We start from the raw sequence: 57,671 nt of genomic DNA on the forward strand, positions 1-57,671 counted from the left end.
GCCGCCTTCACCTCCCCGGTGAGTCCGAGAAAGGTCTGCAAAAGCGTTGTCACCCAGAGGATGACCACCGCGATCAGAACGAGCGAGATGGCGGCCGAGCCGCGCCCCGCGAGCACCCGCCACCCGACCTTGCGGGCCTTGAGAACAGCGGTCACCAACAGCGCCAACGCCGCGACGCCGAGCACGATGAGCAGGATCTGAATCCAGCCGAAGGTCACCGGGAAAACCATGCGGTAGTTGTACCCGGTACGCCGGCGCCGACACCGCAGGTCGCACGGAAACCGGGCGTGTCCGCTCGGCGCGCCGCCGAATGCGCCGACCGCGTCGCTCCGTCCGCATTCCGGCCGCGCGGCACCCGGACGACAAAGGCCCGGCGACGCATCGCGCGTCGCCGGGCCACTGTCACCTCTCGCGGGCTGTGGGGCCGCCGTCCCGGACCACCGGGCTACCGCGTCCCGTCAGAATGCCGCTTCGTCCAGGTGCATGATGTCGTTGTCGATGTTCTCGATGACGGTGCGGACGCCGCTCAGCAGGGGGAGCTTGTTCTTGGCGAACCAGGAGGCGACGCCGATCTTGCCGGTGTAGAACGCCTTGTCCTTGTCGGCGGCTCCGGCGTCCAGGGCGGCCTGGGCGATCTTCGCCTGCTCCAGCAGTCGCCAGGCGATGACGAGATCGCCGGTGGCATAGAGGAATCGGACCGAGCCGAGGCCGACCTTGTAGATCTCCTCGGGGTTCTGCTGGGCCGCCATCAGGTAGCCGGTGAGGACGGCGGCCATGGCCTGCACGTCGGCCAGGGCCGCGCCGAGCAGCTTGCGCTCGGCGTCCAGGCCGGTGCCCTGGTCGACGAACTTCTGGATGAGCCCGGCGACGTGCGCCAGCGCCACGCCCTTGTCGCGAACGATCTTGCGGAAGAAGAAGTCCTGCGCCTGGATGGCGGTGGTGCCCTCGTACAGCGAGTCGATCTTCGAATCGCGGATGTACTGCTCGATCGGGTAGTCCTGCAGGAAGCCGGAGCCGCCGAGGGTCTGCAGCGATTCGGTGAGCATCTCGTAGGCGCGGTCGGAGCCGCAGCCCTTCACGATGGGCAGCAGCAGGTCGTTGACGCGCTCGGCGAGTTCGGCGTCGGCGCCGAAGTTCGCCTGTGCCACATCGGCGTTCTGGTAGGCAGCACAGTACATGTACAGCGCCCGCAGGCCCTCCGCGTACCCCTTCTGCGCGGCCAGCGAGCGGCGCACGTCCGGGTGGTGGGTGATGGTGACGCGCGGTGCGGTCTTGTCGGCCATCTGGGTGAGGTCCGCGCCCTGGACGCGCTGCTTGGCGTATTCGAGGGCGTTGAGGTAGCCGGTGGACAGCGTGCCGGTGGCCTTGGTGCCCACCATCATGCGCGCGTTCTCGATGACCCGGAACATCTGCGCGATGCCGTTGTGGACGTCGCCGACCAGGTAGCCGACGGCGGGCTTCTCGCCGCCGAAGGTGATCTCGCAGGTGGGCGAGGACTTGATGCCCATCTTGTGCTCGACACCGGTCACGTACGCGCCGTTGCGCTCGCCGAGCGCCATGGTCTCGGTGTCGAACAGGAACTTCGGCACGATGAACAGGGATAGGCCCTTGGTGCCCGGTCCCGCACCCTCGGGGCGGGCCAGCACCAGGTGGAAGATGTTGTCGGCGGTGTCGCCCACATCGCCGCCGGAGATGAAGCGCTTGACGCCGGAGATGTGCCAGCTGCCGTCGGGCTGTTCGGTGGCCTTGGTGCGGCCCATGCCGACATCGGACCCGGCGTCGGGCTCGGTGAGCACCATGGTGCCGCCCCAGCGGTTCTCCCAGGCGTGCGCGGCCCAGCGCTTCTGCTCGTCGGTGCCCTCGGTGAAGATCACCTGGTGCATGAGCGGGCCCATATTGAAGAAGCTCGCGGAGTTGTTGGCGGCGACCAGCATTTCCTGGATGCCCCAGATCAGCGCGTTCGGCGCGGAGACACCGCCCATCTCCTCGGGCATGCCCAGCCCCGAGTAACCCGCCTCGTTGACCGCGGCCACGGTCTTCTTAAGCGACTCGGGCACGGTGATGTCGTAGGTCTCCGGCCGGAATTCCACCGGATTGCGATCGGCGTCGACGAAGGAGGCCGCGATCGGCCCCGCCGCCAGTCGCTCCGCCTCCGACAGCATGGCCCGCGCCGTCTCGCTGTCCAGATCGCCGTAGGCGCCGCCGTCCAGCAGCGCCCCGATGCCTAGCACTTCGAACAAGTTGAACTCGATATCACGCAGGTTCGCCTTGTAGTGCGTCACGGGCCCGGCCTCCTAAGCCATCGATGATCGAATAACTGGAGGTTGCCGTACGTTTGTCCTGTTACGCAACCGTAGGTTCTTGTGCAACGAGGCGCATAGGGGTCGGACCGGGGCGCGCCCGAAGATAGCGGGGTCTATGGAACCTGTTTCACAGGCTCACGACACAAGCCCCAGCCAGCACACGAGCCCGACCGAGCACCTGCTCTAACCGCTCCACGTGGGTCGCCGTGCGATACACGAATTCGTGGACGCACACCCGCCGAACCCTGATTGCGAAATATTTGCCACCCAGATGCACCGACGCCTGCTGAGAGATCGCGCACAAGCAGTGCGACCAGCCCGACGCAGAGCGGTGACGAGCCGGGGCCGGGCCGTCGCCTCGGCTCCGGGAGCGGCGAGATGCGCACGCAGGTGGCGGCAATCCGCGCACGTAACCAGCGGCAGTTCGCGCACAGCGTGAGCGGCAATCCGCGCACTTACCTAGCGGCAATCCGCGCAGCTGGAAAGCGGCAAGACGCTCACCACATACACGGCAGAACGCGCACATCATGTGTCATGATGGTGGCGTGACCTCGTCGTTTTCTTCATCGCCGATCGGCCGGATCCTTCCCCGCCACGCCCACTCGGCTGTGCATGAAGCACTCGGGGATACCCGCGTCGTCCTAGTCAATGGAGCACGCCAATGCGGCAAGAGCACCTTGGTCGCCCGCATAGCCAGGGAGATCGGTGCGACCTGGCGGAGCCTCGACAACCCCGAGACACGGCAGGCTGCCAGCTATGACCCCACTCAGTTCGTCCTCGACACTTCGCCCCTTGTGATCGACGAGGTGCAACGCGTACCGGAACTGCTGCTGGCCATCAAAGAGACCGTCGACGCCGACGGTCGGCCGGGCCGGTTCCTCCTGACCGGGTCCGCTCGTGTCATGGCACTGCGCAGCGTGCCGGATGCTCTTCCCGGACGCATGGAGACGATCGAACTCTGGCCACTGTCTCAGGGTGAGATCGATGGCGCGCCGGACAGGTTCGTCGACTGCGCATTCGAACGAGGACCAGAGTTGCGGCACGAAGGGACCGAAAGTCGTGACGACTACGTCGAGCGGATCGCGCGGGGCGGATTCCCGGAAGCTGTTGCGCGGGAGGGCAAGCGGCGGTCCCGGTTCTTCTCGTCGTATATCGCCGATCTGATCAATCGAGACGTGATGCAGCTCTCGGAGATTGAACGCACGACGGAGATGTTCGCCCTGATCAACCTGGTCGCGGCCAGGTCTGGTCAACTCCTGGTTCCCGGCGCTCTCGGCAACGAACTGGGCATATCCAAAGACACCGTCGCCCGCTACCTGCGTCTGCTGGAGGAGGTTTTTCTGATCAAGCGAATACCCGCGTGGTCACGAAACCTGACCACTCGGGCCGTCGCAACATCCAAAGTGATCATGGCCGACGCCGGTATCGCAGCGCATCTGTGCGGGGCCGACCCCCGCACGCTGCGCGCGGTCAACGGCCCGCTCGGGCCACTGCTGGAAGGTTTCGTGGCAGCCGAAATCGCCCGACAGCTCACCTGGTCCGATCAGGACGCCCGTATGTTCCACTACCGAACCCGCGACAATGTCGAAGTCGACATCGTTCTCGAGAACAACCGCCGAGAAGTGATCGCCATCGAGGTAAAGGCCGCCGCTACCGTGAAGAGCGAAGACTTCCGCGGTCTGCGGCATCTCGCGGAACGCCTGGGTAACGACCTCCTCGCCGGATACGTGCTCTACACCGGCACCGAAACCCTGCCGTTCGGGCCGAAATTCCGCGCCCTGCCGGTCAGCGCACTGTGGAACACACGACCATGATCGCATCCTGAAAGCCACGGGCACGATGGATCTCTCGGGCCGCGATCCGGAGGTGGCCCGAGTCCCGTCAGGGGCCAAATACCTCACTGTCGATCCAGTGACAAACAAGCAATCGAGAGTGGGGCACTGTGAGCTTGTTTGACATCGTTCATCACACGGGTGTACGGGTAGCGATATCAAGGCCGTGCGGCGGCGGCTCTCGCTGAGTATGACCAGCCATCGTGCCCGGGTGCTGTACGTTGCACCGTCTGCCGCGCCCGATGTCGTTGCCGCTGGCTGGTCTACGCACTCATGGAGTAAGCCCCGGCCAGCCCACGAACCCGACCGAGCACCTGCTCGAATCGTTCCGCATCGGCCACTGGACGACGCACGAGGTCCAGGGCCCGCACCTGCTGGGCCTTGGTCGCCGAAGGTTTTCCGTTCAGCGTGACGGCGTGCTTCGAGAAGTCGCGCACGAACAGGTCGAAGAGTTGGTCGAGGATTGCCGGGTCGGTGCCTTCGATGGCGGCTTGTTCCAGGATGAGTTGGGCGTACGGGAGCATCGTGAACAGCTCGCCGAGGGCGAAGAGGAAGTCGACGTCCTGTTGTTGGGCGGGGGTGGGGGTGGCGGTGGCGAGGAGGGTTTGGAAGGCGAGGGCCTGGTCGAGGAAGACGGCTACGTTCGGGATGTGGGCGTGCTGTTCGAAGATCGGGCGCCAGTCGGCGAAGCGGATGCGGCCCAGGCCCTTGCTGGGGCCCTGGTGGAAGAGGAATTCGTCGTCGGCGGGGTCGCGGCGGGTGGGGACGGGAGGGTGTGTGGCGCGGGCGAATTCGGTCCGCAGCTTGGGCACCGCTTTGCTCGCCGGGGTGGCGGCGCGGCGGCTGGCCCAGCTGAGGGCTTCGGAGACGGCGCGTACGGCGCGCTTGGGGGCGAGTGCGGCGCCGGGCAGGTAGCGCAGGGCGGCCAGGCCCGCGTCGGCGGGGTGGAACATGTAGGCGGGCATGAACTTCAGTGACAGGGCCAGGTTCACGTGCACCGTGCCCTCCAGGCGTGGCAGGCCGAACATGCCGATCATGGCCATCGGGAAGTACGCGTCGTTCTCGAAGCCGCGGGCGGCGATCACGTCGGCGATGTCCTCGTAGAGCCGCTGGCCCTGCCGGGTCACCGACATCTTCTCGATGGCGTTGAACAGCAGATAGCGGCGGTCGTCCGCGTGCGCCGAGCGCATGTAGTCGATGGCGCGTTCGCTGTAGAGCTTCATGCCGATCAGGCGGGCGTAGTTGTCCGCCAGCAGTGCGCGCACCTGCGGGAACTCGGTCACTCTGTGGCCGAACAGGATTCGGTTCTCGGCGTGGGTGACAGCCTCGTACATGGCGTGCTCGCACGCGCCCACCGCCCCGAAACCGAGATTGAACTTGCCGACGTTCACGGTGTTCATGGCGGCGTCGAAGGCGTCGCGGCCGGTGTGCAGGATGTCCTCCTCGCGCACCGGGTAGTTGTCGAGATCGAAAGCGGCGACGTACATCTGGGAATCGACGACGTTCTTGCGCAGCCTGTAATTCCGGTGCCGGGAGTCGGCGGCGAAGAACAGGTAGCCGGAGTACTCCTCGTCGGTCATCTTCCGCTGGAAGTCGGCCGAGTCGATGACGGGTTTGTCGGCGCGGCGGCCGAACACCGAAACCATCGCGGCCGCATTGCCATTGCCGATGTAGTACTTGCCGCCGGTGGCGGTGAAGCCGCCGCGCGCCTTCGGCTCCAGGATCATGTCGGTGGAGTAGATGTCCGCGCCGTGCGCCTGCTCGGAGAGGCCGAAGGCGAAGATCTCACCGGAGTCGAGCGCGGCGGCGGCGCGCGCCTTGGCGGCCGCGTTGTGGCTCTGCCAGATGGGTCCGAGGCCGAGAATGGTGACCTGCCAGACGTACCAATACTGCATGCCGTAGAAGCCGAGGATCTTGGACATCATGGCGATGCGGGCGGTGTCCCAACGCTTGTTGGGATCGCCGTCGGCCTGCGCGGCGGGAGTGAGGAAGGTGGCGAACACCTTCTCGCTCTTCACGAAGTCGAGGAAGTCGGAGTACCAGACCCGATCGCGGCTGTCCGCGAGCAGCCTCGCCTTGCCCTTGCGCTCGAACCACTCCACGGTGGCGCGCAGCAGGCGGCGGGTCTCCGCGTCGAACTCGGCGAACTCGCAGGTCTTGGGGTTGAACAGGGTGTCGTTCACGGTCGGCTCCTCCGGCCCCGGGCGGCGGCGCGCGGGACGATCCGGCTAATTTCATTCGCGACTGTAGCATTATCCTACGCACACGTAGGAAACGATCATGTGAAACCCCGTGACCAGCCGATCACCACGGCGCGGGCGCTGCTATCGTCGGTGCCCATGGGTACCGAACCGGCTGTCCGGCCGCGCCAGCGCGCACAGCATCTCGGGCCCGAGCGCCGCCGCCCGCAGGTGCTGGACACCGCCCTGGAGATCGCGGTGGAGAGCGGCATCGCGGCCGTGACCATCGCCGCCGTGGCCGACCGCATGAAGGTCACCCGCCCGGTCGTCTACGCCTGCTTCGCCGATCGGGTGGAACTCATCGAGGCGCTCATGCGGCGCGAGGAGGACTATCTGCTGCGCGGCATTCTCGACGTGCTGCCGCGGCGGCGGGTGGAGGCCGACGAGGCGGTGTTCGTGGAGGGGTTCCGCGCCCTGCTGCACGTGGTCGCCAACCGCCCCGAGAGTTGGCGGCTCCTCTACGGCAACCCCGACCCGGCGGTGGCCGACTCCTTCGGCCGCGGCCGACAACTCGCGGTGGAACGCTGCACCCGCCGCCTCCGGCCCACCCTGCGCGCCTGGGACACCGCGGACGCCGACCGCAAACTTCCCGCGCTGGTGGAACTCTGGGTTTCCGCGGGTGAGGGCGCGGTCCGCACCCTGCTGACCGGCGCGGGTGAGTGGACCCCCGACACCCTGGGCGAATTCGTCGGCGCGGCGGTGTACCGAGCACTCCGCCACGCCTGAGAATTCGCTCGCCCTACACGCCCGAGTAATCCGGACACTCCGCACCTTTGGTGCAAGAGCGCTACTTTCGACGTGCGTCAACGGCACGTGACAAGGAGCTCCCCTATGGGCATCATCGTCATGATCATCATCGGTCTCATCGCGGGCGCCATCGCCCGCCTGCTCGTTCCGGGCAAGGAAGATATGGGCTGGATCGCCACCATCCTGCTGGGTATCGCGGGCGGTTATGTCGGCGGCACGCTCGGCAGCCTGGTGTTCGCACCGCACGAGTTCGACTTCCGGCCACCCGTCGAGCATTCCTTCATCGGCGCGATCATCGGCGCGGTCATCATCCTGGTGGTCTACAAGTTCATCCGCGCGCGGGTCTGAGCACCGCGAGCCGAGCAGGGCCGCCAGCGACCGACCGCGCTGGCGGCCCTTCCGTGTTCATACGGCAGGTGCGGTTCATACGGCAGGTGCGCGAAGACGTCGCGAGGGAGCGCCGCCTACACACCTCACCACCAGCGGCGACACCACACCCGGCAGCGCGCTGGCCGATCCGGTCACCTGCACTTTCTGTCATGGTTGCTCGATTAACCTCGTCGCAGACGCAATGAAAACCCACCGCAGATGCACAAATAGTGCGAATTGCTCACGACAATCTGCCGCGCGGGCCGCACGCCCGTGGCTACGATGGACGCCGAGGGGAGTCGGACAGGCGGTCTGGCGGAAGGTCCGGTCATGGCGTTTTATCGGCAGGTGGGAACGGTGCCGCCCAAACGGCACACCCAGCACCGCGATGCCCACGGCAAGCTCTACTACGAGGAGCTGATGGGCGAGGAGGGCTTCTCCGGCGACTCGTCGCTGCTCTACCACCGCGGCCTGCCACCGGCCATCGTGGACTCGGAGGTCTGGCTGGTTCCCGATCAGCGCACCTTTCCGAATCATCCACTGCAACACCGGCATCTGCGGCTGCACGAACTGTTCCCAGGCGACAAGCCGGACGGCACCGATGTGGTGACCGGGCGGCGACTGCTGCTGGGCAATGCCGATGTGCGCATCTCGTACGTGGTGGCGGCGCGGCCGTCGCCGCTGTACCGCAATGCCGTCGGCGACGAGCTGGTCTACATCGAATCCGGTGCGGGCCGGGTGGAGACGGTCTTCGGCGCGCTGCCGGTGCGGCAGGGCCACCAGGTGCTGCTGCCGCGCGCCACCACGCACCGCTGGCTGCCGGAGGGTCCGGAACCCTTGCGGGCCTATGTGATCGAGGCGTCGGGCCATATCGCCCCACCCAAGCGCTATCTGTCCAAGTACGGCCAGTTCCTGGAGCATTCGCCGTACTGCGAGCGGGACCTGCACGGCCCCGCCGAACCGCTGCTGGCGGACGGTACGGACGTCGAGGTGCTGGTGAAGCATCGCCCGGCCGGTGAGATCGTCGGCACCCGCATGATCTACGCGACGCACCCGTTCGACGTGGTGGGCTGGGACGGCTGCCTGTACCCGTTCACCTTCGATATCGCCGACTTCGAGCCGATCACCGGGCGCGTGCATCAGCCGCCGCCCGCACATCAGGCGTTCGAGGGCTCCAACTTCGTGGTGTGCAACTTCGTGCCGCGCAAGGTGGACTACCACCCGCTCTCGATTCCGGTGCCCTACTACCACTCCAATGTGGACTCCGACGAGATCATGTTCTACTGCGGCGGCAACTACGAGGCGCGCCGCGGCTCGGGCATCGCGCAGGGTTCGGTGTCGGTACATCCGGGCGGCTACGCGCACGGCCCGCAGCCCGGAGCCTACGAGCGCAGCATCGGCGCGGAGTTCTTCGACGAGCTGGCGGTCATGGTCGACACCTTCCGGCCGCTCGGACTCGGCGAGGGCGCGCTGGCCTGCGAGGATCCCGAATACGCGTGGACCTGGTCCGGTCGCGGGCCGGGAGTTCGGTAAATGCGGGAAGCCCCCGCCCGCACCGCGGTGCGGGCCCGTCCCGCCTGCCCGGAGGAGATACGGTGAACAGTCGAGTGCGCATCGAGGTGCCCGCGGATTCCGGATTCGGGCCGCGGCATCTGCCCTACGGGGTCTTCCAACCCAGCGGTGGCGAGCCGCGCGTGGGGGTGCGATTGGGCGACTGCGTGGTGGATCTGGCGGTGGCCCTGGATGATCCGATGTTCGCCCGGCCCAGCCTCAATGCCTTCATGGCACAGGGGCCGACCATCTGGCGGGAGGTGCGAGAGCGGCTGCAAGCGGCGGCTGACGGTGAATTCCCCGCCGCCGCCGTGCATTCCGTATCGGCGGTGCGACTGCTGCTACCGGTGGAGGTCGGCGATTACGTCGACTTCTACGCCAGCATCGACCACGCGACCAATGCCGGTCGCATCTTCCGGCCGGATTCCGAACCGCTGCTGCCGAATTGGCGACATCTGCCGGTGGGCTACCACGGCCGCGCGGGCACCGTGGTGGTCTCCGGCACCGAGGTGATCCGGCCCTGCGGCCAACGCCGGGGCGCTTCGGGCGCACCGGATTTCGGTCCGACGCAGCGACTCGACATCGAGGCGGAACTGGGTTTCGTGGTCGGTGCGGACTCCGAGCGCGGCACGGCCGTCGAGACCGGCGCGTTCGCCGATCACGTCTTCGGGGTGGCGCTGGTCAACGACTGGTCGGCCCGCGACATCCAGGCGTGGGAGGCGCAGCCGCTGGGCCCCTTCCTCGGCAAGTCCTTCGCGACGTCGCTCGCGGCCTGGGTGACGCCCCTGGACGCTCTGCGGGAGGCACGGATTCCGCTGCCCGAACAGGACCCGCGACCGCTGCCCTACCTGCGGGACAGCGCGCCGTGGGGGCTCGACATCGAACTGCGGGTGGAGTGGAACGGGCAGCTGGTCGCCACTCCCCCCTACTCACGCATGTACTGGTCCCCGGCGCAGATGCTCGCCCATATGACGGTCAACGGCGCGTCCGTGCGCACCGGCGACCTGTTCGCCTCGGGCACCATCTCCGGGCCGCAGCGCCACGAGCGCGGTTCGCTGCTGGAATTGAGCTGGGGCGGCACCGAACCCGTGGATGTGGGCGGCGCGAAGCGGACGTATCTGGAGGACGGCGACGAGGTGGTGATCACGGCGTCGGCCCCGGCGGTGGACGGCGGTCGGCTCACGCTCGGCGAGGTCCGGGGCTCGATCCGGCCCGCACGCCCCTGACCTCCGGCGGCGCCGCGATCGCCATCCGATAGCCGATCGGCATACCCATGACCATGGTCACAGCCGATCGCTATGGCGGGATGTGGACGGCTACCGTTCCGAAGTTGGGAAACTCCGGAGGGCAGTGCGTCGATGCTTACCAATCTCGCCCGCTTCGCCATGGCGCGGCCGCGTACCGTGCTGGTGGCCGCGTTGTTGCTGATGATCATCTGCGGTGGCTTCGGCGCGACCGTGAAGTCGCATATGGTCGGCGGCGGCTACCTCACCTCCGAACTGGAGTCGGTGCGCGCCAACGACTTCATCGAGGACAACTTCCCCGGCGGCAATCCGAACCTCATTGTCATGATCACCGCCGAGGGCGGGGTGAACAGTCCGGAGGCGCGGAGCGAGGCGCAGCGCATCACCGATGAACTGCGCGCCGATTCGAGCATCACCGGGGTGCGGTCGTACTGGACCACCGTGACCGAGCGCTCGGATCTGGCGACGGCGCTGCGCAGCAAGGACAGCAAGCGCGGTCTCATCATGGCCACCCTGCTCGGCACCGACACCCAGATCCAGAACCGCGCGGCCGAACTCACCGGCGATCTCAGCGGTGACCGCGACGGCGTGCAGGTGCGGGTGGGCGGTATGGCGGGCACCTTCGCCGATATCAACCACCAGGTGGAGAAGGATCTGATCCTGGCCGAGGCCATCGCCATTCCCATTTCGGGGCTGCTGCTGGTGCTGGTGTTCGGTTCGCTGGTGGCCGCGGCGCTGCCGATCGGCGTGGGCCTGTTCGCCATCGCCGCCACCCTCGGCATTCTGCGGGCGCTGACCACGGTGATGGAGGTGTCGATCTTCGCGCTGAACATGACCAGCGCGCTGGGGCTGGCCCTGGCCATCGACTACAGCCTGTTCATCGTCAGCCGCTATCGGGAGGAGGTCGCGGCGGGGCGCGATATCCGGGCCGCCGTGATGCGCGCGGTGCAGACCGCGGGCCGCACCGTGGTGTTCTCCGGTCTGACCGTGGCCCTGGCCCTGGCTGCGCTGGCGGTGTTCCCGCAGCCGTTCTTCAAATCCTTCGCCTTCGCCGGGGTGGCGGTGGTGGCCGCGGCGGTCGGCGCGTCGGTGCTGCTGCTCCCGGCCGCACTGGTGCTGCTCGGCGATCGGATCAACGCCCTGGATCTGCGGAAACCGCTGCGGCGGGCGCTCGGTCGGCCCGAGCCCACGCCGCAGCGGCCCGAGGACAGTGGCTGGTACCGGCTGGTCATGTGGGTGATGCGGCGGTCCCTCCCGGTCGCCGTGGTGACCGGTGCGGTACTGCTGGCGCTCGGCTCACCGTTCCTGGGCGCGCATTTCGGTAGTCCGGACGATCGGGTAATCGGCGACTTCGCCTCCAGCCGCCAGGTCGGCGACGCGCTGCGCGAGGACTTCAACGCCGATATGGCATCGAGCGCCGTGCTGGTACTGCCGGGCTTCCAGGGCACCGGTGAGCAGATCGGCACGTATGCCGCCGCGCTGTCGAAGGTGCCGGACGTGCCCGCGGTGATGTCGAGCGCGGGCGTCTACGTCGACGGTACGAAGATGGCGGCCGGACTGCCCGAGATGGCCGGACCGGCGGGCACCTACCTGTCGGTGGGCACCCGGCTCGCGCCCGCCTCGGTGGCGGGCAAGGAGCAGCTGGCCACCCTGCGCGAGGTGCCCGCGCCCGGCGAAGTGCTGTTCGGCGGCGCGGCGGCGCTGGACGAGGACACCATGGATTCGGTGATCCAGCGGTTGCCGCTGGCCGTCGGTCTCATCGCGGTGATCACCCTGATCCTGCTGTTCCTGTTCACCGGCAGCGTGGTGCTGCCGGTGAAGGCGCTGCTGCTGAATCTACTGTCGGTGACCGCCACCTTCGGGGCGATGATCTGGATCTTCCAGGACGGGCATCTGTCCGGCCTGCTCGGCTTCACCCCGACCGGCACCATCGACCTGTTCATGCCGATCCTGATGTTCTGCCTGGCCTTCGGCATGTCCATGGACTACGAGGTCTTCCTGCTCTCCCGCATTCGCGAGGAATGGCTGGCCTCGGATCGCAGCGCCGCCGCGAACGCCCGATCGGTGGCGCTGGGCGTGGCCCGCACCGGCCGCATCTTCACCGCCGCGGCGGGCCTGATGGCGGTGGTGCTGCTGGCCGTGGCGACCTCCCAGGTGGCGGCCATGAAACTCTTCGGTATCGGCCTGGCCCTGGCGATCGTGGCCGATGCCACGGTGATCCGCGGCCTGCTGGCCCCGGCGCTCATGCGGATGATGAGCACCGCCAACTGGTGGGCTCCGAAACCCCTTGCGGCGCTGCACAAGCGGATCGGGCTGGAGGAGGAGGGCGCGGAGCCGGAGCGGCCCGCGCCGACGCTGGAGAAGTTGGGTTCCTGACTGTCGCCCCGCCGCGCCCGCTCGACCTCGGTCGCGACCGGGCGCGGTCGGCTCAATCTCCCGGCTCCGCGCTGGCCCGACGACCCAGCTCCATGACCGTCAGGAAGTGGGTGAGGTCCTCGATCAGGCTCTCCACCGAGTCCGGCGCACCGCCGTCGTCGTGATGGTGCAGCCAGTCGGCGACCAGTTCGAACATGCCGCCGATGGCCGCCAGACTCACGGCGAGACTGCGCCTTTCGTCCATCTCGGCCTCGGGCCACTGGGTGTCGAGGAAGGCCGCGGCCCAGCGGCGGTTGCCGCGCCGCTGTTTCTCCACGGCGGGTGAGATGCCGCCCGCCTCGCCGAAGGTCACCTTGGCCAGCCGCACGTCATCGGCGATGGCGTGCACGAAGGCCGCGACGATGGCGCGCAGCCGCTCCCGCCACGGCAGATCGGCGGTCTCCGCGGCCACCTGCGCCACCCGGGTCTGGAACTGCACGGTGATGTGCTCCAGCAGGGCGCGATAGCAGGCTTCCTTGCTGTCGAAGTGGTCGTAGAAGCCTTTGGTACCGACGTAGGCGTGCTGACAGATCTGCTCGATCGAGGTGCCCGAATAGCTCTGCTGGGCAAAGAGTTCGGTCGCCGCCGCGAGGAGCTGACGACGCCGCTGCGCACTGCGCTCATCGGCGTCGAGGCCACGGATTCGACGCCGCGCCGGTGCGGGGTCGGATCGCGCGGCGGATTTGCTGCGGGTCATAGGCAAACCTTAGCCGCGTCCTTTCAAAAAAGAATTCTTGTTGATAACAGGGTACCGTGTTGTAATCGTCGTCACGTCGATGAGGAAGGGAACAGACGTGGCAGGGATCAATGGGGATCGCCGAAGGCGGGGGTGGCGGCGCTTCACCGCGGCCGCGCTCGCGACGGCGGCGGTCATGAGCACGGCGGTGGCCATGAGCACCGCGGCATTGTTGGGCACGGCGGGCACGGCCGCCGCGGCGCCACAGCCGGTGGATGTGGACCCGTTCTATCAAGCGCCCGAGGGCTTCGAATCCGCCGCGCCGGGCGACATTCTGCGGTCGCGCGAAGTGCAGTTGGCGGTGCTGACGGTGCTCCCGGTGCGAGTTCGCGCCTGGCAGTTGCTGTATCGCACCACCGACCTGTTCGAACAACCCACGGTGGCGGCGACCACGGTGGCGGTGCCCATGGGGGCCGACACCGCTCGCAGCCGACCGCTGGTCTCACACCAGTTCTTCTACGACAGCGCCGCACCGCACTGCGCACCCTCGTTCCTGTTGCGGCAGGGCGGCGGGCTGGCGGGGGTCGAGGGCATCCACTCCAACGTGGAATACCTGGAACTCGCGGCCTCCATCAGCCAGGGCTACGCCATCAACGTGCCCGACTACGAGGGCCTGAACGGTCATCTGGCCGTCGCGAAGGAGCCCGGCTACATGGTGCTCGACAGCATCCGCGCGGCGGAACGCTTCGAACCCCTCGGCCTGGACGGCGCGAACACCCCGGTGGCGCTGTGGGGCTACTCCGGCGGTGGCATGGCCAGCGGCTGGGCCGCGGAAATGCATCCCACCTACGCGCCGGAGTTGAACATCGAGGGCGCGGCCATCGGCGCGCCGGTCTCGGACGTGGAATCGCTGCTGCACGTGAACGGCTCCATGTTCTCCAGCCTCATCGGCATCGGGATCGCGTCGCTGATGAACGCCTACCCGAAGTTCGCCGCGGCGACCGAACGCGTGCTCACCCCCGAGGGCCGGGCGATGATGAACCGCACCAACGCCCAGTGCCTGCCGCGCAACGCGCTGACCATGATGTTCGTCGACTATCAGAAGATGCTGACCATTCCCATCGCGGAGTACCTGGCACTGCCGGAGGTCCGCGAGGTGTTCGACGCGACCGTGCTCGGCAAGCAGGCCCCAACCATGCCGATCATGCTCTACCAGGGCGTCTTCGACGAGGCCGTGCCGGTCTTCGACAATGACGCGCTGGTGACCGAGTGGTGCGCGGGCGGCACCTCGGTGCTCTACAAACGCGACCACCTCAGCGAGCACCTGACCCTGCCCACCCTGGGCATGGGCGACGCCTTCAACTGGCTGCGCGGCCGCCTGGCCCCCGGTGCGCCCGATCCGGTGGGTTGCCAGACCGAGAACCACCTGTCGCTGTTCTTCGATCTCCAGGACATCCTGATGCAGACCGAGATCAATCTGAACGCCACCTTCGGCGCGCTGGGCTGGCCCATCGGACCTCAGGAGCGCTGAGAAACCTTCTCGCTCAGCCCCTGTGACTCGTGCCCCGACCGCAACCGGAGCGGTCGGGGCACGGGTGCGGGTACGCGGGTATCCGCCGCCGGCGGCGGTCTCGTGACGCGACTCACGCGGGACCGGTATGGTCGGCAGCGTTATCTATTCGCATGCCAACGGGGGCTCGCACCAGCGGGCTGAGAGGACGGCTAGTGGGCCGTCGACCGTATGAACCTGACCGGGTAATGCCGGCGTAGGGAGGATTCACAATGTCACCTGATCGAGTCGCGTCCACGAACGGCCAGTCCGCGCCGGTGGACACGGTGACCACCGGTCCTATCGAAGGCAGCGTCAAGCACTACCAGCAGCTCGAGGCCGACGGCACGACGCTGCGCATTCCGGTGCGACGCATCAACCTCACCAATGGTGAGCATTTCGACGTGTACGACACGTCCGGCCCGTACACCGACTCCAGCGCGAGCATCGACGTGGAGGCGGGCCTGCCCAAGCTGCGCGATGCCTGGGCCAAGCCGGACGTGCCCGGTCCGCGCACCCAACTGGCCTGGGCCCGAGCGGGCATCATCACCAAGGAGATGCACTACATCGCGGCCCGCGAGGGCGTCTCCCCCGAACTCGTGCGCGACGAGGTCGCCGCCGGGCGGGCGGTGATTCCGGCCAATCACAACCACCCCGAATCCGAGCCGATGATCATCGGAAAGAAGTTCGCGGTGAAGATCAATGCCAATATCGGCAACTCGGCCGTGTCCTCCTCCATCGCCGAGGAGGTGGAGAAGATGGTGTGGGCCACCCGCTGGGGCGCGGACACCATCATGGATCTGTCCACCGGCAAGAACATCCACGAGACCCGCGAGTGGATTCTGCGCAACTCCCCGGTCCCGGTCGGCACCGTGCCGATCTACCAGGCGCTGGAGAAGGTGAACGGCGATCCCACCAAGCTCACCTGGGAGATCTACCGCGACACCGTCATCGAGCAGGCCGAGCAGGGCGTGGACTACATGACCGTGCACGCGGGCGTGCTGCTGCGCTACATCCCGCTCACCGCCAAGCGCGTCACCGGCATCGTCTCGCGCGGCGGTTCCATCATGGCGGCGTGGTGTCTGGCGCATCACCAAGAATCGTTCCTGTACACGAATTTCGCCGAGCTGTGCGAGATTCTGGCGAAGTACGACATCACCTTCTCCCTCGGCGACGGCCTGCGCCCCGGTTCCATCGCCGACGCCAACGACGAGGCGCAGTTCGCCGAACTCCGGACCCTCGGCGAGCTGACGAAGATCGCGAAATCCCATGGCGTGCAGGTGATGATCGAGGGCCCGGGCCACGTGCCCATGCACAAGATCGTGGAAAACGTTCGCCTGGAAGAGGAATGGTGCGAGGAGGCCCCGTTCTACACGCTGGGCCCGCTCGCCACCGATATCGCCCCGGCCTACGATCACATCACCTCGGCCATCGGCGCGGCCATCATTGCCCAGGCCGGAACCGCCATGCTCTGCTATGTCACGCCGAAGGAGCATCTGGGCCTGCCCAACCGCGACGACGTGAAGGTCGGCGTGATCACCTACAAGATCGCCGCCCACTCCGCCGACCTCGCCAAGGGCCATCCGGGCGCGCAGGCCCGCGACGACGCGCTGTCCAAGGCCCGCTTCGAGTTCCGCTGGCGCGACCAGTTCGCGCTGTCGCTGGACCCCGACACCGCGCGGGAGTACCACGACGAGACGCTGCCCGCCGAACCCGCCAAGACCGCGCACTTCTGCTCCATGTGCGGTCCGAAGTTCTGCTCCATGCGCATCTCCGCCGACGTGCGCGAGTACGCGGAGAAGCAGGGCCTCACCGATGTGGCGGCCATCGAGGCGGGCATGGCCGAGAAGTCCGCCGAGTTCGCGGCCAGCGGCAAGCAGGTGTACCTGCCGGTCGTCTCGTAGCCGCGCACGCCCGGCCCGCAGCCGCTACGGGCCGGGCGATCAGGCCCGCGCGGAGATCTGCTGGACGCCCCAGCTGTTGCCGTCCGGGTCGTCGAAGTAGATGAAGCCGACATTGTCGAGCGGGTCGGCGGTGGGGGACGGATTCACACCGACCACCTCGATATCGCTGACGGGGACGCCGCGCTCCACCAGTTCGGCGTGGGCGCGCTTCAGATCGGGCACCACCAGTTGCAGGCCCTTGAGGCAGCCCGGCTCCATATGGGGCACCACCCCCTCCCCGATGACGATGGAGCAGCCGGAGCCGGGCGGGGTCAGTTGCACGACCCGCATGCCCTCGGCGATATGCGTGTCGTGGTCGACGGTGAAGCCGAGTTGGCGGGCGTAGAAGTCCAGGGCGCGATCCACATCCGATACCGGGACGATCACGACCTCGAGGGTCCAGTTCATGGCTCGAGCCTTCCTGCGGGGCGGACAGCTGTCACCACTATGGACGCGACGGGCGGGCGAAAGTGGTCGTTCCCGCTCGATTCGGTGTTTCCGATGCGCGAATGTCAGCGCTTCGGCTGCCAGCGCTGTGCGAATTCGCCCGGCCGCGGCGCCGGGCCGGGGAGTTTTCCCGAGGCGGCGAGCCCGTCCACGAGCATGGCGAGGACGCGGCGGCGCAGCTGGGCGGTCCGGTCCGGATCCGGCAGCGAGATGGCCGCGCACGCCTCGAGTACGAGCCCGAGATCGGCCACGGTCACCTCCGCGCGCAGGGTGCCGGACGCGTGCGCACGGCGGATCAGTTCCTCGTTCAATTCCGCGGACCGCTGGACATCCGGGAGTATCGACTCGTCCGGGGTGAAGGTGCCCGCCAGGTGCACGGTCAGCGAGTGCACGTCGGCGTCCACCACGCGTTCCAGGAAGTCTACGAGGCCCTGCCAGCCGTCGGTAGCGGCCAGTGCCGCCTCGGCTTCGGCGTTGTAGCGGCGCAGCCCGTCGTGACAGAGGGTGCGCAGGAGCGCCTCCTTGTTGGCGTAGCGGCGGTACAGGGCGCTGATTCCGACGCCCGCGCGCTCGGCGACGGCGGCGATCGGAGCGGCGGCATCGGCGAGGAAGACCTCGCGGGCGGCCTGCAGAATGCGTTCGTCGTTGCGGGCGGCCTGCGCCTTGCGGCCCGGGAGTGCGCGCTGAGCTGGGGTTTCGGCGGTCTCGGTCATAATTTCAGCATAACACTTGAACGGAATGATCCGTTCCGCTATGGTTTGAAACAGAACGAAACATTCCGTTCCGAACCGGGAGAGAATCATGAACGCCACCACCACCGACACCATCCGCACCTTCCGCATCGAGGTTCCGCAGGCCGACCTCGACGATCTGCGCGACCGCCTGGCCCGCACCCGTTGGGCCGACCAGATCCCGGGCTCCGGCGACACCTACGGCGTGAGCGTCGACCGGGTGCGGCACCTGGTCGAGTACTGGCAGGGCGGATTCGACTGGCGCGCGGTCGAGGCGAAGCTGAACGCCTACCCGCAGTTCATCACCGAGATCGACGGCCAGGACATCCATTTCCTGCACGTGCGCTCGGAGCGGGAGAACGCCTTCCCGCTCATCCTCACCCACGGCTGGCCGGGCACCTTCGTGGAATTCCTCGGCGTGATCGAACCGCTCACCGCGGCGGGCTTCGATCTGGTCATCCCGTCCATCCCGGGGTTCGGCTTCTCCGGTCCGACCACCGAGGCGGGCTGGAACAACACCCGCATCGCCACCGCCTGGGCCGAACTCATGCGGCGGCTCGGGTACCGGCGCTACGGCGCGGTCGGCAATGACGGCGGCTCCCAGATCTCCGCCGAACTGGGCCGGGTCGATGCCGAGCACATGGTGGGATCGCATGTGGCGCAGGTGTATTCGTTCCCGTCGGGCGATCCCGCGGAAATGGCGGACCTGACCGAGGGCGAGGCGCAGGCGCTGGAGACGCTGGACTGGTTCGCCAAGAACAAGATGAGCTTCAACATCCTGCACTCGCAGCAGCCGCAGACGCTCGCGCACGCCATCATGGATTCACCCGCCGGACTGGTGGGCTGGCTCGGCCAGCTGCTCGGCCCGGAGCTGGACGACGATTTCGTGCTCACCCACATCGCCATCCACTGGCTCACCGGCACCGCCGGATCGGCCACCCGCATCTACTTCGAGAACGCGCGGGCCGAGCAGCCGACCGAGCCGACCACCGTCCCCATGGCCCTGAGCGGGTCGAACGGCGACTTCCACGGCATCCGCCGCTTCGCCGACCGCGACCACAACATCGTGTCCTGGAAGACCCACGACGTTTTCAGCCACTACCTGCACCACTCCGCCCCGGAGCTGATGGCGGGCGAGATCACGGAGTTCTACGCACAGTTCCGCTGAGCGGAGATATGCACGGCCCGCACCCGACCCGGGTGCGGGCCGAATCCGTTACAGCGCAGCGCGCAGCGGGCGTCGTGGGCACGGCACGCTCAGAGATCGTCGGGCAGCAGACGAAAGGCGCTATGACCGGTAAGGGGCGTGATCGCACGGAAGTCGCGACGGTCTAGCGTCAACACCTCCACCGTTTCGTACCGTTCGGCAAGCGAGACATTGGTGGCGTCGGTGAGATCCAAGCGCAGGGACAAGTACCTGTCCTGCACCTTGCGCGCGACCCGCAGCAGGTCCGCGGACACTGCGGGCACTTCGATGCGCCCGATACGCTCTTGCGCCAGCAACCAGTCATTGACCGCGTAAGCGGCGCGGCGGTTGAGATTGCGAGTGGTGACGTGTTCGACTTCGAGCAAGACGAGAGGCGAGACGACGGTCAGTGCCGCCTGCTGCAGCGCGGCGCGCGCGTCGGAGTGCTCAGGATCCGCCGAGTTGAATGCGGCGATCAGACCGGAGGTATCGCCGATCAGTATCATCCAGCGTCGGCTTCGGTATCGGTGATCGCTTCTCGCACAACGCTGTCGATCTCATCCGCCGTCACGGCATGCCCGTAGTCGAGAACCGGGATATCCCACACCTCGTCCCATCGCCGAGTACGTATCGCGGCCAGGTGAAAGGCCTCACGAAAGTACTCGGATTCCGGCCGCCCTTCGCGCGCCGCGGCCTTCTTCACCAACTCGAGATCGGCCTCATCGACCATGACCGTCGTCTTCTTCAAGCCCATATGGTTATGGTACCCGCACCATAACTTTGGGGCGAGCTGTCGCCGCTCGCCCCGCAGACGGTCAGGCGTGCGAGTGGAGTTCGCCCCAGGCCGGGAAGGGATCGGCGTAGTTCACCCACGCTCGCTGTCCCGCGGCGAGTTCCGCATCGGTGAGCAGGGCCTCGTCCAGCAGGGTGCGCACCCGCTCGCGGTCCAGTTTCACGCCGATGAAGACGATCTCCGAGCCCGGCTGCTCATCGAGCGAGGACCAGAAGGCGGCCGGTTCGAAGGTGAGGTTCGGGCCGGCCTGCGACCAGATGGCGACCAGCTCGGGGCGGCTGGCGATCCAGCAGAATCCTTTGCTGCGCAACAGTCCGCGCAGCTGGGTCAGCGCCGCGTCCAAGCGTTCGGGGTGGAAGGGGCGGTCGGCGGTGTAGGTGAGACTGCGGATGCCGTACTCCTCGGTCTCGGGGGTGTGCCCGCCCGCCAATTCCTCCTCCCAGCCCGCGGTTTCGGCGGCCAGGTCGGGGTTGTACAGGCCGGTGTCGAGCACCTCGGAGAGGTCGACGGAACCCTTGACCGCGCGCAGGATCTTGGCTTTGGGGTTGAGGCGGCGGATGGCGGCCTCCACGCTGCCGACGGCATTGGCGCTCACCAGATCGGTTTTGGAGATGATCAGCACGTCGGCGAACTCCACCTGATCCACCAGCAGATCGGAGATGGTGCGCGCGTCCCCCTCCCCCGCCTGCATATCCCGCTGCTCGAGGGATTCACCGCGCACCACCTCGGGCAGGAAGGTGGAGGCGTCGACGACGGTCACCATGGTGTCCAGGCGCGCGATATCGCCGAGCTTGAAACCGTCCTCGAATTCCCATTCGAAGGTGGCGGCCACCGGCATGGGTTCGGAGATGCCGGTGGATTCGATGACCAGCTGGTCGAAGCGGCCCTCCCGGGCGAGCTTGCCGACCGATTCGATGAGGTCTTCGCGCAGCGTGCAGCAGATGCAGCCGTTGGTGAGTTCGACCAGCTTCTCCTGCGTCCGGTCCAGGTGGCCCTGGCCCGCCACCAGGGCGGCGTCGATATTCACCTCGCTCATGTCGTTGACGATGACGGCCACGCGGCGGCCCTCGCGGTTGGCGAGGATGTGGTTGAGCAGGGTGGTCTTCCCGGCTCCGAGGAAGCCGGAGAGCACGGTCACGGGCAGGGGGCGGGTCTGGGCTGAGGTCACACGCTAATGATAACCGTTTTCATTTGCAGTGAGCGGGTCGCCCCGGCCATCCGCGCGGCGGCTCCGCGTAGGGTCAGCGGCGTGGAACTGCTACCGCTCACGCCCAATGGCAAGACTCCGGTTCGTGTGCTGACCATTGCCGGAACCGACTCCGGCGGTGGGGCCGGAATTCAGGCCGACAGCCGCACCATGGCCCTGTGCGGGGTGCACGCCTGCGTGGCGGTGGCCGCCGTGACCGTGCAGAACACCGTGGGCGTCAGCGGTTTTCACGAGATTCCGCCGCAAATCGTTGCTGATCAGGTGCGCACCGTGGTGACCGATATCGGTATCGGCGCGGCCAAGACCGGCATGCTCGCCTCCACCACCATCATCGAGGCGGTGGCCGGGGTGTGCCGCGAGGTCGGCATCGGCGGCGGCGGGGATATTCCCTTGGTTGTGGACCCGGTGGCGGCCTCCATGCACGGTGATCCGCTGCTACACGCCGAGGCCCTGGACGCGGTGCGCAACACGCTGTTCCCGCTGGCCACCGTGGTCACCCCCAATCTCGACGAGGTGCGGCTCCTCACCGGCGTCGAGGTCGTCGACGACCGCAGCGCGCGCCGCGCCGCCGAGGCGCTGCACGCCCTCGGCCCCCGCTGGGCCATCGTCAAGGGCGGCCATCTGCGCAGCTCCGCCTACAGCACCGACCTGCTGTTCGACGGCGAGAACTGCTACGAGCTGACCGCCGAGCGCATCGCCACCGGCAACGACCACGGCGGCGGCGACACCCTGGCGGCCGCCCTGGCCTGCGCCCTCGCCCACGGCTACCCGGTGCCGGACGCCTTCGCCTTCGCCAAGGAATGGACGCGGCGCTGCCTGGAGGCGGCCTACGACCTCGGAGCGGGGCACGGTCCGGTGTCCCCGCTGTGGCGGCTGCACGAGCTCTGACACCGGCGTTCGGCGAGGAGTTCCGAGCCGAGCCGGGTAGTCCGGCTCCCAGCAATCTCCCAGGCCGGGCGCAGGGACGGCCCAGCATCGGGCGCGAGCGTGGTCGGCATGACCGACACCATGACCGCCGTTCGGGCGGCGGAACCAGCCGGGGCCGTGACCACGCCCGTCGTCGACGTGGTCGTGCCCGTATACAACGAGGAACGGGATCTGGGGCCGTGCGTGGCACGGCTGCACGGCTTCCTGCGCGAGCACTTCCCGTTCGCCGCGCGAATCACCATCGCCGACAATGCCTCCACCGACGGCACCCTGGCGGTCGCCCGGCAACTGGCCGCGCGTCTGGACGGGGTGCGGGTGGTGCATCTCGACCGCAAGGGGCGCGGGCGCGCGCTGCGCACCGTCTGGCAGGAGTCGGATGCGCGGGTCGTGGCCTATATGGATGTGGATCTGTCCACGGACCTGAACGCACTGCTGCCCTTGGTCGCGCCGCTGGTGTCCGGGCACTCCGATATCGCCATCGGCACCCGGCTGGCGGCCTCGTCGCGGGTGGTGCGCGGACCCAAACGGGAGTTCATCTCGCGCTGCTACAACCTGATCCTGCGTACCTCGCTGCACGCTCGATTCTCCGACGCGCAGTGCGGATTCAAGGCCATGCGCACCGAGGTGGCGCGGGCGGTGCTGCCGCTGGTCCAGGACGGTGAATGGTTCTTCGATACCGAACTGCTGGTCATCGCCGAGCGGGCCGGTCTGCGAATTCACGAGGTGCCGGTGGACTGGATCGACGATCCGGACAGCCGGGTGGACATCGTGGACACCGCACGCAAGGACCTGCTGGGGATCTGGCGGGTCGGTCGCGCGCTCACCACCGGACGGCTGCCGATCAACGAACTGCGGGCCGCCGTGGGACGCGAACCGCTGGTGGAGGGGGTGCCGCTGGGTATGGTCGGCCAGCTGGTGCGGTTCGGCATCGTCGGCGTGGTCTCCACCCTGGCCTATCTGCTGCTGTATGTGGCGCTGCAACCGATCACCGGACCGCAGCCCGCCAATTTCCTGGCGCTGCTCGTCACCGCCGTCGGCAATACCGCCGCCAATCGCGCCTTCACCTTCGGGGTGCGCGGCGCGACCCGCGCGGTCTCCCATCATGTCCAGGGCTTGGCCATCTTCGGATTCGGGCTGCTGGTGACCTCGGGATCGCTGTTCGCCCTGCATCAGTGGGCTCCGGGCACGTCGGTGCACGTGGAACTGCTGGTGCTGGTGGTCGCCAATCTCATTGCCACCCTGGCTCGTTTCGTGGGACTGCGCTGGGTGTTCCGGAATGCGCCCGAGCCCGCGCGGCGGGAAGGGGCACGCGCATGACCGCGACCCTGAGCCGACCCCGGCACGCTGCCGAGGCCCCCGCTCCGCGCACCCCACACGTCCCGCGCTGGGACTACCCGGCGCTGGCGGTGCTGCTGGTCGGCACCGCGCTCGCCTATCTCTGGAATCTCACCGCCAACGGCTGGGCCAACAGCTTCTACGCGGCTGCGGTGCAGGCGGGTTCGCGGTCATGGAAGGCGTTCTTCTTCGGCTCCTCCGATGCCGCGAACTCCATCACCGTGGACAAGACGCCGCTGTCGTTGTGGCCCATGGAGATCTCGGTGCGGATCTTCGGGCTGCACAGTTGGAGCATGCTGCTGCCCCAGGTGCTGCTGGGCGTGGGATCGGTGGCGCTGCTGTGGGCGGCGGTGCGCCGGCACTTCGGCCCCGGCGCGGGGCTGCTGGCCGGATTCGCACTGGCCGTGACACCCGTCGCGGCGCTCATGTTCCGGTTCGACAATCCGGACGCCATGCTGGTGTTCCTGATGGTCGCCGCGGCCTGGGCCATGCTGCGGGCGGTGGAGTCCGGACGCTGGAAGTGGCTGCTGCTGTGCGGGCTGTTCATCGGATTGGGCTTCCTGGCAAAGCAATTGCAGGTGCTGCTGGTGGTGCCCGCGCTGGCGCTGACCTACCTGATCGCGGGACCGCCACGGCTCGGGAAGCGCATCGTGCAACTGTTCGCGGCCGGATTCGCCATGGTCGCCGGTGCGGGCTGGTGGGTGCTCATCGCCCAGCTGTGGCCCGCCGCCGAACGACCGTACTTCGGTGGCTCACAGCACAATTCGATTATAGAACTGACGCTCGGCTACAACGGGCTGGGCCGCTTGAACGGCGAGGAGACCGGCAGCGTCGGCCCCGGCGGTGAACTGCCGGCGGGCGGTAACGGCATCTGGGGCAGCACCGGCATCACCCGGCTGTTCGAACCGGCGCAGGGCGGCCAGATCGCCTGGCTCATCCCGGCGGCACTGGTGCTGTCGATCGCCGGAATCGCACTGCGCGGCAGGGCCTCTCGCACCGACCCGCAGCGGGCCGCGCTGCTGCTGTGGGGCGGCTGGCTGCTGGTGACCGGGCTGGTGTTCAGCTTCATGCGGGGGATCTTCCACCAGTACTACACGGTGGCGCTGGCACCGGCCGTGGCGGCACTGGTGGGTGCGGGCGCGGTGCAGCTCTGGCGCAGGCGCGAACTCACCCAGGTACGCGTGGCGCTGGCACTGACCGTCGGCCTCACCACCGCCACCGCCTGGATGCTGTTGTCCCGCAGTGCCGATTTCGTGCCGTGGCTGCGCTGGACGATCCTGATCGGCGGCATCGCGGCCACCGTGCTGATGCTGGTTCCCGCCCGCCGACTGTCCCTGGCCGCGGCGTCGCTCGCCCTGACGGTCGGGCTCGCGGGCCCGGTCGCCTACACGGTGGACACCCTGGCCAGCGCGCATCAGGGTGCGATCCCGACCGCCGGTCCGGACGTCGGCGGCGGCTTCGGCCCGGGGCACGGCGGGCCGGGCGGCCGCCAGGCTATAGACGATGGCCGCACTGATGGTGCGGCCGGTGGCGGCACACCCGCAGCGCCGAACGGCGGGCAACTCCCGCCGCCGGGTGGCGGAGCTGCACCTCCCGGTACGGACGGCACACTGTCCAGCGGCGCGACCGACGGTGCTGGCGCGCAGGGGAATCCGAGCGCTACCGGCGGGGGCCTGGCTGATGGTGCGCCGGGTGGCGGTCCGGCGGGTGGGGTCATGGGTGCGAGCGAGCCGAGCGAGCGGCTGACCGCTCTGCTGCTGGCCGACGGCGACGCCTACACCTGGGTCGCCGCGACCGTGAGCTCCAACAGTGCGGCGGGTTACCAGTTGGCCACGGAGCTTCCCGTCATGCCCATCGGCGGCTTCAACGGCAGCGACCCGTCACCCACGCTGGAGCAGTTCCAGCGGTATGTGGCGGAGGGCCGCATCCACTACTTCCTCACCGGCAGCGGAAACGGCGGCGGCCCAGGCCGTTCACCGGATTCGGAGAGCTCGAAGATCACCGCCTGGATCGCGGCGAACTTCACCGCGGAGGAGGTCGACGGGGTCACGGTCTACGACCTGACCGAGCCGACGACGGCTTAGTCGGCGGCACCGCGACAGCCCCCGCCCACTCGGACGGGGGCTGTCGTCGTGTTCACCGGGGTTGATTCCGCCATATCCACCGCGCACCACCGCTTACGCTGAATTGAGCACCGCACCAGCGATTTCCGGGAATGTCGCCATGACCTATCCCCTGCCCCTGAGCCCCTTGCCGCTCAGTGACGAACACCGCGAATCCTTCTGGCGTCGATCGGGCTGGAGCCCCGGCCTCCCGGATCGGGAACGGGAAGCCATCGAACACCGCTGGGACGACGAATCCATCGAGATCGCCGAGGTTTTCGGCTGGTGAGCCATCGGCTCGACAGTCGTCAGGAGCCCGGGTGCAGGGTGTTGTGCAAGGTGGCGGCCCACTGCTGCACGATCTCCTTGCGGCGCAGCGAGTCGTCGGTGAGCACGTCGGCGAGGCCGAGGCCGCGGGCCAGGTCCAGGGTGGCCTGGACCAGGTGGTGGGTGACCGGGTCGGAGTCGTCGACGCCGAGCGCTTCCACGGCCATCCGGTGCGAGATGCGGCCGAAGCGGGCCTCCATGGGGACGATGCGTTCCCGCAGGGCCGGATCGGCGGCGGCGTGCGTCCACACCTGGAGGGCCGCCTTGAACAGCGGGCTGGTGTAGGACTCCACCAGCGAGGCGACCACGGCCTGGGTGCGCCCCGCACCCTCGGCGACGTCGTCGAGGGCGAGGGCCTCGGCCTTCGACTGCGCCATCCGCGTCTCGAACATGTACTCCAGGGCGGCGGTGATCAGATCCTCCCGGGTGGGGAAGTGATGCTGCGCAGCCCCGCGCGACACCCCCGCGCGTTCGGCCACCACGGCCACGGTGGCGGTCGCCCAGCCCAGTTCGGCCAGGCAGTCGATGGTCGCCTCCAGCAGCCGCTGCCGGGTGGCCCGGCTGCGGTCCTGCTTGGGTTCGTGGGGTGTCGCCATGGCCGCTATTCTGCCCAGCTCGGCGGACGGCGCTGAAAGAAGGCCGTCATGCCCTCGACGACGTCGGGGGTTCCGAAGCAACTGCCCGAACGCTTGGCCAGCTCGTCGGCGCTGCGATCGAACTCGGCCAGGATATGGGCGGTGGTGAGCCGCTTGCTCTCGGCCAGCCCCTGCGGGGACCCCTTGCGCAGTTCACCGCACAGCCGCGCCACCTCCGCCGCCGCGTCGTCGGCGGCGCTGGTGATGAGGCCGATGCGCTCGGCGACATCGGCGTCGAAGGTCTCGCCGGTCTGGAAGTACCGCGCCGCCGCGCGCGAGGTCATGCGCGGCAGCAGGGTGAGCGAGATGATGAACGGGGCCAGGCCCAGCCGCGCCTCGGTGAGGGCGAAGCTGCTGCCCCGACCGGCGACGACGATATCGCAGGCGGCGACGATGCCCATACCGCCCGCGCGCACATTGCCGTCGATCCGCGCCACCACGGGCTTGGGCAGTTCCAGGATGCGGCGCAGCACCTGGACCGCCCACCGGGTGCGGATGTCGGCGGCGGCCGCGGGGTCGGCGTCGAGGGCCTCCTTCAGGTCCGCACCGGCGCAGAAGGTGGTGCCGGTGTGGGTGAGGACGACACCGCGCACGGCCTCGTCCGCACCCGCCCGCTCCAGACCGTCCAGCAGTTCGGCCACCAGCCGTGAGGACAGGGCGTTGCGGTTGTGCGGGGAGTCCAGCGTGAGCACCGCGAAGCCGTCGCGCACCTCGTAGCGGACGACCGGCGCGGTCTCGGGGGTGGGTTCGGTATCGACCATGTCAGTACGACCTCGGCAGGCCCAGCGAGTGCTGGGCGACGAAATTCAGGATCATCTCCCGGCTGACCGGGGCGACGCGGCCGATGCGCGCGGCGGCCAGCATGCCCGCCAGACCGACATCGGAGGTGAGGCCGGAGCCGCCGTGGGTCTGGATGGCCTGATCGAGCGCCTTGATGCTGGCCTCGGCGGCGGCGTATTTCGCCATATTGGCGGCCTCGGCGGCCCCGAAGTCGTCGCCCGAGTCGTAGAGCACGGCGGCCTTCTGCATCATGACCTTGGCCAGCTCCAGTTCGATCTTCACCTGCGCCAGCGGATGCGAAATGCCCTGGTGCGCACCGATGGGCGTCTTCCACACCTGGCGTTCCCTGGCGTATTCCACCGCCCGGTCGATGGCGTAGCGGCCCATGCCGACCGCCATGGCGGCGCCCATGATGCGCTCCGGGTTCAGGCCCGCGAACAGCTGCGCGATGGCCGCGTCCTCCTGGCCCACCAGGGCGTCGGCGGGCAGCCGCACGTCGTCGAGGAACAGCGTGTACTGGCTGTCCGGCTCGATGATGTCCATCTCCTGCCGGTTCTTCACGAACCCGGGGGTGTCGACGGGCACGATGAACAGCGCGGGCTTGAGGTTGCCGGTCTTGGCGTCCTCGGTGCGCGCCACGATGAGCACGGCCTCGGCCTGGTTCACACCGGAGATGAAGATCTTGCGGCCGTTGAGGATCCAGTCGCCGCCGTCGCGCCGGGCGGTGGTGGTGATCTTGTGCGAGTTGGAGCCCGCATCCGGCTCGGTGATGCCGAAGACCATCTTGGCCGTGCCGTCGGCCAAGCGCGGCAACCAGTTCCGCTTCTGCTCCGCGGTACCGTACTTGGTGATGATGGTGCCGCAGATGGCGGGCGAGACCACCATGAGCAGCAGGCCCGCACCCGCCGCGGACAACTCCTCCTGCACCAGCGCGAGTTCGTAGATGCCCGCGCCGCCACCGCCGTACTCCTCCGGCAGGTTCACGCCGAGGAAGCCGAGTTCGCCCGCCTCGTCCCAGAGTTCGGTGAGCGGCTCGTTCCGCAACGCCTTGGCGCGCACATAGTCGCGGTAGTTGTATTTGGCGGCCAGCTGGGCCACCGCCGCGCGCAGCGCCTTCTGTTCGTCGGATTCGATGAAGCTCATTGCCTACTCCTGGTTTTCGTTGTGCACAACGGCGAGCACAGCGCCGACGTCGACCTGCTGACCGACCGCGACATTCAGTTCGGTGAGAGTACCGGCGGTGGGGGCGGCGATGGCGTGTTCCATCTTCATGGCCTCCAGCCACAGGATGGGCTGGCCCTTCTCCACCTGTGCGCCGACCTCCGCGCCGAGGCGGATGACCGCGCCGGGCATGGGCGCGAGCAGCGAGCCCTCCGCCACCTGGTCGGCCGGATCCTCGAAGCGCGGCAGCCGCCGCACGGTCACCGGGCCGAGCGGGGAATCGACGGCGACCAGATCGCCGTAGCGGGCCACCTCGAAGCGGCGCAGCACCGCGCCGCGCTCGCCGGGAACGCGCAGCACCACGGTGTCCGGGGTGAGGTCCACCAGTTCCAGACCGGGCAGGCCGTCCACCTCGAGACCCGAGCGGGTCAGGCGGTAGCGCACCTCGTGCTTGCCGGTCACCCGGCTCTCATAGGACTTGGACTGCGGCTGCGACGGCAGATTGCGCCAGCCACTGGGCAGTCCGCCGCCCACCCGCGCGGCGGCGCGATTGGCGGCGGCATCGGCCAGAGCGGCCGCGGTGATCGACAGTGCCTCGGTACTTTCCGCGGCCAGCGGGGCGGCGAGCGCGTCCAGGCCGTGAGTGGCGAAGAAGGCGGTATCGGTGTCCCCGGCCAGGAAGGCCGGGTGCCGCAGCACCCGCACCAGCAGATCGCGGTTGGTCACCAAGCCGTGAATCTTGGCCCGCTGCAGCGCCGAGGCCAGCAGATACGCGGCCTCGTCCCGGGTTTCGGCGTAGGAGATGACCTTGGCGAGCATGGGGTCGTAGTGCACGCCCACCAGTGAGCCGTCCACCACGCCGGAGTCCAGGCGCACACCCGGCTCGGTGAGCACGGTGAATTCGCCTACGGTGCCGGGGATGTCGAGCTTGTGGACGGCACCGCTCTGCGGCTGCCAATCCTGTGCGGGATCCTCGGCGTACAGACGCACCTCGATGGAGTGGCCGCGCATGGCGGGCTGCCGCGCGGGCAGCGGGCGTCCGGCCGCCACCTGCAACTGCAGGCGCACCAGATCCAGGCCGGTGGTCTGCTCGGTGACCGGATGCTCCACCTGGAGTCGGGTGTTCATCTCCAGGAAGAAGAACTCGCCCTTCTCGTCGGCCAGGAACTCGACGGTGCCCGCACCCTCGTAGCCGATGGCCTCCGACGCCAACCGCGCCGCCTCGAACAGCCGCGCCCGCATACCGTCGATCTTCTCCACCAGCGGTGACGGGGCCTCCTCCACCACCTTCTGATGCCGCCGCTGAATCGAGCACTCGCGCTCGCCCACCGCCCATACGGTGCCGTGGGAGTCGGCCATGACCTGCACCTCGATATGGCGGCCGGTCTCCAGGTAGCGCTCGCAGAACACGGTCGGATCGCCGAAGGCCGACGCGGCCTCGCGCTGGGCCGCCTCGATCTGATCGTTCAGGTCGGCGAGGTCGCGCACCACGCGCATACCGCGCCCGCCGCCACCGGCCGACGCCTTGATGAGCACCGGCAGCATGTCGGCGGTGACCTCGGCCGGGTCCAGCTGCTTCAGCACCGGCACCCCGGCGGCGTCCATCATCTTCTTGGACTCGACCTTGGAGCCCATCTGCTCGATGGCGGTCACCGGCGGGCCGATCCACACCAGCCCCGCCGCCTGCACGGCCTCGGCGAATTCCGCGTTCTCGGAGAGGAATCCGTAACCGGGGTGGATGGCGTCGGCACCGGCCGAGAGCGCGGCCTCGATGATCAGTTCACCGCGCAGGTAGGTCTCGCCGGGGGTGTTGCCCGGAAGACGCACGGCGGCATCGGCTTCGGCCACATGCGGGGAGGCGGCATCGGCGTCGGAGTACACGGCGGTGGTGGCGATGCCCATGCGGCGGCAGGTGGCGAACACCCGGCGCGCGATCTCACCGCGGTTGGCGACCAGCACATTGCGGATTTCCATACCTGGCCTCACATCCGGAAGACGCCGAAGCCGTCGGCGCCCTCGATCGGGGCATTGTGAATGGCGGACAGGGCCATTCCCAAGACCGTGCGGGTATCGCGGGGATCGATGACGCCGTCGTCGTAGAGGCGACCCGACATGAACATGGGCAGCGATTCGGCCTCGATCTGCGCCTCGATCATGGCGCGCATCCCGGCGTCGGCGGCCTCGTCGAACGGCATACCCTTGGCCTCGGCGGCGGCCCGGCCCACGATGGAGATGACGCCCGCCAGCTGCGCACCGCCCATGACGGCGGATTTCGCGCTGGGCCAGGCGAAGACGAAACGCGGATCGTAGGCGCGGCCACACATGCCGTAGTGGCCCGCGCCGTAGGACGCGCCCATCAGCACCGAGATGTGCGGGACCTTGGAGTTGGAGACGGCGTTGATCATCATCGCGCCGTGCTTGATGATGCCCTTCTGCTCGTACTCCTTGCCCACCATGTAGCCGGTGGTGTTGTGCAGGAACAGCAGTGGGGTGTTCGACTGGTTGGCGAGCTGGATGAACTGCGCCGCCTTCTGCGCCTCCTCGGAGAACAGCACGCCGCGCGCATTGGCGAGGATGCCGACCGGGTAGCCGTGCAGTTCCGCCCAGCCGGTGACCAGGCTGGAGCCGTAGAGCGGTTTGAACTCGTCGAAATCGGAGCCGTCCACCACGCGGGCGATGACCTCGCGCGGGTCGAACGGGATCTTGAGGTCGGTGGGCACGATGCCCAGCAGTTCCTCGGCGTCGTAGCGCGGTTCGATGATCTCGGTGCGCGGGCGCGGGGCCGGGCCCCGCTTCTGCCAATTGAGCCGCTTGACGATCGAGCGTCCCAGCCGGATGGCGTCCTGCTCGTCGGCGGCCAGGTAGTCGGCCAGACCGGAGACGCGGGCGTGCATATCCGCGCCGCCGAGCGATTCGTCGTCGGACTCCTCACCGGTGGCCATCTTGACCAGCGGCGGCCCGCCCAGGAACACCTTGGAGCGCTCCTTGATCATGACGGTGTAGTCGGACATGCCGGGGATGTACGCGCCGCCGGCGGTCGAGTTGCCGAAAACCAGTGCGATGGTGGGGATGCCCTCGGCGGAGAGGCGAGTCAGGTCGCGGAACATCCGCCCGCCCGGCACGAAGACCTCCTTCTGGGTGGGCAGATCCGCGCCACCGGACTCCACCAGTCCGATGACCGGGAGGCGATTCTCCCGGGCGATGTCGTTCATGCGCAGGTTCTTGCGCAGCGTCCACGGGTTCGACGTGCCGCCGCGCACCGTGGGATCCGGTGCCACGATCATGCATTCGACGCCCTCGACGATGCCGATGCCCGCGATGACGCTGGCGCCGACATGGAACTCACTGCCCCAGGCGGCCAGCGGGGCCAGCTCCAGGAACGGCGAATCCTCGTCGATGAGCAGTTCGATGCGTTCGCGCGCGGTCAGCTTGCCGCGCTTGCGGTGCCGCGCCATCTTGTCGGGGCCACCGCCCGCGATGTTCTTGGCGTACTCGGCCTCCACCTCGGCCAACTTTTCGCTCATGGCCTCGGCGGCGGCCCGGTAGTCCGCCGAATTCGGGTCTACGGCGGTGCGCAGTGTACTCAAGACTGGAACCCCAATCGCTTGGCCGCAAGGCTGGTCAGGATCTCGTTGGTGCCACCGCCGATACCCAGGATGCGGACATCGCGGTAGTGGCGCTCCACCTCGGACTCGCGCATGTAGCCGAGTCCGCCGAAGAGCTGAACCGCCTGGTGGGCAACCCATTCGGCGGTCTCCACGGCGGTGTTCTTGGCGAAGCACACCTCGGCGATGAGGTCGGTCTCGCCCTGGGCCGCGCGCTCCACCACATGGCGGGTGTACACGCGGGCGACGTCGATGCGGCGCGCCATCTCCGACAGGGTGTTCTGCACGGCCTGGCGGCTGATCAGCGGGCGGCCGAAGGTCTCGCGGTCGCGGCACCATTGCAGGGTCAGGTCCAGGCAGCGCTGCGCGTGCCCGTACGCCTGCGCGGCCAGCCCGACCCGCTCGCTCACGAAAGCCTGTGCGATCTGGGCGAATCCGGAGTTCTCCGCGCCGACCAGGTTGGACACCGGCACCCGCACGTCCACATAGGACAGCTCGGCCGTATCGGAGGCCAGCCAGCCCATCTTCTCCAGCTTGCGACTCACCGTGAAGCCGGGCGTGTCCTTCTCCACCACGAGCAACGAGACACCGCCCGCGCCGGGACCGCCGGTGCGCACGGCCGTCACGACGTAGTCGGCGCGCACGCCGGAGGTGATGAACGTCTTGGCTCCATTGACAACGAATTCGTCGCCGTCGCGCACCGCGGAGGTGGTGAGATGGCCCACGTCCGACCCGCCGCCGGGTTCGGTGATGGCCAGGGAGCCGATCTTCTCGCCCGCCAGCGTGGGCCGCACCCAACGCTCGATGTGCTCGGCATTGCCGGCGGCGATCATGTGCGGCACCGCGATACCGCAGGTGAACAGGGAGGCGAACAGACCACCGGAGCAGCCCGCGTAGTGCATCTCCTCGCACACGACGGCGGCGTCGATGCCGTCGCCGCCGGAGCCGCCCACATCCTCGGGGAACTGGATGCCGAGCAGGCCCAGCGCGCCCGCCTTCTTGTGCAGTTCGCGCGGGATCTCGCCCCGGCGTTCCCAGTCGTCCAGATAGGGCAGCACCTCGCGATCGGCGAAACCGCGCACGGTGGCGCGCAATTCGCGTCGCTCCGGAGTGGTCCAGGGGTTCACGTAGGTCATGGGAGCAACTCCACGGGGATCTCGATGTGCCGGGCGCGGAGCCATTCCCCGAGCCCCTTGGCCTGCGGATCGAAGCGGGCCTGATAGGCCACGCCCTGCCCGAGCAGGCCCTCGACGATGAAGTTCACGGCCCGCAGGTTCGGCAGTACGTGCCGGGTGACGGGCAGTTTGGCGGTCTCGGGCAGCAGCAGGCGCAGTTCGTCGACGGTGAGGGTGTGCACCAGCCAGCGCCACTGCTCCTCGGTGCGCACCCAGACGCCGATATTGGCATTGCCGCCCTTGTCGCCGGAGCGTGCCAGTGCGATGGTGCCGAGCGGCACGCGACGGGTCGCACCCGCCGGAAGCGGCTGCGGCAGTGCGGGTTCGGGCACCTCTGCCAGCTCGATGGTCTGTGCGGCGGGCGCGATCGCCACCTGCGAGCCGTCCGGCAGCACCGCGGTGTGCGCGACGTCGTTCGCGTCCACATAACCGGGGGTGAAAACGCCGTAGGGTGAACCGTTTCCGGGCGGCGCGGTGAGCGAGAAGCCCGGGTAGCTGGCCAGCGCCAGTTCCACGGCGACACTGGAGAAACCGCGACCCACCCGGTGGGGATCCGGGTCGCGCACCACGCACTTCAGCAGGGCGCTGGCCTGTTCCTCGGTGTCGGCGTCGGGGCGGTCCAGGCGCGACAGCGTCCATTCCAGTTCAGCCGGGCGCACGGGCAACCAGGACTCCAGTTGCCGTTGCGCCAGTTGGGCTTTGGCCTCGATATCCAGGCCGGTGAGGATGAAGGTCATCTCGTTGCGGAAGCCGCCGATGGTATTGAGCGATACCTTGAGCCGGGGCGGCGGAGCCTCGCCGCGCACCCCGGAGATGCGGACCCGGTCCGGACCCTCCTGGGTGAGCGCGATGGTGTCCAGGCGGGTGGTCACATCCGGTCCGGCGTAGCGCGCGCCCTGGATCTCGTACATGAGCTGGGCCGCCACCGTGTCCACCGTGACCGCGCCGCCGGTGCCCGAATGTTTGGTGATCACGCTGCTGCCGTCGCGGCTCACCTCGGCCAGCGGGAAGCCGGGGCGGTCCATCTCCGCGATCTCGGTGAAGAGGGCGAAGTTGCCGCCGGTTGCCTGGGTCGAGCACTCGATGACGTGTCCGGCCACCACGGCTCCGGCGAGCGCGTCGAAATCCGCTCGCCCCCAGCCGAAATGCGCCGCCGCCGGACCCACCACCAGCGCCGCGTCGGTGACCCGGCCGGTCACCACCACATCGGCCCCGGCGGTCAGGCATTCGGCGATACCCCACGCGCCCAGGTAGGCATTGGCGGTCAGCGGTGTGCCCAGTCCCAGTTCCGCGGCGCGCGGCAGCAGGTCGTCGCCGGTCACGTAGGCGACCTTGGCGTCCAGGCCCTGCTCCCGCGCCAGTGCGTCGATCGCCTGCGCCAGTCCGGCCGGGTTGAGCCCACCGGCATTCGTGACGATCTTGACGCCCTTCTCCAGCGCGAGCCCCAGGCAGTCCTTCAACTGTTTGACGAAGGTCTTGGCGTAGCCGAGGTTCGCGTCCTTCATCCGGTCGCGCCCGAGAATGAGCATGGTCAGCTCGGCCAGGTAGTCGCCGGTGAGAACGTCGAGCTCACCGCCCTCGAGCATTTCCCGCATGGCGCTGAGCCGATCGCCGTAGAAACCGGAACAGTTGCCGATGCGGATGAGCTCCGGATCGGCCGCGAGCTGACTCATCGCGGGCCCTCCTGTGCGCGTGTCGGCCGCGGCCTCGCCGCCGCGGTCCGTTACAGGGTCACATTCGATCCATAAAAAATCAAGCACGCCCGCTTGTTAATCGGCAGCGTTCATCTTTGCGTTTGCTGTTCGGATGCTGAGGGGGTTCGCGACGGACCGGGCGGTCGGCAGGGCAGACTGGGCGCGTGGCCTCGATTCTTCTGCTCGCCCTCGCCGGATTCCTGCTCGGCGGCGTCTACAGCACCTGGAAGACCGCCCGGCCGCTGGCCATCGCACTCGGTGTATGTGCGGCACTGGCCGTGGCCGGGGCGATTCTCTGGATGAATTGACCGAACCGGCCGATCCCGCCCCGGCCGTGCGCCGCGGCGACAGTGGTTCGCCGGGTACACCCCCACATGGGCTCGGCGCGCGACAGCAGGCGCACCCCGACCAGCCCGACAACGCTCGCCCGCGCACCGAATGTCCCGCGGGGCGGGGAGCTTATTCGGGATCGAGCCGGTAGATGCGCAGATCCTCCGGCACGCCGCTCAGCGGTGCGGCGAAGAAGCTGCGCCGGTACGGCTTCGGCACACAACCCAGCTCCGCCAGCGTCTCGGGCTCCAGGGCCGCCAGGGTGGCATGCGAGAGCATGGTGTTGCCGTTGCCGCCCGCCTCCATGACCCGCGCCGCGATGGTGACGTCCACCCCCAGCCAGTCACCGCCCAGCTCCCGCGGGGTGCCGGTGTGCAGGCCCACGCGCATCTGCGGTGTGTAGCCGTTCACGTCGACGCGCGCCAGGTTCCGCTTGGCCGCCACCGCCGCGCGAACCGCCCGGTCCGGGGACGGGAAGACCGCCATGACGCCGTCGCCCATGCGCTTGACCACGTGGCCGCCACGCTCGCCGATCGGCGGCTCGATGGCCTTGGCGACGCGGCGCAGCAGCTCCAGGGTCTGCTCGTCACCGGCCGAGAGCGACCAGCTGGAGAAGGCCACCAGATCGGTGAACATGATGGTGATCTCCGCGGTGCCGCGCCCCTTGCCCATGCGCTCCAGCACCGCCTGCCAGACCTGGAGGGCGCCGAGGCCGAGTTCGCGTGCGGCGCTGGGGGAATCGCCGACCAGCTTGTCCGCGGCCCGCGCCACCGCGCGTACCCCGCCCGGTCCGGAGACCGACAGCGGATCGCCGAAAGCCGGGTCGCCGGGCAGATTCTCGCGTGCCCGGCGAATCACACCGATGAGATCTCCCCGCTGATTGGCCGCGGAGACGAGTGCCGAGAGTTGGCCGGAAAGGCGAGCCATGGGCCGTCGGTCCGGTTCCGCACCGTCGGTGGGAGTCAAGGGAATCACGACGTCGGGGTCGATGCGCGGTCCCCGGGCACGCGACGGCTCCCCGAGGCCCTCCGAGGACCGGGGGCGACCCTTACCCTTACCGTCCGCACGGTCCGCGCCGGACGCGGATTCACTGCCGCCGGAGGGTCGTTCGCTCACGCCCCGAGCGTAGCCCAGCATCGGCTCCGCGGTGGATGAGTCGACATCTGTCACCCATGGATGAATGGCTGCCACCTGTCACCTCCCTATCGGTGCGAGCGGCCACTTCGTCGGGCCCGCCCGATGGTGCGAGTGCCGTGGTTGCTGTTGCGATGCTACCCAGCGGTCAGGACAAGAGCCAGACCTTTCCGCATGGAAGCGAGACTGTTCACAGGCCGTTTTCATCCCCGACACCCCACCCCCCAGCCCCAACACAACACCGGCCCGACGCGGAGTTCGCGTCGGGCCGATGCATCCGTCGACCGGGCAGTGGCCGACGGTCCCGGGCAGGGTCTCGGTGGGGCTAGGCGTCGCGCTTGTTCAACGTGACCAAAGCAGCCCCGAACACAATTGTGACAAATGCTGCGAAATACACCAGGCTCCCCCAGGGGCCCCAATGCCAGTTCGCGTTCGACTCGGTCAGGGAGAAGAACCGCTGTCCGTTGGCGAAGGGCAGCAGCGGGCCCACATTGCGGCCGAAGCTGCCGAACGCGCCCAGCAGCGGTTCCAGGATCAGCGGCCACAGCACGATGATCGAGATGGCCGCCGCGGACTGCCGCACCAGCACCCCTACGCCGACCGCCAATACGATGCTGAGCAGGGCGTACAGCGGGACACCCAGCAGTGCCCGCCACTGCGCGCCGGTGGACAGGTCCAGGGTCGGTGACGTCCCGTAGATGGCGCGGGAGATCAGCAGGGCACCCACGCAGAGCACCGCGGTCAACAGTGCGCCGTACACGGCGAGCAGCGCGGTCTTCACGACGATCACGGTGCTGCGCTGTGGCGTGGCCAGGAATGTGGTGCGAATGATGCCGAATCGATACTCACTGGTCACCGAGAGGGTGGCCATGATCATGAGCACCATGACGCCGAAGCCGCTGACTCCGCCCACCGCGACGGCCACATCCATCTGCACCGCGTCGGGCGAATCCTTCGCCGTGCGAGCGATGAACGCGATGAGCGCCGCCAGGCCGAGTCCCAGCGCGACCACGACCGCCGAACACCACCAGGGCGACCGGGTCGAGGTGAGTTTGATCCGTTCCGCAGCAAGCACTCCCATCAGAGCGCACCTCCCATGACCTCGTCGATTCCGGCGCCTTCGCCGTGGTACTCCACCGCGTTGCCGGTCATCCGCATGAACGCCTCCTCCAGCGACGCCCGCTGCGGGGCCAGCTCGTAGAGCGTGATGTCGTTGGCTCCGGCCAGCTTTCCGACCGCATCGCTGGTCGCGTTGGCGACCACCAGCGCCGGGCTGGCCGGATCGGCGCCGTCCTCGCGGACGGTCATGCCATTGGAGGTGAGCAGGCTGCGCAGCTGATCCAGTTGCGGACTGCGCACCCGCACCGACGACTCCGAGGCGCGCTCGATGAACTCCTTGGTGGTGGTGTCGGCGATGAGCCGGCCGCGGCCGATGACCACCAGATGGTCGGCGGTCTGCGCCATCTCCGAGAGCAGGTGGCTCGACACCAGCACGGTGCGGCCTTCCTGCTTGGCGAGCCGCTGCATGAACCGGCGGATCCAGAGGATGCCCTCCGGGTCCAGGCCGTTCACCGGCTCGTCGAACAGCAGCACCTTGGGATCGCCGAGCAGCGCGCCCGCCAACCCGAGCCGCTGCGACATGCCGAGCGAGAAGCCGCCCGCGTTCTTGTCCGCCACCTCGGACAGGCCGACCAGTCGCAGCACCTCCTCCACCCGGGAGGCGGGAATGCCATTGGACGCGGCCATCAAGCGCAGATGCGAGCGAGCCGAGCGGTTCGGATGCACCCATTTGGCATCCAACAGCGCACCGACCTCGGTCAGCGGCCGCTTCAGCTCGCGATACCGCTTGCCGTCGATCAGGGCGGTGCCGGACGTCGGCGTATCCAACCCCAGGATCATCCGCATGGTCGTCGACTTCCCGGCCCCGTTCGGGCCGAGGAAGCCGGTCACCTGCCCGGGCCGGACCGAGAACGACAGGTCCGACACCGCGACGGTCTGGCCGTAGTGTTTCGTCAGGCCCCTCAGTTCGATCATGCGGCCCAGTCTTCCCGAATATTCGAGCCAGCACTATCGACCGGAGGTCGCGCGTCCGGTCATCCTGCCGGATGAGTGGGACCCTGAGCCCACCCGACCACGGCTGAACAGGATGGGATGCCACCGTACGCTGTGCGGGCTCCGCGGACGCCGCCGATGAAAGCGCAGGTGGTGTGCCCGGAGATCGGGTGGTGTCTCAGCGGGACGGGGAGGAGGCTCGAGCCCAGAAGCGTTTGGGGATGCGGCCTGCTTCGCGGGCGAGCCAGCCGGCTTCGACGGCGTGTTTCATGGCGGTGGCCATGCGGGTGGGGTGGTGGGCTCGGGTGACGGCGGTGGCGAGGAGGACCGCGGAGCAGCCGAGTTCCATGGCCAGGGCGGCGTCGCTGGCGGTGCCTATGCCGGCGTCGAGGATGACGGGGACGCCTGCGGCGGCCACGATCATTTCGATGTTGTGCGGGTTGGAGATGCCCAGGCCGGTGCCGATGGGGGAACCGAGGGGCATGACGGCGGCGCAGCCGGCGTCCTCGAGGCGGCGGGCCAGGACCGGGTCGTCGGTGGTGTAAGGGAGGACGGTGAAACCGGCGTCCACCAATTGTTCGGCGGCGGTGACCAATTCGATGGCGTCGGGGAGCAGGGTGCGTTCGTCGGCGATGACTTCCAGCTTCACCCAGTCGGTTTCGAGGGCCTCGCGGGCGAGTTGCGCGGTGAGCACCGCCTCGGCGGCGGTGCGACAGCCCGCCGTATTGGGTAGGGGCGCGATCTCGAGGCGCTTCAGCAGGTCGAGTACGCCGGTGCCGCCCGCGGCGTCGACGCGGCGCATCGCCACCGTGGTGAGTTCGGTGCCCGAGGCGAGCAGGGCCTCCTCCAGCACGGTGAGACTCTCGGCGCCGCCGGTGCCCATGATCAGCCGCGAGCCGAAGGTGCGGCCCGCGATTTCCAGGGGCGCGACCGGGCTAGCCACCCTGCACCGCCGTCAGCACCTCGATCTCCCAGCCGCGACCGACCGGCTCGTCCCAGCGGGATTTGGGGAACAGCGCGCCGTCCACCGCGACGGCGACGCCCTGACAGGGCAGATTCAGCGTGTCCAGCAGGGCGCGTACCGAAATCGGTTCCGGGAAGGTGTGATCCTCACCGTTCACGGTGATGCCGATGGGAATTGCGGTCATTGCTTACCTCCAGCGAAGTGGGGTTCGGGCACCCGGAAACGGGCGGGTGAGGCGGCGCGCGCCGCGGGCAGCTCGGTGTCGGCGAGCAGAGCCAGCACGGCGTCGGCGGTGACCGGGACACCCAGAATTCCATTGCGGCCGTGGCCCAGTGCGGCGATCACCCGCTCGTCCAGGTGGCCGATCAGTGGCAGGTTGTCGGGGGTGCCGGGGCGGGAACCCGCTGTGGCCTCGGCGAATTCGTACTCGCCCACCCCCGGGAAGATCGCCTCGGCGTCGGTGATCAGGTCGCGCACTCCCCCGACCGTCACCACGGTGTCGAATCCGGCCTCGTATTGCGTCGCACCCAGCACGAGGCCGTCCGGGCGGGGCACCAGATAGATGGGGCGGCCGTGCACACGGGCACGGACCACGCGGTTCGGTGGCGGCGGGGCGCTCGGGCGGCGGCGCAGGCGCAGGATCTCACCCTTCACCGGACGCACCGGCAGGTCCGGCCACAGCCGCGCGGACGCACCGGTCGCGAGCACCATGCGGTCGTGGGGCAACTCCCGCAGCGCCGCGACCTCCTCGGCCCGCACCTCGACCCCCGCGACGGCACACGCCTCCCGCAAGGCTGTCACGAGCGTCCGGTTGTCCACCGCGGGTTCGGCGGGCGACAGCAGCCCCGCCCGCACTCGCCGATCCAGACCGGGTTCCGCCGCCCGCACACCCGCCCGGTCGAGCAGGCGCAGTGCACGACCCGCACTCGGGTTCGTACCCGTTGCCGTCGCGTGGGAGTCTGTGAGTCTCGCGTTCACCCAGTCGGCGATCGTCCGCAGGTCCGCGGCGTCGGCGGCGTCGAGGGCGACGGTCAGGGTTTCGGCGGCGGTGAAGACCTCCGCGCCGGTGACGGACTTCAGGCGGGCCGCGAAGTCGGGCCAGCGGGTCAGAGAGGCGGCTCCGAATTCGAGGGCGGCGTCCTCGCCGGGCCAGCCCTCGGAGAGCGGGGCCAGCATGCCGCCCGCGACCCAGGAGGCACCCGATCCGACGGCGGGGTCGTACAGGGTGACCCGCCAGCCGGATTCGGCCGCCCGCCACGCCACCGACAGCCCGATCACGCCGCCACCGACGACGGCCAGGGTCCGCACCAGATCCACCTCACTCGGCCCCGCACGGGGGCCACCTACTCGGCGCGGTCCGGGCCCGGAATTCCGTCACGGTCACCCGCGACTCGCGCCGCCTCGTTTCTCGACTACCCACGGTAGCGCGACACCCACCCACCCCCGCACGAACCCCGCGCCCACCAGCCGGTCGGCCCCGGCGGCAGCGAGGACCTGATACGCACGCACTGTCGAATTGGCAGCCTCCGGGCGTGCGACTACCGTCGAATGGGTGCAACCCTCCCATCCGAACCGGCCCCTGCCTCCCCGGGAGCGCCTGGCGAGTGCGCGCCTGTACCTGTGCACCGATGCGCGCCGGGATACCGGGGATCTCGCGGCGTTCGCCGAGGCGGCGCTGGCAGGCGGCGTCGACATCATTCAGCTGCGGGACAAGGGGTCGGCCGGGGAGAAGCAGTTCGGCACGCTGGAGGCCAAGGCCGAGTTGGGGGCGTTGGCGGAGCTGAAGGCGGCCGCGCGGCGGCACGGGGCGCTGGTGGCGGTGAACGACCGCGCCGATGTGGCCTTCGCGGCGGGGGCGGATGTGCTGCATCTGGGCCAGAACGATCTGCCGCCCTGGTACGCCCGCCATATTCTCGGCCCGGACGTCGTGATCGGCCGTTCCACCCACAATCGCGCCCAGGCCGGGCTCGCCGCCATCGACGAGCACATCGACTACTTCTGCACCGGCCCGGTCTGGAACACCCCGACCAAGCCGGGCCGCACCGCCTCCGGTCTGGAGCTGATCCGCTCCACCGCCGAGGCCCATCCGACCCGGCCGTGGTTCGCCATCGGCGGAATCGACGACCAGCGGCTGCCGGAGGTGCTCGCGGCCGGGGCGACTCGCGTGGTGGTCGTGCGCGCCATCACGCACGCCGACGACCCGGAGGCGGCCGCTCGGGCTCTGAAGCAGCGGCTGCTCGACAACGCCGCCCGCTGAGACCGGCGGGCGACGCCCGTGATTCAGCCGTAGAGCTCGACGAAACGATCCAGCGAGCGTTCGATATCGCCGCGCAACGCCTTGGCGACCACCGACCCGATGGGCCCGAACAGCGGCGCGCCGCCGAGTTCGAAGTTGGCCGTCACCTTCGACCCGGACCCGGCCGGGGCCACGTCGAGTCGGATGCCGAATTTGGTGCCGCCGATGCCCGCGCCGGTGAGCACCAGGCGGCGCGGCGGCTCGGCGGTCTCGACGATCCAGGTGACGCGGTTGCGGAAGCCCTTGACGGTGGCCACGCCGACCAGCCGGGTGCCGGGGGTGAGGTCGTCGGGCACGGTACCGCGCCACCCCTCGTGCAGGGTCAACCACTTGTCGAGTTCGGGCAGGTCGGAGGCGCGGGCCCAGGCCAGGTCGGGCGCGATGGGGACGTCTACGGAGACCTTCAGCTTTGCCACGTACTGGATGGTATCTGTTACATGACGTAGCTCTAATGAACGGGTGTTGTGAAATCGCCTACCCGACCGCCTCCAGCCGGATGGGGACGCCGTTGAGGTGCGACATGCCCGCCAGCCGCTCCACATCCGAGACATCGGTGGACATGAGGTCGTTGACATTGGCTCCGCCCGCGGCATTGGCCCGCCGCCAGCCGCCCCGGTGCCCCCATCCGTGCGGAATCGCCACGGCACCCTCGGTCATATCCTCGCTGAGCCGGGCGACCACCTCGATGGAACCGTGCGCGGAACTGACCCGGCACCGCTCCCCATCGGAGATCCCCGCCGCGGCAGCGTCTTTGGGATGGATCCGGGCGGCATGCTCACGATCCCCGCGCATGAGCGCGTCCACATTGTGCATCCACGAGTTGTGGGATTTCAGCTCGCGCATGCCGATGACCCGCAGCGGGTACTCGGGATCGACGGCGGGCGGCACCAGGTCGCGCAGCTCGGCGATGATCGGCTCGGGAGCCAGCCGCACCCGACCGCCCCTGTGCCGCACCACGTCTCCCAGCACCCCGGTGTCGATGTGGTCGGCCAGCACCACCCCGTGCGGATGTCGGCGCAGCATGCGCAGACTCACACCGCCCCGGCGCAGCCCGAACCAATCGCCGTACGGCCCGGTGCGCAGGGCCAGATCGACCAGCAGGGTCGGACTCGGCCGGGCCGCGCGGCCGCCCGGAACCCGATTTCGCAGCGCGCTCAGCAGCCGCCCCGCCGGGGACGCGGGGCCCACGGCGAAGGGCTGCACGCCGATGCGCAGCGCGATGTCGTCGATGATCCGCCACTCCTCGCGCGCCTCACCGTAGGGCTCCACCACCCGCTCGGTGTACTGCGTGTACGGGATGGGCGAGAGCGCGGTGAAGGGCAATGGAACATCGTCGCGCTCCAGGAAGGTGGTGGCCGGGAGAATGTAGTCCGCCAGGCGATTGGTGTCGTTGACATAGAGGTCGATGGCAACGAACAGATCGAGTTCGCCCAGTGCGGAGGCCAATTCGCGGCCGTTGGGCACCGACAGCACCGGATTGCCCGCCGAGGTGAACAGCGCCCGCAGCTGACCGGGTCCGGGCGTGGTGATCTCCTTGGCCATCACCGCCGCCGGGAAGGTGCCGAGCACATCGGGGAAGTCGCCGATGCGGGAACGGTGCTTGCCGTACCGGATGAACCCGAGCCGGGCGTTCAGCCGCGACACCGCGACCAACTCCTTGCCGAACACCGAGCCGCCCGGCGCGTCGAGATTCCCGGTCACCAGGGCGAGCGCGTCGATGAGGAAGGCCACCAGCGTGGCATGCCGCCCGAGGCAGGAACCGGTGCGTCCGTAGACGGCCGCCGAGTCCGCGCGCGCCAATTCCCGGGCCAGGGCGCGCACCCGATCCGGCTCCAATCCGGTTGTCGCGGCGGTGCTCTCGGGCGTGAACTCGCGCACCGCCGCCCGTAGCTCCCGCACGCCCGCCGCCTGTCGGCGCAGCGCCTGCCGGTCCTCCAGCCCCTCGTCGAAGATGACCTGGAGCAGCGCCGCCAGCAGCCAGGCGTCCGTGTCCGGACGCACCCCCACGTGCTCGAACAGTCGCGCCGTCTCGGTGCGCCGCGGATCGACCACCACCACGCGCCCACCGCGCGCGGTGATGGCGAGCAGCTTCTCGCGGATTCGCGGCGCGCTCATCGCACTGCCGTGCGACACCACGGGATTGGCACCGATCATGAGCAGGAAGTCGGTGCGGTCCAGATCCGGCACCGGCGCGGTGGTCATGGAGCCGTACAGCAACTCACTGGCCACGAACCGATTGTTGATGTCCTGCGATCCGGCCGAATACACGTGCCGCAGCCCGGCCGCGAGCTGGAAACCCACCATCCACAGGGTGTGCGAGTACGAGAAGGCCGACGGATTGCCGAAATACCAGCCGAGCGCCTCGCGGCCGTGCGCGCGGATCACCCCGCGCAGCCGCTCGCCGATCTCGTCGAGCGCCGTATCCCACGACACCCGCTCGAAATCACCGGACTCCGTGCGCCGCAACGGATACAGCACCCGATCCGGGTCGTTCTGGACCTCGCTGAACGCGATGCCCTTGGGACAGGCGAATCCGCGCGAGAGCGGATGCTCCCTGTCGGCTCGCAGCTGGACCAGCCGACCGTCGGAGACGGTGGCGATCAGCCCGCAGAGCGGTTCGCAGATCCGGCAGAAAGTGGCGATCTCACGGGTGCTGCTCACCCCTCAAGACAACACCTGCGCCAGCGTGAGCAACAACACATTTTCGGCCAGATTCGGGGCCTTCGGCATCGACTCGCTGATCCGCGCCGCGGGCTCGCCGTCGCCCTCGGTATGCAGCCAGACGAACCCGTGACCGGCCAGCTCCAGGGTGCGGGGCAGCGCCGCGGCAACCGCCGAGATATCGGACAGCCCGGTGAGGGTCACCCGCTTCGGCGTGGCGCGCAGGGTCGGCCAGGCGGCGGCGAAACCGGGGTGCAGTGGTCGCGCCGGCACCTCGTCCTCGGGCACCCAGGCCAGCGCCGTGCTCTCGGCATTGCCGCGGGTGCGCAGGGTTTCGGCGGCATCGGCGACGACCGTGGTGTAGGTCCATCCGCTGGGCGCGGTGGCGGTGACCCGGCAACCGCGCACCCGAATGGACGCGGCCGGGATGCCCGCCTCCTCCTCGGCCTCGCGGACCGCCGCATGCACGGTTGTCTCGTGGCTGTCGCGCGCGCCGCCCGGCAGCGCCCAGGTGCCGCCCTGATGACTCCAGGCCGCGCGGTGCTGGAGCAGCACCGCCGAGCCGCCGCCCGCCAGTGGGGCGCGCAGCAACAGTCCGGCAGCGCCGAATCGACCCCATTGGCGGGTGCCGTCGGGGCTGTCCGCCCAGCCGTCGCCGTCACCGCGCATCCGTCATGTCCTCCACCTGGTCCACGCCACGGGCGGCGACCCACGGAAAGGTGTTCGCCGCGCGCGGCACAAGACCACAATATGCTCAATCGACCGATAGCAGTGGAGCGATCGTTTCCGGCCCGTGGGAGGTGAGCATGGCTCGCATCGAGCAGCAGCGGCTCGACGAGCTGTCGCCGCGCGCGGCGGCCGCCCTGGTGCGGGAACGGCTCGACACCACCGAGCTGCGCGCCTTCGCGCGCTCCTCCCCCGCCAAGCTGATCGCCATCGGGTTACTGCTCCTGGGATTGTGCGCGGCGGCCGGGGCGGTCACCGCGACCGGCGTGAACGATCGGCAGCATGCCCTCGACGCCCTGCTCGAGCAGGCCGAACCGGATGCGAATTCGGCGCAGCGGCTCTACACCGCGCTGTCGATGGCCGACGCCTCGGCCGGAACCGCCTTCATTTCCGGCGGTCTGGAACCGAAACCGGTGCGCGAACAGTACAGCCGGGCCATCGGGGAGGCGGCCGCGGAACTGGTGACCCATTCCAACTACTCCAGCGCCGACGACACGCAACTGCGCACCGGCATCGCGAGCGGACTGCCCGTGTACACCGGACTCATCGAGACCGCGCGGGCCAACAATCGCGCCGGGCAGCCGGTGGGACCGGCCTATCTCAGCGAGGCGTCGCATCTCATGCAGGCGACGCTGCTGCCCATGGCCCAACGGTTGCAGGAGAACCGGGCGGCCGCCATCGGCGAGATCCAGCGCACCCATGTGCGCCCGCCGTGGCCCGCCATCGCACTGCCGCTGCTGGCGGTGGCGGCGCTCATCGCGGCGCAGCTGTTCCTGGCCCGGCATTGGAACCGGGTCCTCAATCCCGGTCTGCTGCTGGCCACCTGCACCATGGTGATCCTGCTGGCCTGGACGGTGGCGGCGGGCGGCATCTCCGCGGTCGCGACCACCGATGCCCGGGACAACGGCTCCGGCCCGACCGCGACGCTCACCGAGAGCCGCATCCTGGCCCAGCAGGCCCGCACCGCCGAAACCCTCAAGCTGGTACGCCGCGACGCCGGGGGCGACTACGACCGCACCTACGACGCGGCCATGAGCCGGCTGCGCGAGCTACTCACCGGCTATCCGTCACAGGCGCCCGCCGCCACCGAGATCACCACCGCGGTCGGCGCGCTGGACCGCTGGCGCGCGGCACATCAGCGGATGAACGAGGCGCTGGGCCGCGGCGACTTCATCGGCGCGGGGGCGGTGGCCACCGGGCCGGGAGCCGATGAGGCGGGCGCGCAGGTGGCGGCGCTGGACCGCGCGCTGGCCGATGGCATCGCCGCCACCCGTGACGCGCTGCGCCAGGACACCGCGCACGCCGCCCGGGTCCTCGATCTGCTGGCTCCGGGCGCGCTCGTACTGGCCACCGCGGCGGCCGTGCTGGTGGCGGCGGGCCTGTGGCCTCGACTACGGGAGTACCGATGAGACGCCGACTACTCCTGCTCACCCTCGCGGCGCTGGTGGCCGCCGGATGCCACGGCGAGGACAGCGCCGCACCGCCGCCCACCCGGGTACCCAGCTTCACCGATCCGCCACTGCCGTCGGGAGCCGTTGCCGCGCAGCCGCATACGTCCCCGCCACCGGAACAGGTCACCTGCTCCGATCCGACCGCCAGCCTGCGCCCGGACGGACGCGGCGGCCCCGCCGTGGACGCCATCCGCGCCCGCGGCCGCCTGCTGGTCGGGCTCGACCCGGGCAGCAATCTGTTCAGCTTCCGCGATCCCGCCACCGGCACCCTGTCCGGCTTCGACGTCGGCATCGCGCGCGAGATCGCCCGGGACCTGCTCGGCGATCCGGAGAAGATCGAATACCGCATCCTGGGTTCGGCCGACCGGGAACAGGCGCTGGCCGAGCACACCGTGGACGTGGTGGTGAAGACCATGACCATCACCTGCGAACGGCGACAGCGGGTGTCGTTCTCGACCTCGTATCTACAGGCGCACCAACGGGTGCTGACCGTGCGCGACACCGGCATCGGCGGACTGGCCGACCTGGCGGGGCGGCGGGTCTGCGTGGTGGGCGGCACCACCTCGCTGGACCGGATCCGCCGCCAGCAGCCCGCCGCGTCCCTGCTCACCGTGCCGAGTTGGGCCGACTGCCTGGTGGTGCTGCAGCAGCGGCAGGTGGACGCCATCAGCACCGACGACACCATCCTGGCCGGACTGGCGGTCCAGGATCCGCTCACCGTCGTGACCGGGGAGGACCTCAGCACCGAGCAGTACGGCATCGGCATTCCGAAGGATCGCGACGATCTGGTGCGCTTCGTCAACGGCACCCTGGAACGCATTCGCGGCGACGGCACCTGGGACCGCCTCTACCAGCGTTGGCTGGCACCGCAACTCGGCACCGCCGCCATCCCCCCGCCGCCGAGGTACCGGGACTGAGCAATGAGCGAACCGTCCGAACACCAGCGGGGCAGCGACGACGCACCGACACCCGGCGACGCCGAGGAGGGCGCGACGGAGGCCACCGTCCGCCCGGCGCGGACGGAACTCACCTTCCGTGCGGCACCCGCCGACGAACCGGGTGGCAATACCGAATACGCAACCCGCCGAACACCATCCGGCGAACCCGGCGGCGACACCGAATACGCGTGGCGTGGGAAACGCGCGGACGCGGGCGGTGGCGGCACCGAACTCACGCCCCGGCCGGCCACCGGCGAGCCCACGGGGTCGCCGGGCACCGTGGCGGTCGGCAGGACGCCGGACGGCTGGGACGGTACCGAGACCGCCGACGCCACCCCCGGCCGCACCGAGCCACGGGTGCCGACGCGACCCTCACAGCGCAGCGGCCGGATGACCCGGCCGCGGCCCACGGTGCGGAGGCTCGGGGCCGGGCTGGTGACCATTCCGACCGTGGAACCGGTGGACCCGGCCGAGGTGGTCATGCAGGATCCGGTGGTCGCCGAGGGCCGCCGCTTCTGCTGGCGCTGCGGCAAACCCGTGGGGCGGGCGACCCCGACCCGGCCGTCCACCACCGCGGGCACCTGCGAGACCTGCGGTGCGCCCTACGATTTCCGGCCCAGCCTGCATCCCGGCGACCGGGTGGCGGGCCAGTACGAGATCCAGGGCTGCCTGGCCCACGGCGGACTGGGCTGGATCTACCTCGCCATCGACCGCAATGTCAGCGACCGCTGGGTGGTGCTCAAGGGCCTGCTGCACGCCGGGGACACCGAGGCGCAGGCGGTGGCGATGGCGGAGCGGCAGTTCCTGGCGGAGGTGGTGCACCCGAGCATCGTCAAGATCCACAATTTCGTGGAACATCCTGGCCCGGACGGGAATCCGGTCGGCTACATCGTCATGGAGTACGTCGGCGGGCGCTCGCTGCGCAATCTGCTCGACGCGCGTCCCACCCCGGAGCGCATGCCGGTCACCGAGGCCATCGCCTATGTGCTGGAGGTGCTTCCGGCGCTGGACTACCTGCATTCGCTCGGCTTGGCGTACAACGACCTCAAGCCCGACAACATCATGGTCACCGAGGACCGGGTGGAGCTCATCGACCTGGGTGCGGTCGCCGCCTTCGAGTCGTATGGAAACCTGTACGGCACCAGGGGTTTCCAGGCTCCCGAGATCCCCCGCACCGGTCCCACGGTGGCCTCGGACATCTATACGGTGGGCCGCACGCTCGCGGTGCTCACCCTGAACATGCCCATGCAGCAGGGCGCGTACTGCGACGGCATCCCGAACCCGGACGAGCAGCCGGTGCTGGCGCGCCACGAGTTCTTCCATCGGCTGCTGCTGCGCGCCACCGATCCCGATCCCGCACGCCGCTTTCCCACCGCGCGCGTCTTCGCCAATCAGCTCACCGGTGTGCTGCGCGAGATCCTGGCCGTCGAGACCGGCACCGAGCATCCGCAGCTGTCCACCCTCTTCAGCCCGCCCCGAACCTGTTTCGGCACGGCGGAATACGTGGCGCAGACCGATGGTCTGGTGGACGGCCTGGAACGGGACACCCTGCTGCGCGCCCGCGACGTGGCAGCGGCGTTGCAGGTGCCGCTGATCGATCCGGCCGACCCCTCCGCACCGCTGCTGGCCGGTGCGGCGCACCCGGAACCCCGGCACGCCCTCGACGAACTGCGCCACGCCCGCCAGCGCGCCGGAGCCGAACCCGGCGGGGCCCCGGCCAGTTTCGAGCTGGAGGTGACCCTGGCCGAGGCGCGGGCGCATCTGGATCTCGGCGAACCGGCCGCCGCCCGCCTGCTGCTGGACCGGCTCGGCGACACCACCGCGCCGCCCGCCTCGGACTGGCGCATCGACTGGTATCTCGGGGTCGCCGAACTGCTGGACCGGGACTACGAGCGCGCCTTCGGGCGCTTCGACGCGGTGCTCCAGGCGCTGCCCGGCGAGATCGCACCCAAGCTGGCCCTGGCCGCCACCGCGGAACTCATCCTGCAGCATTGGGATTCCGACGATCCCGAACAGTGGCGCGCGTACGCGGAGCAGTACTACGCCACCGTCTGGCGCACCGACCGGGGCGTGGTGGCCGCCGCCTTCGGCCTGGCCCGCCAGCTCGCCGCCGCCGACGCCATCGCCGCCGCCGTCCGCGCCCTGGACCAGGTGCCCCCCGCCTCCCGCTACTACGCCGACGCCCGCATGACCGCCATCCTGATGCTGCTCACCTCCGCCCCCGTCGACGAGTTGGACGAGGCCACCCTGCACCTCGCGGCCGCCCGCGTCCAGGCGCTGCCGCCGGGCGAGAGCCGCACCGGCCAGCTGCGGGTACTGGTGCTCGGCACCGCCCTGGGCTGGCTGCAGGCGGGCCGCACGCCGAAGTCGCCGGACGCCGAGATCTTCCGCGCCCCCTTCACCGAACGCGAGCTGCGCCGCGGCATCGAAGCGGATCTGCGCGCCCTGGCCCGCACCGCGCCCGGGCGCAACCACCGTTACGCGCTGGTGGACCTCGCGAACGCGATCCGCGCGAAGTCCTGGATCTGAACCGCGGCGGGCGATCGGCACGGCGCGCCACCCGAGCGCGGTCCGAGCACAGCGGCGGCGGAAGTCAACAGAGCCCGTGTCGCGGCGGCTCCGATCGGGGGCAGCCGATCGAATGTGGGCGGAACCGGCGAGGGATGGTTCCGACCCGACCACGGTTGTGCGTGACACGACACGGGCTCTGGTGAGACCGGGACCGGAGGTTCCCGGCTCGGTAACCACTATGCCGGTCGAATTATGAGGGTTTCGTTAAGAAGCGGTTCAGAACAGGCACAGCGGATTCAGCCGACGAGTGCGGCGCTGGCGCGGGCAATGGCCAACTCCTCGTTGGTCGGCACCACCAACACCGCCACGGGTGCGCCGTCGGAAGAGATGCGGCGGGCGGAGCGGTCGCGCACCGCATTGCGCTCCGGGTCGACCTCGATGCCGAAACCGGCCAGCCCCGCGAGCGCGTCGGCCCGCACCCGGGCGTCGTTCTCGCCCACCCCGGCGGTGAAGGTGATGGCGTCCACCCGGCCCAGTGCCACCAGGTACGCGCCGATGTAGCGGCGCAGCCGGTGGATGTACACGTCGTAGGCCAGTGTCGCGGCCGCATCGCCCGCGTCGATGAGGCGGCCGAGTTCGCGGAAGTCGTTCACCCCGGACAGGCCCTTGAGCCCCGAATCGCGATTGAGCAGGTCGTCGACCTGTCCCACATCCATACCGGCGGCGCGAATCAGATGGAAGATGATGCCCGGATCCAGGTCGCCGGAGCGGGTGCCCATGACCAGGCCCTCCAGCGGCGTCAGCCCCATGGTGGTGTCCACCGCGCGCCCGCCGCGCACCGCCGACGCCGACGCGCCGTTGCCCAGGTGCAGCACGATCTGGTTGATGTCGGCGTAGTCGCGCCCGAGGAACTCCGCCACCCGGTGCGAGACGTAGTCGTGCGAGGTGCCGTGGAAGCCGTACTTGCGGATACCGTGCGCGGCAGCGGTTTTGGCGTCGATGGCGTAGGTCTTGGCGGCGGCGGGCAGCTGGTGGAAGAAGGCGGTGTCGAAGACCGCCACCTGCGGCACGTCCGGCAGCAGCGCCCGCGCGCTCTCGATGCCGGTGACATTGGCCGGATTGTGCAGCGGCGCCAGGGTGGACAGGTCGGCGATGGCCCGCACCACCTCGTCGGTGACGAGGGTGGGTTCGTAGAACACCTCGCCGCCGTGCACCACCCGGTGCCCGACCGCGCCCAGGTCCTCGGCGGCGAGGTCGTGGCCGCTCTCGGTGAACAGCTCGAACACCAGCCGCAGCCCCGCCGCGTGATCGGCGATGGGGCCGTCGTGCTCGAATGTTCGTCCGTCGCAGCTGTGTTCGATGGTGGGTGCGCCGTCGCCCACCGACTCCCCGATGCGCTGCACCACGCCGGAGGCCACCACGGTGGCCGTATCCGGTTCCAGCAGCTGGTATTTGATCGAGGAGGACCCGGAGTTGATCACCAGCACCTTCACGACTACGCCTCCCGCTGGGCCTGGATGGCGGTGATGGCCACCGTATTCACGATGTCGGCGACCAGCGCGCCGCGCGACAGGTCGTTGACCGGCTTGCGCAACCCCTGCAGCACCGGACCGATGGCCACCGCGCCCGCGCTGCGCTGCACCGCCTTGTAGGTGTTGTTGCCGGTATTGAGGTCCGGGAAGATGAAGACCGTGGCCCGCCCGGCCACCACGGAGTTCGGCAGCTTGGTGCTGGCCACCGTCGGCTCGATGGCGGCGTCGTACTGGATCGGCCCCTCCACCAACAGTTTCGGCGCACGCTCCTGCACCAGTTTGGTGGCGGCACGCACCTTGTCCACATCCGCGCCCGAACCGGATTCGCCGGTCGAGTACGACAGCATGGCGATGCGCGGGTCGATGCCGAACTGGGTGGCGGTGCGGGCCGAGGAGACGGCGATATCGGCCAGCTGGTCGGAGGTCGGATCCGGCACCACGGCGCAGTCGCCGTACACCAGCACCCGATCCGCCAGGCACATGAGGAACACGCTCGACACGGTGGAGACGCCCGGCTCGGTCTTGATGATCTCGAAGGACGGGCGGATGGTGTGCGCGGTGGTGTGCGCCGCGCCCGACACCATGCCGTCGGCGACCCCCATCTGCACCATCATGGTGCCGAAATACGAGATGTCGGTCATGAATTCGCGCGCCCGCTCCACCGTCATGCCCTTGTGGGCACGCAGCCGGGCGTACTCCTCGGCGAATTCGTCCCGCAGCGGGCAGGTGCGCGGATCGAGCACCTCGGCGGCGTCGATATCCACGCCGAGTTCGGCGGCGCGGCCGCGCACGGCGGTCTCGTCGCCCAGAATGGTGAGATCAGCGATCTTGCGCTGGAGTACGCGACCGGCGGCGCGCAGGATGCGGTCGTCGTCGCCCTCGGGCAGCACGATGCGCTTGCGGTCGGCGCGCGCCCGCTCGATGAGCTGGTACTCGAACATCTGCGGCGTGATCACGCCCGGCGTGCGAACCTCGATCTGCCGCAACAGTTCCGCCGCGTCGACCCGCTCCTCCATGAGCGCCAGCGCGGTATCCACCTTGCGGATGCTCGACAGCGACACCCGGCCGCGGGTCAGCGAGACCGCCTTGGCCGTCTCGAAGGTGCCCAGCTGCGTGCTGATGATGGGCAGCTTCGGTTTCATACCGGCGATCAGGCGCGCGATGGTGGGATCGGGCAGCATGCCGCCGTTCATGATGATGCCCGCCAGCGACGGGAAACCCGCCGCCTCATGGGCGTTCACCAGGGCGAGCAGCACGTCGGCGCGGTCGCCGGGAGTGATGACGGCGATGCCGTCCTCGAGCCGCTCCAGAATGTGCTCGGTGGTCATGGAGCCGACGATCACCCGCAGCGCCTCCCGCTGCATGAGTTCCGGGTCGCCGCTGTAGATCTCACCGTCGATGGCGGCGCACAACTCCTCCACCGTCGGCGCGGTGAGCAGCGGCACCTCCGGCAGCGCCCAGGACGGCACATCGCACACCTTCAGCGCGGCGGCGTCGGCCTCGAGCTGCTCGGGATCGCAGCGGTTGGCGATGACCGCCACCAGCCGCGCGTGCTCGGCCTTCAACTCCCCGTCGCACAGCTCCACCACCTGGCCGAGTTCGGCGGAGGTGCGGCCCGCGCCGCGCACTACGAGCAGCACCGGCGCGCCGAGGTTCACCGCGATGCGGGCGTTGAAGCGCAGCTCACTGGGGCTGGCCACATCGGTGTAATCGCTGCCCAGAATGAGCACGGCGTCGCAGTGCCTGGCCATCTCGTGAAAACGCATGACGATCTCGCTGATGGCGGCGTCCGGGTCGGCGTGCACCTGCTCGTAGGTGACGCCGATGGAGGACTCGTAGTCGTCATCGGCGGTGGAGTGCTCGAGCAGCAGCTCGAGGATGTAGTCGCGCTCGGTGGCCGACCGGGTGATGGGCCGGAACACGCCGACCCGCGGGGTGGTGGCGGCCAGCATCTGCAGTACGCCGAGCGCGATGGTCGACTTTCCGGTATCGCCCTCGGGGGCTGCGATGTACACGGTGGACGGGGCGGAAGCGGCCATGATCACGAGCTTAGCGGCCAGCGTTTCACGCCGCCGTTTGCCGGACCGTAGCCTTAGGCTCGCGGACATGATCGGCGCATCCGGTCTCGATTGGGGACACGAGACTTTCCACAGCCTCTTCTGGATCGCCAAGGCATTCGCCGTCACCGCGCTCGTATTCCTGATCGGCGCGGCCGTCATCGTGCGATGCACCGACTGGGGGCGCATGTTCTGGCGCATCACCGGCGGCTACTTCACCGGACGGGAAAGCTGGCCCGCCTGGGCGCTGTTCGCCGTGGTCCTCCTGCTCGCCGTGTACAGCGTGCGCATGACGGTGCTGTTCACCTACTTCTACAACGACTCGTTCACCGCGTTGCAGCTCGGCGTGCAGGCACTGGTGGACGGTGCCGGCAGCCCGGAGAGCGAGCGGGCGGCGGCGCTGTTCTGGCAGAGCCTGGGCGTGTTCGGGGTGCTGTCGGTGATCCTCGTCGTGATGGGCGTGGTGTCGTACTGGTTGCAGCAGGCCTTCCACATCCACTGGTGGACCTGGCTGAACACCCGTTTTCTGGACGACTGGCTGGACGGTAGGGCGTACTACCGCGGCCGATTCATCGACGAGACCGTCGACAATGCCGATCAGCGCATCCAGCAGGACGTGTACGACTTCGTGGAGGGGTCGTACGCGCTGTGCTTCGGCGGCAATGTCGGGCCGTACAGCATCAGCGGCAACGGTGTGATCGGGGCCGGGCTGTCGCTGGTGTCGTTCACGCCCATCCTGTGGCGCATCTCGGGCCCGCTGGACGTCTTCGGCGTCACCGTGCCCAGGGCGCTGGTCTTCGCGGCGTTCGCGTGGGTGGCCTTCGCCACGGCGGTGGCGTTCTGGATCGCCCATCCACTGATCAAACTGAACTTCTGGTTCCAACGCCGCACGGCCGACTACCGTTTCGCGCTGGTGCGACTGCGGGAGAACGCCGAGAACGTCGCCTTCTACCACGGCGAACGCGAGGAGCGGGGCGGTCTGGACCGCCGGTTCGCGGCGGTGATCGCCAATATGTGGGCGCGGGTGTACCGGCTGCTGCGCTTCTTCGGCTGGAATCTCACCACCAAGCAGGTCGGCGGGGTGTTCACGGTGCTGCTGGTGGGGCCGCGGGTCCTGGCCGGCACCGCCACCCTGGGCGATCTGCAACAGGCCACCAGCGCCTTCGGTCAGGTGCAGGACGCGCTGTCGATGCCGCAGTCCTCGTATGCGGCGTTCACCTACTACCGGGCCACCCTGATCCGCCTGGACGGACTGCGCGAGGCGGACCGGAAGGCGCGGGGGCTGCCGGCGATCGCCACCCGGGAGGCGGCGGCGGGGCTGGAACTGACCGACGTACAGGTGCGCAAACCCGATGGGACGCCGCTGATCACCGATCTGAACCTGCGGCTCGAGCCCGGTGACGCGCTCGTGGTGAAGGGCGGCTCCGGGGTGGGCAAGACGACACTGCTGCGCAGCATCGGCCAACTCTGGCCGTACACCGAAGGCCGGGTGAGCCGTCCGCTGGGCGATGCCGCGCTGTTCCTGTCGCAGCGGCCCTATCTGCCGCTGGGCGATCTGCGCACCGCCATCACCTATCCGGCGGCACCCGAGGTCGTGGACGACGAGACGTTGCGGGCGACGCTGATCACCGTGAATCTCGGGCACCTCACCGACCGCCTGGACGAGGAGACCGATTGGGCGTCCACCCTCTCGCCCGGTGAACAGCAGCGGGTGGCGTTCGCGCGCATCCTGTTGCTGCGGCCCGAGGTGGTGTTCCTGGACGAGGCCACCTCGGCGGTGGACGAGGGGCTGGAGTACACGCTCTACCACCTGGTGCGCACCGAGACGCCGGACACCGTGCTGGTCAGCGTGGCGCATCGCAGCACGGTGGACCGGCACCACACCCACCGGCTGGAGTTGGCGGGCGGTGGGGCGTGGAAGCTGTCGCCGATCGGGGCCGTGCGGGTGTGAGAGCCCCGCTCAGCTCAGGGCACGCAGGCGCGGGGCCAGGTCGCGTTCGAACAGCTCCAGGAACCGCTTCTGGTCGTGTCCCGGGGCGTGGAAGACCAGGTGGTTCAGGCCCGCGTCCGTGTACTGCTTGATCTGCTCGACCGCCTGGTCCGGATCGCTGGCCACGATCCAGCGCTTGGCGATCTGCTCGATGGGCAGCGCGTCGGCGGCGGCCTCCATCTCGATCGGGTCGGTGATGGAGTGCTTCTGTTCGGGGGTCAGCGAGAGGGGGGCCCAGAAGCGCGTATTCTCCAGCGCCAGTTCGGGATCGGTGTCGTAGGAGATCTTGATCTCGATCATGCGGTCGAGATCTTCGGCCGTGCGGCCCACCTTGGCCGCGCCCTCGGACACCGCGGGCATGAGCTTCTCGGTGTAGAGCTCCATCCCCTTGCCGGAGGTGCAGATGAAACCGTCACCCGCGCGGCCCGCGTACCGGGCCACCAGCGGGCCGCCCGCGGCGATGTAGATCGGGATGCCGCCCTTGGGCACGTCGTAGATGGACGCGCCGACGGTGGTGTAGTACTGGCCCTCGAAGTCCACGCGGTCGCCGGTCCACAGCGCGCGCATGAGATCGACGGCTTCGCGCAGCCGCGCGAAACGCTCCTTGAATTCCGGCCATTCGCCGGAGTAGCCGGTGGCGATCTCATTGAGCGCCTCGCCGGTGCCGACGCCCAGCATGACGCGCTCCGGGTACAGACAGCCCATGGTGGCGAACGCCTGCGCGATGACGGCCGGGTTGTAGCGGAAGGTCGGGGTCAGCACCGAGGTGCCGAGCTGGATGCGCCGGGTGCGCTCGCCGACCGCGGCCATCCACGCCAGCGAGAACGGGGCGTGGCCGCCGTTGTGCCGCCACGGCTGGAAGTGGTCGCTCACGGTGGCGCTGTCCATGCCGTGTTCCTCGGCCAGCACCGCGATCTCCACCAGTTCCCGCGGGCCGAACTGCTCCGCCGACGCCTTGTATCCGAGCTTTAGGTTCTTCACCTGCGCCACTCCTGTCGCCTGTATTGCGCTGTGTGTGCGGGTTCCCTCGGCCCGCGGACCGCTCGGGCGCGCTGGATGTGGCGGCGCGCGAACGGCTTACCTCGCACCCTAGGTCAGTACGGGCCGCTGTGTGGCGAGGGCCGCATCCGTCGAGACGAACCCGCGAATCCGAACGGGTATTCCGAGCGCGACACCCGTGATTCGTCGAGCGGGCTCGCTGGTTTCCGCCCGGGGACCCGGCTACCGGGGCAGCGGTGGCCCCGGGTCCAGGCCCATGGCCTCGCGGGCCTTGCGGATGAAGTACAGCCCGCCGCGCACGGTCTCCTTGGCGATGCGCACCTGTCCCAGCGTGGTGGCCTTCACCACCTGCGCCCTGGCGATATTCAGCCGGTCCACGGCCTCGGACATGGCGCGCAGGGCCTCGTCGTTGTCGGGATCGAGTCGGGCCAGTTCTCCGGACATGCGGTCCAGGTGCCGGTTCACCTCCGCTTTCGCATCGGCCACCCGCTCCACGTTCCCGGACCACTCCCGCGAGATCCACCAGATGGCCAAGCCCACGATGGCCAACACCAGTACCAGGAACAGAAACCGACCCATACCTCCAGCTTACGGCGGCCCCGACCGCCCGGTAACCGCCGCGCTGATCGCCGATTCGCTCTCGATAGCGGACAATTGGCTCGTGACCACCAATGCTGAGCCGATCCTGTCCTACCTCACCGATATGGACGGTGTGCTCGTGCACGAGAACCATCTCGTGCCGGGGGCCGATAAATTCCTGGCGGAACTGAGCACCAATGACATCCCCTACCTGGTGCTCACCAATAATTCCATCTACACCGCGCGCGATCTGCAGGCGCGGCTGCGGCACTCCGGGCTCGACATCCCGGTGGAGTCGATCTGGACCTCGGCGCTGGCGACCGCGACGTTCCTCAACGAGCAGCGGCCCAATGGCACCGCCTACGTGGTGGGCGAATCCGGGCTCACCACGGCCCTGCACGAGATCGGGTACGTGCTCACCGACAGCGATCCGGACTATGTGGTGCTCGGTGAGACCCGCACCTATTCGTTCGAGGC

General features: G+C 69.0%; 48 protein-coding genes, 1 pseudogene and 1 riboswitch (1 of these 50 running past the window's edge). Of the genes and pseudogenes, 20 read left to right on the top strand and 29 right to left on the bottom strand.

The window, feature by feature from the left end:
- Positions 1 to 230: pseudogene (locus tag ON31_RS27765) on the bottom strand (hypothetical protein); the annotation flags it as partial.
- A gap of 228 nt (positions 231 to 458) precedes the next feature.
- Complete coding sequence (locus ON31_RS27770) at positions 459 to 2,282, bottom strand: acyl-CoA dehydrogenase (RefSeq protein WP_039817835.1); 1,824 nt, start codon at positions 2,280 to 2,282, stop codon at positions 459 to 461.
- A gap of 566 nt (positions 2,283 to 2,848) precedes the next feature.
- Between ON31_RS27770 and ON31_RS27775 the strand changes: the two genes are divergently transcribed.
- The gene (locus ON31_RS27775; protein ID WP_255222283.1) at positions 2,849 to 4,117 is read left to right on the top strand and encodes an ATP-binding protein; all 1,269 of its coding nucleotides are present in this window, start codon (positions 2,849 to 2,851) and stop codon (positions 4,115 to 4,117) included.
- 281 nt (positions 4,118 to 4,398) lie between these two features.
- Here the strand turns inward: ON31_RS27775 and ON31_RS27780 are convergent, their stop codons facing one another.
- Complete coding sequence (locus ON31_RS27780) at positions 4,399 to 6,318, bottom strand: acyl-CoA dehydrogenase family protein (RefSeq protein ID WP_039817836.1); 1,920 nt, start codon at positions 6,316 to 6,318, stop codon at positions 4,399 to 4,401.
- A 156-nt stretch (positions 6,319 to 6,474) separates the two neighbouring features.
- Between ON31_RS27780 and ON31_RS27785 the strand changes: the two genes are divergently transcribed.
- The 5 genes from ON31_RS27785 (at position 6,475) to ON31_RS27805 (ending at position 12,662) form a co-directional block, all read left to right on the top strand.
- Positions 6,475 to 7,101, top strand: a complete 627-nt coding sequence (locus tag ON31_RS27785) for a TetR/AcrR family transcriptional regulator (protein ID WP_039817886.1) — start codon at positions 6,475 to 6,477, stop codon at positions 7,099 to 7,101.
- Positions 7,102 to 7,206: 105 nt separating this feature from the next.
- Positions 7,207 to 7,470, top strand: a complete 264-nt coding sequence (locus ON31_RS27790; protein WP_029932971.1) for a GlsB/YeaQ/YmgE family stress response membrane protein — start codon at positions 7,207 to 7,209, stop codon at positions 7,468 to 7,470.
- 351 nt (positions 7,471 to 7,821) lie between these two features.
- Positions 7,822 to 9,024, top strand: coding sequence for a homogentisate 1,2-dioxygenase (locus ON31_RS27795; protein WP_039817837.1), 1,203 nt, complete (start codon positions 7,822 to 7,824; stop codon positions 9,022 to 9,024).
- A 62-nt stretch (positions 9,025 to 9,086) separates the two neighbouring features.
- On the top strand, positions 9,087 to 10,268 hold the full coding sequence (fahA, locus tag ON31_RS27800) for a fumarylacetoacetase (RefSeq protein ID WP_255222284.1): 1,182 nt from the start codon (positions 9,087 to 9,089) through the stop codon (positions 10,266 to 10,268).
- Positions 10,269 to 10,400: 132 nt separating this feature from the next.
- Positions 10,401 to 12,662 (top strand): MMPL family transporter, encoded by a 2,262-nt coding sequence (locus ON31_RS27805; protein WP_039817839.1) that lies wholly within the window; start codon positions 10,401 to 10,403, stop codon positions 12,660 to 12,662.
- 52 nt (positions 12,663 to 12,714) lie between these two features.
- Here the strand turns inward: ON31_RS27805 and ON31_RS27810 are convergent, their stop codons facing one another.
- Entirely contained in the window at positions 12,715 to 13,398 is a 684-nt protein-coding gene (locus tag ON31_RS27810) for a TetR/AcrR family transcriptional regulator (RefSeq protein WP_039817840.1), read from the bottom strand.
- Positions 13,399 to 13,495: 97 nt separating this feature from the next.
- Between ON31_RS27810 and ON31_RS27815 the strand changes: the two genes are divergently transcribed.
- Together ON31_RS27815 and thiC are read left to right on the top strand one after the other, a co-directional pair.
- The gene (locus tag ON31_RS27815) at positions 13,496 to 14,908 is read left to right on the top strand and encodes a lipase family protein (protein WP_157533790.1); all 1,413 of its coding nucleotides are present in this window, start codon (positions 13,496 to 13,498) and stop codon (positions 14,906 to 14,908) included.
- A gap of 148 nt (positions 14,909 to 15,056) precedes the next feature.
- Positions 15,057 to 15,167: riboswitch (TPP riboswitch) on the top strand.
- Complete coding sequence (thiC, locus tag ON31_RS27820) at positions 15,160 to 16,830, top strand: phosphomethylpyrimidine synthase ThiC (protein WP_051037826.1); 1,671 nt, start codon at positions 15,160 to 15,162, stop codon at positions 16,828 to 16,830. (Overlaps the previous riboswitch by 8 nt.)
- Before the next feature lie 39 nt (positions 16,831 to 16,869).
- On the opposite strand, the gene ON31_RS27825 is transcribed toward thiC, so the two are convergent.
- Both ON31_RS27825 and ON31_RS27830 read right to left on the bottom strand, forming a co-directional pair.
- Entirely contained in the window at positions 16,870 to 17,277 is a 408-nt protein-coding gene (locus ON31_RS27825) for a VOC family protein (protein ID WP_039817845.1), read from the bottom strand.
- Positions 17,278 to 17,381: 104 nt separating this feature from the next.
- A complete protein-coding gene (locus ON31_RS27830) occupies positions 17,382 to 18,029 on the bottom strand; it encodes a TetR/AcrR family transcriptional regulator (RefSeq protein WP_039817846.1) in 648 nt (215 codons plus the stop codon).
- Positions 18,030 to 18,117: 88 nt separating this feature from the next.
- Between ON31_RS27830 and ON31_RS27835 the strand changes: the two genes are divergently transcribed.
- On the top strand, positions 18,118 to 19,215 hold the full coding sequence (locus ON31_RS27835) for an epoxide hydrolase family protein (RefSeq protein WP_039817847.1): 1,098 nt from the start codon (positions 18,118 to 18,120) through the stop codon (positions 19,213 to 19,215).
- A gap of 89 nt (positions 19,216 to 19,304) precedes the next feature.
- On the opposite strand, the gene ON31_RS27840 is transcribed toward ON31_RS27835, so the two are convergent.
- The 3 genes from ON31_RS27840 to ON31_RS27850 all read right to left on the bottom strand — a co-directional run bounded on the left by ON31_RS27840 (position 19,305) and on the right by ON31_RS27850 (position 21,194).
- Positions 19,305 to 19,739, bottom strand: coding sequence for a type II toxin-antitoxin system VapC family toxin (locus ON31_RS27840; protein ID WP_039817849.1), 435 nt, complete (start codon positions 19,737 to 19,739; stop codon positions 19,305 to 19,307).
- A complete protein-coding gene (locus ON31_RS27845) occupies positions 19,736 to 19,987 on the bottom strand; it encodes a ribbon-helix-helix protein, CopG family (RefSeq protein ID WP_039817850.1) in 252 nt (83 codons plus the stop codon). The genes ON31_RS27840 and ON31_RS27845 overlap by 4 nt, the downstream gene beginning before the upstream one ends.
- A 61-nt stretch (positions 19,988 to 20,048) precedes the next feature.
- Entirely contained in the window at positions 20,049 to 21,194 is a 1,146-nt protein-coding gene (locus ON31_RS27850; protein WP_039817851.1) for a GTP-binding protein, read from the bottom strand.
- Positions 21,195 to 21,275: 81 nt separating this feature from the next.
- Between ON31_RS27850 and thiD the strand changes: the two genes are divergently transcribed.
- From thiD to ON31_RS37000, 4 genes are all read left to right on the top strand, one after another.
- Entirely contained in the window at positions 21,276 to 22,121 is an 846-nt protein-coding gene (thiD, locus tag ON31_RS27855; RefSeq protein WP_039817852.1) for a bifunctional hydroxymethylpyrimidine kinase/phosphomethylpyrimidine kinase, read from the top strand.
- A 120-nt stretch (positions 22,122 to 22,241) separates the two neighbouring features.
- Positions 22,242 to 23,477 (top strand): bifunctional glycosyltransferase family 2/GtrA family protein, encoded by a 1,236-nt coding sequence (locus tag ON31_RS27860; RefSeq protein WP_039817890.1) that lies wholly within the window; start codon positions 22,242 to 22,244, stop codon positions 23,475 to 23,477.
- Positions 23,474 to 25,579, top strand: a complete 2,106-nt coding sequence (locus ON31_RS27865; RefSeq protein ID WP_039817854.1) for an ArnT family glycosyltransferase — start codon at positions 23,474 to 23,476, stop codon at positions 25,577 to 25,579. The genes ON31_RS27860 and ON31_RS27865 overlap by 4 nt, the downstream gene beginning before the upstream one ends.
- 139 nt (positions 25,580 to 25,718) lie before the next feature.
- Positions 25,719 to 25,886 (top strand): hypothetical protein, encoded by a 168-nt coding sequence (locus ON31_RS37000; RefSeq protein ID WP_157533791.1) that lies wholly within the window; start codon positions 25,719 to 25,721, stop codon positions 25,884 to 25,886.
- Between the two features lie 19 nt (positions 25,887 to 25,905).
- Here the strand turns inward: ON31_RS37000 and ON31_RS27870 are convergent, their stop codons facing one another.
- The 7 genes from ON31_RS27870 to ON31_RS27900 are packed head-to-tail and all read right to left on the bottom strand — an operon-like array spanning position 25,906 to position 34,953.
- On the bottom strand, positions 25,906 to 26,520 hold the full coding sequence (locus ON31_RS27870; protein WP_029932985.1) for a TetR/AcrR family transcriptional regulator: 615 nt from the start codon (positions 26,518 to 26,520) through the stop codon (positions 25,906 to 25,908).
- A 5-nt stretch (positions 26,521 to 26,525) separates the two neighbouring features.
- Entirely contained in the window at positions 26,526 to 27,320 is a 795-nt protein-coding gene (locus tag ON31_RS27875; protein ID WP_051037829.1) for an enoyl-CoA hydratase family protein, read from the bottom strand.
- 1 nt (position 27,321) lies between these two features.
- Entirely contained in the window at positions 27,322 to 28,482 is a 1,161-nt protein-coding gene (locus ON31_RS27880) for an acyl-CoA dehydrogenase family protein (protein ID WP_039817856.1), read from the bottom strand.
- Positions 28,483 to 28,485: 3 nt separating this feature from the next.
- Entirely contained in the window at positions 28,486 to 30,474 is a 1,989-nt protein-coding gene (locus ON31_RS27885) for an ATP-binding protein (protein WP_039817859.1), read from the bottom strand.
- An 8-nt stretch (positions 30,475 to 30,482) separates the two neighbouring features.
- Positions 30,483 to 32,087 carry an acyl-CoA carboxylase subunit beta gene (locus ON31_RS27890; protein WP_039817860.1) on the bottom strand — a complete coding sequence of 535 codons (1,605 nt, stop codon included), beginning with the start codon at positions 32,085 to 32,087 and terminating at the stop codon, positions 30,483 to 30,485.
- Positions 32,084 to 33,232 (bottom strand): acyl-CoA dehydrogenase family protein, encoded by a 1,149-nt coding sequence (locus ON31_RS27895; RefSeq protein WP_039817894.1) that lies wholly within the window; start codon positions 33,230 to 33,232, stop codon positions 32,084 to 32,086. Before ON31_RS27895 ends, ON31_RS27890 begins: the two co-directional genes overlap by 4 nt.
- A 5-nt stretch (positions 33,233 to 33,237) precedes the next feature.
- On the bottom strand, positions 33,238 to 34,953 hold the full coding sequence (locus tag ON31_RS27900; protein ID WP_039817863.1) for an acyclic terpene utilization AtuA family protein: 1,716 nt from the start codon (positions 34,951 to 34,953) through the stop codon (positions 33,238 to 33,240).
- A 185-nt stretch (positions 34,954 to 35,138) separates the two neighbouring features.
- Between ON31_RS27900 and ON31_RS37350 the strand changes: the two genes are divergently transcribed.
- Positions 35,139 to 35,282, top strand: a complete 144-nt coding sequence (locus ON31_RS37350; protein WP_162836505.1) for a CG2302 family histidine operon protein — start codon at positions 35,139 to 35,141, stop codon at positions 35,280 to 35,282.
- A 151-nt stretch (positions 35,283 to 35,433) separates the two neighbouring features.
- Here the strand turns inward: ON31_RS37350 and ON31_RS27905 are convergent, their stop codons facing one another.
- The 6 genes from ON31_RS27905 to thiO all read right to left on the bottom strand — a co-directional run bounded on the left by ON31_RS27905 (position 35,434) and on the right by thiO (position 40,762).
- Complete coding sequence (locus tag ON31_RS27905; protein WP_051037833.1) at positions 35,434 to 36,231, bottom strand: adenylate/guanylate cyclase domain-containing protein; 798 nt, start codon at positions 36,229 to 36,231, stop codon at positions 35,434 to 35,436.
- Positions 36,232 to 36,763: 532 nt separating this feature from the next.
- Positions 36,764 to 37,519 carry an ABC transporter permease gene (locus tag ON31_RS27910; RefSeq protein ID WP_039817865.1) on the bottom strand — a complete coding sequence of 252 codons (756 nt, stop codon included), beginning with the start codon at positions 37,517 to 37,519 and terminating at the stop codon, positions 36,764 to 36,766.
- A complete protein-coding gene (locus ON31_RS27915; protein ID WP_039817866.1) occupies positions 37,519 to 38,472 on the bottom strand; it encodes an ABC transporter ATP-binding protein in 954 nt (317 codons plus the stop codon). Before ON31_RS27915 ends, ON31_RS27910 begins: the two co-directional genes overlap by 1 nt.
- 196 nt (positions 38,473 to 38,668) lie before the next feature.
- A complete protein-coding gene (locus tag ON31_RS27920; protein ID WP_039817867.1) occupies positions 38,669 to 39,433 on the bottom strand; it encodes a thiazole synthase in 765 nt (254 codons plus the stop codon).
- On the bottom strand, positions 39,426 to 39,638 hold the full coding sequence (gene thiS / locus ON31_RS27925; RefSeq protein ID WP_029932996.1) for a sulfur carrier protein ThiS: 213 nt from the start codon (positions 39,636 to 39,638) through the stop codon (positions 39,426 to 39,428). The genes ON31_RS27920 and thiS overlap by 8 nt, the downstream gene beginning before the upstream one ends.
- Positions 39,635 to 40,762, bottom strand: coding sequence for a glycine oxidase ThiO (gene thiO, locus ON31_RS27930; protein ID WP_172544777.1), 1,128 nt, complete (start codon positions 40,760 to 40,762; stop codon positions 39,635 to 39,637). Before thiO ends, thiS begins: the two co-directional genes overlap by 4 nt.
- Positions 40,763 to 41,006: 244 nt before the next feature.
- Here thiO and thiE point away from each other — a divergent pair, with 244 nt between their 5' ends.
- On the top strand, positions 41,007 to 41,711 hold the full coding sequence (gene thiE / locus ON31_RS27935; RefSeq protein ID WP_039817870.1) for a thiamine phosphate synthase: 705 nt from the start codon (positions 41,007 to 41,009) through the stop codon (positions 41,709 to 41,711).
- A gap of 23 nt (positions 41,712 to 41,734) precedes the next feature.
- Here thiE and ON31_RS27940 read toward each other — a convergent pair whose 3' ends face one another.
- From ON31_RS27940 to ON31_RS27950, 3 genes are read right to left on the bottom strand one after another with little or no spacing between them, the layout of a single operon-like run.
- Complete coding sequence (locus tag ON31_RS27940) at positions 41,735 to 42,166, bottom strand: type II toxin-antitoxin system Rv0910 family toxin (RefSeq protein ID WP_039817872.1); 432 nt, start codon at positions 42,164 to 42,166, stop codon at positions 41,735 to 41,737.
- A 58-nt stretch (positions 42,167 to 42,224) separates the two neighbouring features.
- On the bottom strand, positions 42,225 to 44,411 hold the full coding sequence (locus ON31_RS27945) for a molybdopterin-containing oxidoreductase family protein (RefSeq protein ID WP_039817874.1): 2,187 nt from the start codon (positions 44,409 to 44,411) through the stop codon (positions 42,225 to 42,227).
- 3 nt (positions 44,412 to 44,414) lie between these two features.
- On the bottom strand, positions 44,415 to 45,080 hold the full coding sequence (locus ON31_RS27950) for an NUDIX domain-containing protein (RefSeq protein WP_029933001.1): 666 nt from the start codon (positions 45,078 to 45,080) through the stop codon (positions 44,415 to 44,417).
- Positions 45,081 to 45,217: 137 nt separating this feature from the next.
- Here ON31_RS27950 and ON31_RS27955 point away from each other — a divergent pair, with 137 nt between their 5' ends.
- The 3 genes from ON31_RS27955 to ON31_RS27965 are packed head-to-tail and all read left to right on the top strand — an operon-like array spanning position 45,218 to position 50,055.
- Positions 45,218 to 46,546, top strand: a complete 1,329-nt coding sequence (locus ON31_RS27955; protein WP_147287009.1) for a GlnX family signal transduction membrane protein — start codon at positions 45,218 to 45,220, stop codon at positions 46,544 to 46,546.
- On the top strand, positions 46,543 to 47,505 hold the full coding sequence (locus tag ON31_RS27960) for a glutamate ABC transporter substrate-binding protein (protein ID WP_029933003.1): 963 nt from the start codon (positions 46,543 to 46,545) through the stop codon (positions 47,503 to 47,505). The genes ON31_RS27955 and ON31_RS27960 overlap by 4 nt, the downstream gene beginning before the upstream one ends.
- Before the next feature lie 3 nt (positions 47,506 to 47,508).
- On the top strand, positions 47,509 to 50,055 hold the full coding sequence (locus ON31_RS27965) for a serine/threonine-protein kinase PknG (RefSeq protein ID WP_081592784.1): 2,547 nt from the start codon (positions 47,509 to 47,511) through the stop codon (positions 50,053 to 50,055).
- Between the two features lie 278 nt (positions 50,056 to 50,333).
- On the opposite strand, the gene ON31_RS27970 is transcribed toward ON31_RS27965, so the two are convergent.
- Positions 50,334 to 51,530, bottom strand: coding sequence for an acetate kinase (locus tag ON31_RS27970; protein WP_039817878.1), 1,197 nt, complete (start codon positions 51,528 to 51,530; stop codon positions 50,334 to 50,336).
- Between the two features lie 2 nt (positions 51,531 to 51,532).
- The gene (pta, locus tag ON31_RS27975) at positions 51,533 to 53,608 is read right to left on the bottom strand and encodes a phosphate acetyltransferase (RefSeq protein WP_039817905.1); all 2,076 of its coding nucleotides are present in this window, start codon (positions 53,606 to 53,608) and stop codon (positions 51,533 to 51,535) included.
- A 67-nt stretch (positions 53,609 to 53,675) separates the two neighbouring features.
- On the opposite strand from pta, the gene ON31_RS27980 reads away from it, so the two are divergent.
- Positions 53,676 to 55,577: an ABC transporter ATP-binding protein/permease gene (locus ON31_RS27980; protein ID WP_039817879.1), complete on the top strand. Its 1,902-nt coding sequence runs from the start codon at positions 53,676 to 53,678 to the stop codon at positions 55,575 to 55,577.
- A gap of 9 nt (positions 55,578 to 55,586) precedes the next feature.
- Here the strand turns inward: ON31_RS27980 and fgd are convergent, their stop codons facing one another.
- Positions 55,587 to 56,597 carry a glucose-6-phosphate dehydrogenase (coenzyme-F420) gene (gene fgd, locus ON31_RS27985; RefSeq protein WP_039817907.1) on the bottom strand — a complete coding sequence of 337 codons (1,011 nt, stop codon included), beginning with the start codon at positions 56,595 to 56,597 and terminating at the stop codon, positions 55,587 to 55,589.
- A 240-nt stretch (positions 56,598 to 56,837) separates the two neighbouring features.
- Complete coding sequence (locus ON31_RS27990; protein WP_039817909.1) at positions 56,838 to 57,194, bottom strand: hypothetical protein; 357 nt, start codon at positions 57,192 to 57,194, stop codon at positions 56,838 to 56,840.
- A 124-nt stretch (positions 57,195 to 57,318) separates the two neighbouring features.
- Between ON31_RS27990 and ON31_RS27995 the strand changes: the two genes are divergently transcribed.
- Positions 57,319 to 57,671, top strand: partial view of an HAD-IIA family hydrolase gene (locus ON31_RS27995; protein WP_051037835.1) — the 5' end (the start) only. 409 nt of this gene lie beyond the right edge of the window; only the first 353 of its 762 coding nucleotides appear in the window; it begins with the start codon at positions 57,319 to 57,321; its stop codon lies beyond the right edge, outside the window.

The sequence above is a fragment of the Nocardia otitidiscaviarum NBRC 14405 genome, from assembly GCF_000308635.1.
GTDB lineage: Bacteria > Actinomycetota > Actinomycetes > Mycobacteriales > Mycobacteriaceae > Nocardia > Nocardia otitidiscaviarum.

Excerpts from the sequence above, each read along its gene's own strand:
- ON31_RS27785 (WP_039817886.1), top strand. The coding sequence starts at position 6,475 with ATGGGTACCGAACCGGCTGTCCGGCCGCGCCAGCGCGCACAGCATCTC.
- ON31_RS27790 (WP_029932971.1), top strand. The coding sequence starts at position 7,207 with ATGGGCATCATCGTCATGATCATCATCGGTCTCATCGCGGGCGCCATC.
- ON31_RS27795 (WP_039817837.1), top strand. The coding sequence starts at position 7,822 with ATGGCGTTTTATCGGCAGGTGGGAACGGTGCCGCCCAAACGGCACACC.
- ON31_RS27805 (WP_039817839.1), top strand. The coding sequence starts at position 10,401 with ATGCTTACCAATCTCGCCCGCTTCGCCATGGCGCGGCCGCGTACCGTG.
- ON31_RS27810 (WP_039817840.1), bottom strand. The coding sequence starts at position 13,398 with ATGACCCGCAGCAAATCCGCCGCGCGATCCGACCCCGCACCGGCGCGG.
- thiC (WP_051037826.1), top strand. The coding sequence starts at position 15,160 with ATGTCACCTGATCGAGTCGCGTCCACGAACGGCCAGTCCGCGCCGGTG.
- ON31_RS27825 (WP_039817845.1), bottom strand. The coding sequence starts at position 17,277 with ATGAACTGGACCCTCGAGGTCGTGATCGTCCCGGTATCGGATGTGGAT.
- ON31_RS27830 (WP_039817846.1), bottom strand. The coding sequence starts at position 18,029 with ATGACCGAGACCGCCGAAACCCCAGCTCAGCGCGCACTCCCGGGCCGC.
- ON31_RS27835 (WP_039817847.1), top strand. The coding sequence starts at position 18,118 with ATGAACGCCACCACCACCGACACCATCCGCACCTTCCGCATCGAGGTT.
- ON31_RS27840 (WP_039817849.1), bottom strand. The coding sequence starts at position 19,739 with ATGATACTGATCGGCGATACCTCCGGTCTGATCGCCGCATTCAACTCG.
- ON31_RS27845 (WP_039817850.1), bottom strand. The coding sequence starts at position 19,987 with ATGGGCTTGAAGAAGACGACGGTCATGGTCGATGAGGCCGATCTCGAG.
- ON31_RS27860 (WP_039817890.1), top strand. The coding sequence starts at position 22,242 with ATGACCGCCGTTCGGGCGGCGGAACCAGCCGGGGCCGTGACCACGCCC.
- ON31_RS27865 (WP_039817854.1), top strand. The coding sequence starts at position 23,474 with ATGACCGCGACCCTGAGCCGACCCCGGCACGCTGCCGAGGCCCCCGCT.
- ON31_RS37000 (WP_157533791.1), top strand. The coding sequence starts at position 25,719 with ATGACCTATCCCCTGCCCCTGAGCCCCTTGCCGCTCAGTGACGAACAC.
- ON31_RS27870 (WP_029932985.1), bottom strand. The coding sequence starts at position 26,520 with ATGGCGACACCCCACGAACCCAAGCAGGACCGCAGCCGGGCCACCCGG.
- ON31_RS27875 (WP_051037829.1), bottom strand. The coding sequence starts at position 27,320 with ATGGTCGATACCGAACCCACCCCCGAGACCGCGCCGGTCGTCCGCTAC.
- ON31_RS27880 (WP_039817856.1), bottom strand. The coding sequence starts at position 28,482 with ATGAGCTTCATCGAATCCGACGAACAGAAGGCGCTGCGCGCGGCGGTG.
- ON31_RS27885 (WP_039817859.1), bottom strand. The coding sequence starts at position 30,474 with ATGGAAATCCGCAATGTGCTGGTCGCCAACCGCGGTGAGATCGCGCGC.
- ON31_RS27900 (WP_039817863.1), bottom strand. The coding sequence starts at position 34,953 with ATGAGTCAGCTCGCGGCCGATCCGGAGCTCATCCGCATCGGCAACTGT.
- ON31_RS27905 (WP_051037833.1), bottom strand. The coding sequence starts at position 36,231 with ATGGCTCGCCTTTCCGGCCAACTCTCGGCACTCGTCTCCGCGGCCAAT.
- ON31_RS27910 (WP_039817865.1), bottom strand. The coding sequence starts at position 37,519 with ATGGGAGTGCTTGCTGCGGAACGGATCAAACTCACCTCGACCCGGTCG.
- ON31_RS27915 (WP_039817866.1), bottom strand. The coding sequence starts at position 38,472 with ATGATCGAACTGAGGGGCCTGACGAAACACTACGGCCAGACCGTCGCG.
- thiS (WP_029932996.1), bottom strand. The coding sequence starts at position 39,638 with ATGACCGCAATTCCCATCGGCATCACCGTGAACGGTGAGGATCACACC.
- ON31_RS27950 (WP_029933001.1), bottom strand. The coding sequence starts at position 45,080 with ATGCGCGGTGACGGCGACGGCTGGGCGGACAGCCCCGACGGCACCCGC.
- ON31_RS27955 (WP_147287009.1), top strand. The coding sequence starts at position 45,218 with ATGGCTCGCATCGAGCAGCAGCGGCTCGACGAGCTGTCGCCGCGCGCG.
- ON31_RS27960 (WP_029933003.1), top strand. The coding sequence starts at position 46,543 with ATGAGACGCCGACTACTCCTGCTCACCCTCGCGGCGCTGGTGGCCGCC.
- ON31_RS27965 (WP_081592784.1), top strand. The coding sequence starts at position 47,509 with ATGAGCGAACCGTCCGAACACCAGCGGGGCAGCGACGACGCACCGACA.
- pta (WP_039817905.1), bottom strand. The coding sequence starts at position 53,608 with ATGGCCGCTTCCGCCCCGTCCACCGTGTACATCGCAGCCCCCGAGGGC.
- ON31_RS27980 (WP_039817879.1), top strand. The coding sequence starts at position 53,676 with ATGATCGGCGCATCCGGTCTCGATTGGGGACACGAGACTTTCCACAGC.
- ON31_RS27990 (WP_039817909.1), bottom strand. The coding sequence starts at position 57,194 with ATGGGTCGGTTTCTGTTCCTGGTACTGGTGTTGGCCATCGTGGGCTTG.